We start from the raw sequence: 47107 nt of genomic DNA, 5'->3' as shown, positions 1-47107 counted from the left end.
AGATATAATTCGCCGTCAACCGTTAATTCCACTTTTCTATCGAAACCGGCTGAACGCTGCCTGCATAGAAAGAAATCAACCCGAATTGAGCAGTATATTGCTCAAATCAAGTGAGTTGAGCATCATAGTCGTCTTGCTTCTTTATATGACCCCGGACAGATACCCAAATGAACACCTCATCGCGAAGCATGGCCTCGGCGCTTTTCCCTGTCGGCTTGTTGCTGATTGCCATGGCTTCCATACAGTCAGGCGCATCCCTGGCCAAGAGCATGTTTCCTATCGTTGGAGCCCAAGGCACCACCACCCTGCGCCTGGTTTTCGCCAGCCTCATCATGCTGCTTCTATTGCGCCCATGGCGTGCAAAGCTCACCGCCAGCTCTTTGCGCACGGTCATCGTCTACGGGATGGCACTGGGCGGCATGAATTTCCTCTTCTATATGTCCTTGCGCAGCGTTCCCTTGGGTATTGCGGTTGCACTTGAATTCACCGGCCCGCTGGCCGTCGCCATCTATGCTTCACGGCGTGCGGTGGATTTTCTCTGGATAGCCTTGGCCATCATCGGCCTACTGCTGTTAATACCGGTCGGAGAAACCAGCAAAGGCATTGACCTGACAGGTGCCGCCTATGCATTAGGCGCAGGCATCTGCTGGGCACTTTATATTCTGTTTGGGCAGAAAGCCGGGGCGGATAACGGCGTCCAGACGGCCGCCCTCGGCGTGATGATCGCCGCTTTATTTGTCGCACCTATCGGAATAGTTCACGCCGGCTCCGCACTGCTGACGCCTTCTCTGATTCCGATCGCCATCGGCGTCGCGATTCTCTCCACCGCCCTCCCCTACACCCTTGAGATGGTTGCACTGACTCGCTTGCCCGCGCGCACGTTCGGCACGTTGATGAGTATCGAACCCGCGTTCGGCGCTTTATCCGGGCTGTTTTTCCTTCAGGAATACCTGTCCCTGGCGCAATGGCTCGCCATCGCCTGCATTATCCTGGCCTCCGTGGGCGCAACCTTGTCCATACGCAACGAATCAACGCCATTGGTCGCGGCAGATTGATTCCGGATTTAACGTAGCTCTGGCATTTGCCGCTCAATTAGGCCATGTTTAGTCTGTAACTCAGTGCCAGTCATGGAAATTTTCGAATAGGGACATCCAAGAACGCTGCATTCGTGAGCGAGCAAAGCCAGCGGTGCGTCCAGACGCGGCCAGGCTATTAAGGATGGTAATGAAGCGAATTTTGATAATGCTTGTCGTGGTCGCCCTTGCCGGTTGCGCCGCGACCACCAAGACAGAAGTTAAGCGCGGAAAGAAAGGGTTGCATATCAACTGTTCTGGCCTGTCCTCCTCCTGGGGCAAGTGCTACACCAGTGCAGCCAACTCGTGCGGCAAGAAAGGCTACAAGGTCATTGCAAAGTCGGGAGACGACTCGGAAGAGCCCGGGGATTATCCTTTCGGCCTGAATCCCGCCGGCTACACCAGCCGCAGCATGATCGTCATCTGCAAATAGCCTGAGTGCAGGCTCAGTGATCGGCCATTCGCCGACTGAGCTCCTGATAACTGGATGAAAGCACCTGCGACTGTACGTGCGGGTCGACCATCATCCTGGCAACTACCAACGCCCCAACGCATTGGGACAGAATCGCCCACGCCAGGCTTTCACTCTCGAGAGTACGCGCCCAGTTGGCATGCAACCGACAGATCCATGTCTGCGCGTGTTCGCGCACTGCGACATCCGATCGCGCTATCTCCGCCCCCATGCTCGGCAAGGCACAACCGCTTTCTGCCTGCTCCACATGGGCCATGCTCAAGTAGAACTTCAGGCAACGGTCCAGCCGCTCGCGGTTTTGCGCGTCCCCCGCCCCCAACCGCTCCAGGCTCTGGCTTAACTCACGCTCGACGATTGAGCCGAACAACTCGTCCTTGGAAGAAAAGTGGCTGTAGAAAGCCCCGCCACTCAACCCTATGGCTTTCATCAAGCCATCCACGCCGACATTCGCGAACCCCTCCTTCTTCGCAAGGGCTGCGCTGCTCTGCAAAAGCTTTTCTCTGGTTTGTTGTTTATGACTGACGGAATAACGCATCACCTTCCTCTCGACTTCGCAACCTTGACGCCCAATGGATCATAGCATAACGTTCGTTTAGCTAACGATCGTTTAACAAAGGGTTGAAGCAATGACTGACAATAAGAAGATCGTATTGGTCGTCGGTGCTGGTGATGCTACCGGCGGAGCAATAGCCAAGCGTTTTGCCAGCGAAGGTTATGTCGCCTGTGTCACCCGGCGCAGCGCCGATAAGCTGCAACCATTGGTGGAAAGCATTCAATCCGCTGGCGGCGAGGCCTACGGTTTTGCCTGCGACGCACGCAAGGAAGACCAGGTCATCGCTCTGGTGGAGCAGATTGAAAACGAGCTGGGGCCCATAGAAGTCTTCGTTTTCAACATCGGCGCGAACGTGCCCTGCAGTATCCTGGAGGAAACCGCACGCAAGTATTTCAAGATTTGGGAGATGGCCTGCTTCTCAGGCTTCCTGAATGCCCGGGAAGTGGCAAAACGAATGGTGACTCGCCAACGGGGCACGATTCTATTTACCGGCGCCACCGCAGGACTACGTGGCGCGGCCGGCTTTGCCGCATTCGCCGGCGCCAAACATGGAATACGCGCCCTGGCGCAAAGCATGGCGCGGGAGCTTGGACCCTTGAACATCCATGTGGCCCATGTAGTGGTGGACGGCGCCATCGATACTGATTTCATCCGCGATAACTTCCCGCAAAAATACGCCCTCAAGGATCAAGACGGCATTCTTGATCCCAAACACATCGCGGATAGCTATTGGTACCTGCACAGTCAGCCACGGGATACCTGGACCTTCGAGCTGGATCTGCGGCCCTGGAATGAACCTTGGTAAACCCGTCTCCACTAATAATAAGCAGCGAGCCGCAACCATGCATAAAACCCTGGAGTTCTTTTTCGATCTCGGCAGCCCCGCCACTTACCTGGCCTACACCCAGCTTCCTGGAATCTGCGCTGAAACCGGCAGCCAATTGGTGTATCAACCCATGCTGCTGGGAGGCGTGTTCAAAGCCACTGGCAATGCCTCTCCTGTCACCATCCCGGCCAAGGGCCGCTACATGCTTCAAGATCTGGAACGCTACGCACGGCGTTACGGTGTCCCCCTCAAGTTCAATCAGCACTTTCCTATCAACACCTTGATGCTGATGCGAGCGGTCACCAGCATTCAGTTGCACCAGCCGAAGCGTTTTCTCGACTTTATCGACTGCCTGTTCCAAGCGATCTGGGTCGATGGGCGCCACCTCGGCGATCCCGCCGTGGTGGCTGAAGTCCTTACCGGACATGGTTTCGATCCTGTCCAGGTACTGGAGTTGAGCAATGCCGAAGACGTGAAAGCTGCCCTCAGGGAAAACACCGAACAGGCCATCCGACGCGGCGTATTCGGTGCCCCCAGCCTGTTTGTGGGCGACCAGTTGTTCTTCGGCCAGGATCGCCTGGACTTCGTACGCGAAGCCCTGCTCTAGATGATCATCTGGCAGCAACGGGTCCTGCCCCTGCTGCCGGCCTTCATACCGGTGCCGTGCGCACCTGCAACCATTCCAGCGCCGCGCCACTGAGCAATGGACTCAAACGCTCCCGTACTTGAGCGTGGTAGTCGTTGAGCCACTGCACTTCTTCACCTGTCAGCAACGAGGGCAGCAGACAACGGGTATCAATCGGGCACAACGTCAAGGTTTCGAACTTGAGGAACTCACCGAACTCGGTCTTGCCGGCTTCAAGGTTCATCGCCAGGTTTTCGATACGTACACCCCAGCGACCCGGCCGATAGGTCCCTGGCTCGATGGAAGTAATCATCCCGGGCTGCATGGCCGTCTGCGGCGCCGCGACTGCCTGATAGGCAATCACTTGCGGACCTTCATGCACATTGAGGAAATAACCGACGCCGTGACCGGTGCCGTGTCCGTAATCCACCCCTTGCGCCCAGATCGGCGCACGGGCGATAGCGTCCAGCAAGGGCGAGAGGATGCCTTTGGGGAAATGCGCCCGGGACAGTGCAATCACACCCTTGAGCACCCGCGTGCAATCGCGCTTCTGCTCATCGCTCGGCGTGCCAATCGGCACCATCCGCGTGATATCGGTGGTCCCCCCCAGATACTGGCCGCCTGAGTCGATCAGCAGCAAGCCATCGCCTTCGATCACTGCATGCTCTGCTTGCGTCGCGTGATAATGCGGCATCGCACCATTGGCATTGAACGCCGCAATGGTGTTGAAGCTCAACGACACATAACCCGGGCGACGCGCACGTGCAGCGGTCAGGTGCTCATCGATGGTCAATTCCGTAATCCGTTGGCGCCCCAAAGCCCCCTCGAACCAGGCGAAGAACTCACACAACGCAGCGCCATCCTGCTCCATGGCCTGGCGAATGTGTTCCGCGTCCGCCAGGCTTTTGCGGGATTTGGCCAATGTAGTCGGGTTGAGCCCCTCGACCCATTTGACGCCACTGGCCAGGTTATTCAACAAGCCCGCGGTGACTCGCGCGGGGTCGACTTGCAGACTGTCGCCAACAGGCACGTCACGCAAGGCGGCGGCAATTTCGCTGTAGTCACGCAGTGTCACGCCATCCTGTTCGAGTATGCCGCGCAACTCGGCATCGACTTTACCCAGCGCCACAAACAGCGTCGCCTGCCGTTGGCTGATCAAGGCAAAGGAGACAAATACCGGGTTGAACGACACATCGGCCCCGCGCAGGTTGAACAACCAGGCGATGTCATCCAGGGTCGCGATGAAATGCCAGTCCGCGCCCTTTTCCTTCAGGCTTTTACGCAGATCCGCGAGCTTTTCCGTCCGGCTGATGGTGGCGTGGGGAGGCAAGTGCTGATAGATCGGCTGGTTCGGCAATGCCGGACGGTCTTGCCAGGCTTCATTCAGCAGATCGATATCGGTGCGCAGGCGAGCGCCGCGCGCTTCCAGCTTGCTGCTCAAAGTACGTGCGGACGCCACGGCCATCACCGCGCCATCGACCGCTACAACGCCACCTTCCGGAGTTTGCTCCCCCAGCCACTCCAATGGCCCAGGTTGACCCGGTTGCAGCTTCACCAACTCGATGCCGCTGCCTGCAAGTTCCTTCGTCGCTTGCTCCCAATAACGACTGTCTGCCCAAACCCCTGCGAAATCGGCAGTGACAATCAACGTTCCCACCGAACCATGAAAGCCCGACAACCACTGGCGCCCCTGCCAATAACCCGGCAAGTATTCGGACAGGTGCGGATCAGCCGAGGGAACCAGCAAGGCATGAATCCCTTCCCGACTCATCAACTCGCGGATACGCGCCATGCGCTGGGGGACCGTTCCATGGGTCAAAGACTGCGTACTCATTATGTCTCCTGCTAACCACTCATCATTATTATGTGCTGCGGATGACCTGTTCACACCGCCCAAAAGGCCGGCGCGCTGGTCAGCGCAGTTCTGATCAACTGCACAGCCTGATCGATATCCTGCTCGGTGGTAAAGCGTCCCAGACTCAAACGGATGGTACGCGCTGCGCTGCGCGCGTCATGACCCAAGGCCTGGAGCACGTGGGAGGGCGTGTTGCTCGCCGAGTTGCACGCGGAGGTGGCCGAAAAGGCAATCCCGGCACTCAGCGCCGCCGCATTGAACTCACCTTCGTTGAAGGTCAGGCTCAACGTATGCGGGATACGCTGAGTGGCGCTGCCGTTAAGGCGCACGCCGGGGATGCCGTCCAGTTGTTCAAGCAAGCGCTCGCGCAGGGCCACAATGACCGCCGACTCTTCAGCGAAGGACTCGGCGGCCAGCGCAAAAGCGCTGCCCATGCCAGCAATCTGATGGGTCGCCAAGGTACCGGAGCGCAGCCCGCCTTCATGACCGCCACCGTGAATCTGCGCCAAGACCTTTTGCTGCGCCCGCGGCCCGACATACAACGCACCGATGCCTTTCGGGCCGTAAAGCTTGTGTGCTGAAAACGACATCAAGTCGACGGGCCAGCGCGCCAGGTCAATGGCCACCTTGCCCGCCCCTTGCGCTGCGTCCACATGGAATAACGCACCGTGTTCACGGACCCGCGCACCGATGGCGGGAATGTCGTTAAGCGTGCCCAGTTCGTTGTTGACCAGCATCAGCGACACCAGAAAAGTGTCGTCTCGCAACGCCTCGCTGAGCGCCTCTACACTGATCAAGCCTTCTGCGTCGGGGACCAGATAAGTGACCGCAATACCGGCTTCCTGCAACTGGCGAGCGGTATCGAGGGTCGCCTTGTGCTCGATCTGGCTGGTAATCACATGCCCGCCCGTCATGCCACGCGCCTGGGCCACGCCCTTGATCGCAAGATTGTTGGATTCGGTTGCGCCAGACGTCCAGACGATCTGTTCAGCCTGGGCGCCGACCAGATGTGCCACTTGGCGCCGCGCCTGCTCGACCGTTTGCCGAGCCTGCTGGCCGAACGCATGGGAGCTGGATGCCGGGTTACCGAAGTTGGCGTTGAAACCCAGGCAATCGATCATGACCTGAATGACCCGCTCATCCACCGGTGTGGTGGCGGCGTAATCGAAATACAGCGGACGTTTATTCATGGCGTTGAGTCTCGCAGAGCATGTTCCCGAGATTTGTATCCCAGGGGCCGCGACCAGTGTAGAAATATCTCAGATTTAACTGATCGCGCGCCGTTAAAGGAAGACGACTTTATTTAAAAGTGCGTAGGAACGCTCCTGGAATTCAGCTTAACAGGCTCGGCGAAAAGGTTGGAAAACAAAAAAGCCCGAAGTTCCAACGAGGAACTTCGGGCTCGGCGACGCCGCAGGCCTTGATCAGCTGGGACGGCCCTGCAACGTCACACTGCGCTCGGCGTTCATCTCTCCCTGGCGATCAAAACCAAAAGGCTTCTGCGGCTGGGCGGTCAGTTGCGCCTTTTTCTGTTGATATTCGTCAAACGACAAGCCACGACGGTTCAGCGCCTCCATCGCCAACTGCCGGCTTTCTTCTGCGGTGTATGGCCGCAATTCAGGAGCAGGATGCGTCGCGCAACCGGCGAGGACAGAGGTGACAAGCAACAACGAAATGGCGAGTATACGGTTCATGATGGAGGTCCTGCGAAGCCTGCTGAAGTCAATGAACACAGGCTACTCCCGCCCTCGCGCAGGGAAAAATCATCCTCCGTGATAGTCGCTATCAGCAATCTCGGCGCGTGTAAGGCGCACAGGTGTTAGCGCTATCGATACAGTGTGCAATGCAAAGCGTTGTCATGGCTTCGCTCAATGCTACGCAGCACCTGGAATGAACCGAAGGTCACGGCAGTCGCCTGATGGGCGCGGATCAACATCCAGAAACTCTCCCCTTGCTGTTCAAAACGCTTGAACGCCGCGTCCCCCTCTTCACGGGACATCCAATGCAGGTAATTGAGCACCCGCCGCCCGTCATCACTGACTTGCACACTGGCGCTGAGAAAACCCTGATGCTCGAGGGCCAGACGCTCAGTCTGCTCGGACAGCGCCAGTACCAGCGCGGACTGCTGGCTGGGTTCTATGTGAAATTCGATCAATTGGGTAAAGCCACGACTTTTCGCTGATTCCTGCATGAAAACTCCCCATTCACCGTAAGTGAAATCTTGCGATCCAATATCACGCAGGGTAAAACCTCTAGTTAAGTAAAGGTCAAGCATTTTTCGGGAGGCGCTCATGATTGCCAAGGAACTTACCGTCGGCCAATTGGCAGCACGCAGTGGCGTGACGGTCACCGCCCTGCACTTCTATGAATCCAAGGGATTGATCAAAAGCAATCGCAATGCCGGAAACCAGCGGCGCTATCCACGTGACGTGCTCCGTCGGGTGGTGGTGATCAAGATTGCACAGCGCCTGGGGATTCCCCTGGCCAGTATCCACGAAACCCTGAAAACCTTGCCCGATGGCCGGACGCCCACCGCTGCGGATTGGGAGCGCTTGTCGGCGCAGTGGCGTGAAGATCTGGATGAGCGCATCAACAAGCTGTTGCTGCTGCGGGACAAGCTCACGGGCTGTATCGGTTGCGGGTGTCTGTCACTGGAGGCGTGCCCACTGCGCAATCAGGATGATCAGTTGGGCGAGCACGGGCCCGGGGCGCAGTTGCTGGAACCCGGCAAAAGCTGACGGTCGTCGGTTGCCAGGAAGCGGCCAGGCCCGTGACCTATAGTGAAAAGACCGGAAAACCGGCGCCCTCCACAACAACAATCAAGGAGAACGAAATGAGCGTTAAACCCATCCCCGAGGGCTATCACAGCCTCACGCCTTACCTGGGCATCGACAAAGCCGCTGAAGCCATCGAGTTCTACACAAAAGCCTTCGACGCCAAGCAGATCATGCGCCTGGACATGCCCGACGGGAAGGTCGGTCACGCTGAACTGCGCATTGGCGACTCGGCAATCATGTTGGCCTCGCCCTGTGACGAAATGGCTTTCGGCAGTCCTGGACAAGAACCCGTCAGCGTCGGGTTGCACCTGTATGTCAATGATGTGGACACGCAATTCAAGCAAGCGATCGCGGCTGGAGGCACGGTAATTTCCGAGCCGAAGGATCAGTTTTACGGCGACCGCTCCGGAACGTTGAGAGATCCGTTCGGGCACGTCTGGTTCCTCGCCACGCACCAAGAGGACCTGACAGAACAAGAGGTGCGCCAGCGCGCCGACGCGCTGTTCAAGCCAACAGCACCAGACGCATAAGGCGACCGGTCATCTTTCCCTGCAGGAACTGTCGAGACAGCACCTCGTCAGCTCCTGCTGCTGTGTTTAGCGGCCTGGCGCACGGCCAGCGTCCGTAAATGCGTATCTGAAACATTTACTTTCATTTATCGCTTAGGGTTTTTCGTTTCTCATCCGTCTTAACTTAGATACAGCCCGTCGCGTAAGCAAAAGCTACGACTGGCCTTTCCCGGGCCTGCACTGCCCCTCCCGCTCAAGATCCTCATTAACATGTCAAAGAAGTCACGCTCCAAACTCTGGTTTCTTGTACATAGCTGGCTGGCGTTGCCCATCTGGTTCTTCGTACTGATCGTCTGCGTTACCGGCACCCTCGCGGTCGTCAGCCAGGAAATCGTCTGGCTGGCCAACCCCGAAATGCGTGCCAGCAAACCGTCGGACGATGCCCAGCCGCTGAGCTATGACCAGATCATCGCCGCCATCCATCGCGCCGAACCCAAGGCCATCGTCGAATCCCTGAGGCGCCCGGACGAATCGCACTTCGCCCTCGCCGTCGATATCAGCTACCCCGACGGTCGGTCGGTAGCGGTATACGTCAACCCTTACACCGGGGTGATTCAGGGCATCAGCCCGTCGTTCAACTTTCAAGCCTTCACCCGCGCCCTTCACGGTTGGTGGCTGGTTCCGTTCACGAACGGCTATAGCTGGGGTTGGTACCTGGTGTCGTTCCTCGGGTTACCGATGCTCGCCTCGCTGGTCACCGGCCTGGTGGTCTACAAGCGTTTCTGGAAAGGTTTCTTCAGACCCACCTTGCGCTTCAACCACGGGGCGCGGATTTTCTGGGGGGATTTCCACCGCCTGAGCGGCATTTGGTCGATCTGGTTTATTGCGGTCATTTCGATCACCGGGACCTGGTTCATGATCCAGGCCATCCTGGGGGACAACCAGATCACTATCTCCAGCCAGCCGGTGGTTCCGGTCATTGCCCGGGACAAAGTGCCGCTGTCCAGCCCCGGCGTGCCGGCGCCCATGATCGGGCTGGACGCTGCGATCGAAATTGCCACCCAGCGTATTCCCGGGCTTGAGGTCAACTTCGTCAGTCTGCCGAGCAACGCTTATAGCCATCTGGCCGTCGGCGGGCGCGGTTGGTACCCGTTGATGTTCCAGACCGCCGAAATCAATCCCTACAGTGGAGAGATTGCTGCCTCGCACCTGCTTTCCGACCGCTCGGGCCTTGAGTTCGTGACCGAGTCCATGCGTCCGCTGCACACCGGTGACTTTGGCGGGCTGTGGGTCAAATTGATCTGGTTCTTCTTCGGCCTGTTGTTGAGCATGATGGTCTTGAGCGGCCTACTGATCTGGAGCAAGCGCACGGCCCTGGCCACCCTGCATGCGCTCAAGCGCAGCGCCAAGGCACCTCGCAACACCGCTGCGCCTCAAGCCATCGCCGTCATGCAGGCTGAAACCTCGGAGGGCAAATAGATGAGCAAGGCCACCGCCGTTCAACCGCCCTCACCCCTGCGTGCCTTTTGGCTTAAATGGCGTTTCCATATCAATATCCTGCTGTTGCTGATTCCGCTGGGGTTCATGCCCAAGTATTTTGCCGACGTCGCGTTGTTTCGCGGTGACAGCGGCCTGGGCGAACGCGAAGTCGGTGAGGTGCAGGTCGGTCCGTGGAGCATCAAGCTGGCCGAGCTGCGTAATGAGGGGCCGAGACCGGATCCGGCGGGCCCCATGAAATTCTTCAGCGCAGCCCTGTGCGACACCTGCGGCGACCAGGTCAAAGCCACCTACCTGCGTATCGGCAAGCCGCGCAGCCTGCGCGCTGCCGGGGTGATTTTCTTCGGCACCGCCTACCGCATGGGCGCGGCCCTGCCGATTCCCGCACGCACCTCGCCCGATGCCGAACTGTGGATCACCATGGAAGGCTGGGACGGCAGCATGCAACAGGCTTCCATTCCCTTGAGCCAGGCCTCGCCTGCCACCATCGCCTGGCTGAACAAGCAAGGAGTTAAACCATGACTTTCACGCACCTGACCCGCGCCTGCGCCGCGCTGATCCTCTGCACAGGCGTCAGCACCTACGCCCTGGCCCACAACCCAATGTGTGAATGCAAGGAAATCCCCGGCGAGCAGATCCAATGCACCGGCGGCTTTTCCGACGGCAGTGGGGCGCCCGGCGTGACCCTGGATGTGATCGGCTACGACGAAACCATCCTGGTGCCCGGCAAACTGCGCGAGGACTCGACATTGACCTTCAAGAAACCTTCCGCCGAGTTCTACGTGTTGTTTGATGCCGGCCCTGGCCACGTTGTCGAGATCGACCAAGCGGATATCCAGCCCCAATGACCGTCGCCACCCGAGGAAGTACGCACATCGTCCGGCCGGCTGGAGCCGGTCACGAAACGCTCTATGTCCTGCTGCTCTGCCTGATCATCCTGGCGGTTGCCGGCACGGTGGTGGCCTTGCATGGCGAAACCGAAGAAGTCCAGGCCGTGGCCAGCCACCAACTGGACGCCCGCCGCGACCTGAGCGCGGGCGAGCAAGGCATCTATGCCGATCTGCGGGTGACCCTGGATGAAATTCAATTGCTCCAGCAGGAACAAAACGCCTTGCCGACACCCGCGCAACTGGCTGAGGACGGGTTCGCGCCCTTCGCCCAGGACGCCAGTTCGATCAGCCGTGGCGGCCATCACTGGCAATTGCTGGAGCCTTCGACCTACCTGGGTTTGAGTCAGGCGGTGGAAACCAGCGGCTCCCTGTTGATGCGCGTGAGCGGTGCCGAGCCGGACATCTGGCTCAATCGTCGCGCCAACCTCGCCGCTCCCAGCGACCTTAGCGACCAGGCATTGATCGATGCCGGCTGGCAGCAGGTCGTGGCGCAGTTCGACGCCGGCGTCACCCGCCAGCATCGCCACTGAATTCATGCTGTATCCGAGAGAAGACCGAGTCCCCATGTCCATTTTATCTCCCTTGTTACGCCTCCTGCTGGTCGGCCTGATCAGCATTGTGCTGGTACCCCTGGCCAACGCCGAGGCGGGCAAACGCTTGCGTATCGGCATCACCCTGCATCCGTACTACAGTTATGTGGCGAATATCGTCGGCGACAAGGCCGAGGTGGTGCCGCTGATTCCGGCCGGGTTCAACCCCCACGCCTACGAACCGCGCGCCGAAGACATCAAGCGTATCGGCACGCTGGACGTGATCGTACTCAATGGCGTCGGCCATGATGATTTTGCCGACCGCATGATCGCCACCAGCGAGCGCCCGGCTATCCCGGTGATTGAAGCCAACGCCAACGTGCCCCTGCTCGCGGCCACCGGCAATGCCGCCCGTGGCGCCGGCAAGGTGGTCAACCCACACACCTTCCTGTCGATCAGTGCGTCCATCGCCCAGGTCAACAACATTGCCCGGGAGTTGGGCAAGATCGACCCGGACAACGCCAAGGCCTATACCCAGAACGCCCGCGCCTATGGCAAGCGCCTGCGCCAGATGCGTGCCGCTGCCCTGGCCAAGCTCACCAGCGCACCGAACCCCGACCTGCGAGTAGCCACCGTACACTCTGCCTATGACTACCTGCTGCGCGAGTTTGGCCTGGAAGTCACTGCAGTGGTGGAACCGGCCCACGGCATCGAACCAAGTCCGAGCCAATTGAAGAAGACCATCGACCAGCTACGTGAACTGGACGTCAAAGTGATCTTCTCGGAAATAGACTTTCCGTCCAGCTACGTCGATACCATCCAGCGTGAATCCGGGGTCAAGCTCTACCCGCTGTCGCATATTTCCTACGGTGAATACAGCGCTGAAAAGTACGAACAGGAAATGACCGGCAACCTCGACACGGTGGTCCGCGCGATCCAGGAGTCCGGGGCATGACGGCGGCCGAACTCCTTGGCATCGGCCCGACGATTGATTTCAACGAGGTCTCGTTGACACTCGGGCGCACCGCGATCCTCGAAGCGGTAAGTTTCCAGGTCCAGCCGGGCAGTATTCACGCGTTGGTTGGCCCCAACGGCGGTGGCAAAAGCTCGCTGATCAAGACCCTGCTGGGGCAAACCCCGCACCAGGGTCAACTCAGCCTGCATTGGCCGGATGCGCCAGGCACCATCGGCTACGTGCCCCAGGCGCTGGAGTTCGACCGAGGTCTACCGATCACGGTCGATGATTTCATGGCAGCCATGTGCCAGCGTCGCCCGGCCTTTCTTGGCTTGTCCCGGCACTACGCCGCCGCGATTGGCGAAGCCTTGGAGCGCGTTGGCATGCAGGACAAGCGCAAACGCCGCATGGGCGCGTTGTCCGGCGGCGAACGGCAACGGGTGCTGTTGGCTCAGGGCCTGATTCCAGCGCCCCAGTTGCTGGTGCTTGATGAGCCGATGTCTGCCCTCGACGAGGCCGGGATCCAGGTATTCGAACGCTTGCTCCACGACTGGCGCCAGACCGGCATCACCGTGCTGTGGATCGAGCACGACCTGGAAGCCGTCGCGCGCCTGGCGGATCGGGTGACCGGCTTGAATCGCCGCGTACTGTTCGATGCCACGCCCAAGCAAGCGTTGACCCCGGATCGCTTGCTGACGCTGTTTTCCACGCACCCACGGAGCACGGCCCAATGAGCTACGAAGCCTTCCGCTTGATGGTCCAGGGCTGGGCCTCCTCCGGGTATCTACCGGAAGCCCTGGCCTACGGTTTTGTGGTCAACGCGTTGCTCGCGGGTTTATTGATCGGCCCGGTGCTGGGCGGCTTGGGCACGCTGGTGGTGGTCAAGCGCTTTGCGTTCTTTTCCGAAGCGGTCGGCCATGCCGCGCTGACCGGGGTGGCCGTCGGCATTCTGCTGGGAGAACCCTATACCGGGCCCTATGGCAGCCTGTTCGGTTACTGCCTGCTGTTCGGCATCCTGCTCAATTACCTGCGCAACCGCACCGGCCTGGCCCCCGATACGCTGATCGGGGTTTTCCTCTCGGTGTCGCTGGCATTGGGCGCGAGCCTGCTGCTGATCCTCGCGGGCAAGATCAATGTGCACATCCTGGAGAACGTGTTGTTCGGCTCGGTGCTGACCGTCAATGGCAATGACTTGCTGGTGCTGGCGATTGTCGGCTCGCTGGTGATGGCCCTGGCATTGCCACTGTACAACCGCATCATGCTCGCCAGCTTCAACCCGCAACTGGCCGCGGTGCGTGGCGTCGCGGTGAAGACCCTGGATTATCTGTTCGTGATCCTGGTGACACTGATCACCGTGGCCGCGGTGAAGGTCATCGGTGCGATCCTGGTGGGCGCCCTGTTGGTGATCCCGGCTGCTGCCGCGCGCTTGTTGAGCCAGTCGCTCAAGGGCTTTTTCTGGATCTCGGTGGTGATTGCCACCCTCAGCACGTTGTGCGGAATCCTACTGCCGATCATCTTTGACCTGCCCATTCCGTCCGGTGCCGCGATCATTCTGGTTGCCGGTATCGCCTTCGCCCTCGCCGCCATTGCGCGCGGTACTCTCCCCAGCCTGAAAGGGAACCTCGGATAATGCACGCTGCTCTTCGCCCCCTGGCCCTGACCATCGCTTGCCTGATCAGCACTCCGCTGCTGGCAGGCGACAGTTTCAAACCGCTGCCGATCACCGGCAACCAAGGCGTTGGCCACGCCGCCCTGTCCAAGGCCAAGTCGGTCAAGCCGGTGAAAGTCCTGGCGGCCTTGCCGGTGACTTACGGGCTGGCCGAACAACTGCTCAAAGGCACCGAGGTCAGACTTGAACGCGCGGCGCCCGCCAAATTGCCCGGTTCACGCCAGACCTCCTACTTCACCGGGCGCGGCGCGCCCGCCTTGCACGCCCTGGCGCTGGATGCCGACGCCGCCATCGGCCTGCGGTCGATCTGGCCGGACGACCCGCTTTACCCGGTTTCACGTCGCAGCAACATCCGCATCGTTGAAGTCGACGCCGCGCGGCCGGTGGATGGCGGCCTGCCGGGGATCGCCCTGCAACCTGGCGCTGTCGATGGCCTCAACAGCCAGCCTTGGCAGTCGAGCAACAACCTGGGACGCATGGCGGATGTAATGGCTGCCGACCTGTCACGCCTGGCACCCGATGCCAAGGTGCAGATCGATAGCAACCTGGCGCACCTCAAGCAGCGCTTACTCAAGCTCAACGCAGACAGCGAGGCGCGCTTGGCCGAGGCCGAGAACCTGAGCGTAGTCAGCTTGAGCGATCATTTCGGGTATTTGGTCAGCGGGCTGAATCTGGAGTTGGTGAGCACCGATCCACGGCCCGATACCGAATGGACCCCTGATGCCTTGAAGGCACTGACTGACAATTTGAAGGACAACGACGTGGCGTTGGTGCTGCACCATCACCAGCCGGCCGAGGCGGTGAAATCGGCGATCAGCGCGAGCGGCGCCACACTGCTGGTATTGGGTACCGACGGCGCGGACCCGGTGGCGGAGCTGGAGGGGAATGTGAATCAACTGATCGAGGCCTTGACCTTGTAGGAGCGAGCTTGCTCGCGAAAAACCTCGACGATAACGCGTGCATTCTGGATAAACGCGGCGTCTTTGAGCTCTTCGCGAGCAAGCTCGCTCCTACAGGTACCTCATTCGCTTAATTGATCGGTGCCTTTGTTTGCAGCCTTTGATCAGCCCGCCACCACTTGACCGTCCATCTTCTGGCGCAAGCTCAGCGGGCGCATGTCGGTCCACACCTCTTCGATGTAGGCCAGGCAGTCTTTCTTCATCCCGCTTTTCCCCACGGTGCGCCAACCTTCCGGTACAGCCTTATAGTCAGGCCAGATGGAATACTGCTCTTCATGGTTGACCACTACTTGGAACAGGATGTCTTCGCGGTCGAATACTGAGGTCATTACGGTTCTCCGTCACTCAAAGGCTGGCCGCGCACCACGCACGGCACTGATGTAGTAGGAACGTACAAGGTCTGTGGAAAATTAGAGGCTGGCCACCGCTGCCGCCAAGGCGCGACCAAAGATCTGCGCAACCTGGTCAATCTCCATTGCGCTGATCACCAGGGGCGGCAGGAAGCGCACCACGCCACCATGGCGCCCACCCAGCTCGAGGATCAGTCCGCGCTTCAAGCATTCACGCTGGACCAACGGTGCCAACTGGCGATGCACCGGTGGATGGCCCTGGCTGTCGAGCGTACCGTTGGGGTCCACCAACTCCACGCCCAGCATCAGGCCGCGCCCGCGAACATCACCGAGATGCGGGAAGTCCCGTTGCAAGACACGCAGATGCTCGCCCAGCCGCTCGCCCATGGCTGCCGCGTGGGCTGCCACGTCGTGCGCCTTGAGGTAACGCATCACCGCCGAGCCCGCGGCCATCGCCATTTGATTGCCACGGAAGGTCCCGGCGTGAGCGCCCGGCAGCCAGGTGTCGAGCCAGTCGCGATACACCACCACCGCCAACGGCAGGCTGCCGCCAATGGCTTTGGACAGCACCACCACGTCCGGGACAATGCCCGCATGTTCAAAGGCAAACATCTTGCCGGTACGCGCAAAACCGCTTTGGATTTCATCGACAATCAACGCCACGCCAGCCTGCTCGGTAATCCGTCGCAGGCCACGCAGCCAGTCGAGGTCCGCCGGAATCACACCGCCTTCACCCTGCACCACTTCGACGATCACCGCCGCCGGTAACAGGACACCGGCTTCAGGGTCATTCAGCAGGTTTTCCAGGTAATGCAGGTTGACCTTCACCCCTTGCGCGCCGCCCAAGCCGAAGGGACACCGATAGTCATAAGGGAATGGCAGAAATTGCACGCCATTGCCGAGCAACGCCCCCAAAGGCTTTTTCGGCCCCAGGCTGCCCATCAGGCTCAGCGCCCCCTGGCTCATGCCGTGATAGCCGCCCTGGAACGACAACACAGTGCTGCGTCCGGTGGCGGTTCGCACCAGCTTTAACGCGGCTTCCACCGCATCGGTACCGGTCGGTCCGCAGAACTGGATTTTCGCTTCCCGCGCCAGCGCCTGCGGCAGCAAGCCGAACAGGTCCTGGACGAACTGGTCCTTGACCGGCGTGGTCAGGTCCAGGGTATGCAGGGGCAACTCATCGCACAGCACCTGCTGGATTGCCTCGATGACCACCGGGTGATTATGCCCCAGGGCCAAGGTGCCGGCGCCGGCCAGGCAATCGATGAAACGCCGGCCTTCGACGTCCTCTACATAAATCCCCTTGGCACGCTTGAGCGCCAGGGGAATGCGTCGGGGATAGCTGCGGGCATTGGATTCCTGCTGGCACTGACGGGCCAGCAGCGGAGACTCGTTGAACTCATAGAGTGTTTCGACGGGTGCCGGGGTCGCCGGAACCTGAAAATCTTCGATATGGCTGGTAGCGACTGACATCTCTCGATCCCTCAATACGCTGATAATGACCAAACTGCCCATCCGTTGGCGTCTGGCCCCAAGAGGGCATACGCACGGATTTCCTGTTCTGGAAACGCTTCAGCGGCTTGAGAATTTACACCGTGGATCGTTAAAAACCGGCGAATGCCGCTACTCGGTGGTACAGCGGTACTTTTCATTCAATGCATACAGAATCGCGCAGGTTTCGATGTCCAGTTGTCCGCCATAATCGGCAGGCCGGAAGTGCATCTGAAACGCCCGGACACGTTGCTGGAACGCCTGACGATTTTTCGCCGGCGCGTAGCCGTAGCGCTGGAATGCCCGCTCGATCTCCACTTCCATGGGTAACCCGAGACGAAACCGACGTTGATAGGCGGCTTTGACGGTCTCGTCGAACCAGGCGCCGATACCCGCTTCGAACAGACGCCGCCATGGCAACCGGGGGCCGGGGTCGCTTTTGCGCGCGTAGGCTACATCCGAATGCCCGAGGACGTCCGTGGCACCGATCTGCGGGTAGCGTCGACAAATGTCGCGGAGCAAGGCAATCAGCACTTCGATTTGCTCCGAAGCGTACGCAGCAAAGGTAAAAACCCCACCCTCATCCCGGGCCAAATTGACGATTTCAATGCCGATCGAACGGCTGTTCAGGTTATCCCGTCCCGCCCAATGGCTGGCGCCGGCATGCCACGCGCGTTGGCGCTCACTCACCAGCCGAAACACGCGTAGTTCGTCATAGCCGGCGGCCTGGTAGCTGGCCTCATGCGGGTCGGGGAGCAGGTAGTGCGCGCTGACCCCACGCTGGGTCAGGGTGCGCAGGGATGAAGCAAACGGTGCTGCAGTGTAATGCACGATCACCTGGCGCACAGCTTCGTCATCACGCTCATTAAAATCTTTCGCAGGGTAAGTGGTATCGATGACCAACATGGCGCTGTCCTTTTCAACACAGGCTGAGTCATTCAGCCGGTAAACCTTCAAACCCAAAAAAATACCGCCATCCTTCGGGAGGATGGCGGTATCTATGTGCAGCAGGTGTCGGTGAAGGTTCAGCGCCGCAACGGCATGCCCAAATCAACCCGCAGACCATCCGCCTGGCTGTCGAACGTCAACGAACAGGAGCAACGCTGCACGATCGCCTGCACAATGGCCAGCCCCAGGCCACAACCGGCGCTGTTGCCATTGCGCCAAAAGCGTTGGGTGAGGTTTTGCAGGTCTTCGCTGGAAATCGGCGCGCCATGATCACGCACACGGAACACTACCTGGTCGCCGCTGGTGAACAAGCTCAGCTCCACCCGCGTGTCGTCCGGGGTATGGCGCAAGGCGTTATCCAGCAGATTGCGCAAGGCGGCGACGGCCAGTCCCACCGGCATTTCCACGGGTGTCTCGGGCAAGGTCTCCGGCAGAACCAGGTCAATCCGTCGATTATCCCCGGCATTCGCATCCTGAATGGCCAGGCGTGCCACTTGTTCGGCGCTCGATTGCAAGCCATCGTCAAACGACAGGCTACCTTCGACCCGCGCCAACAACAGCAGCTGTTCAAGGGTGCGATGCAAACGGTCGGCGCCTTCCTCGGCGTGGGCCAGGGACTGGTCGCGAGCCGCCCCCTCGGTCATGCGCGCCACTTGCAGATGGGTCTTGATCGCCGTCAGCGGGCTGCGCAGTTCGTGGGCGGCATCGCCAGTCAGGCGGCGTTCACGCTCAATGGTCTTGGCGATGCGTTGCAATAATTGGTTCTGAGTGTCGAGCAGCGGCTTGAGCTCACTGGGCAACGGATGAATCTGCAACGGTTCGAGTGAATCGGCGCTGCGGCGCCGCAGTGCATCGCGCATCCGGTTGAGCGGCACCAGGCTCTGGCCAATCCCCAGCCACAGCAGGCACAGGCAGCCCAGCAGCGCCACACCCACCGGCACCGACGCCGCCAGCAGGATCGACATATTCAAGGCCTCGCGCTCCACCTGGCGATCAGCCGTGGTGATCAGCAAGTCGCCACGGGCCAGGGTAAAACTGCGCCAACTGGCACCGTCGATGAGCTGATCGCGAAAACCGCTTTGCCGGGACTCCAGCCCCTGATCCGGCGTGCTATGGCTGTGGGCGAGGATTTCGCCCCGCAGCGAACTGACCTGGCACGCCATGCCGCCGGGAACATTCAATTGCTCAGCACCGAAACGCTTGCCCTCGCCCACACTCACCAGGTCCGGCATCTGCTCCATCAACCCGGCCACCATGCGTGCCGACGCCACCAACCGTTGATCCAGGGAAAACATCATCTGTTTACGCAGGTCGTTCAGCATCCAGGCCGCCGCCAGCGTCCAGATCAGCACGAACGCGGCGCCCAGCTTGAACGTCAGCCTCAGACGCAGGCTCATCACGAAGCGTCCTCTCCAGTATCGACGGAGCCAAGGCGATAGCCGAGCCCACGCACGGTCTCGACAATGCCGTTGCCCAGCTTGCGGCGCAGATGGTGGATATGGACGTTCAAGGCATTGCTTTCCAGTTCGTCGTTGAAACCGTAGACGCTGTCCTTGAGCTGCTCGCTGGACAGCACCCGCCCCTTGTTATGCAGCAGCGCTTGCAACAGCGCCTGCTCGCGGCGGGACAAGTCCACCGGCTGGCCACCCAGCAAGGTTTCCCGACTGCTGGGATTGTAGGTCAGCCGGCCGTGTTCGATCAGATTGACACTGCGCCCGGCGACCCGGCGCAGCAAGGTTTGCAGACGCGCAGCGAGTTCGCGCAGGTCGAAGGGCTTGAGCAGGTAATCGTCGGCCCCGGCTTGCAGCCCATCGACCCGGTTGGTCACCGAGTCCCGCGCCGTGAGAATCAACACGGGAATCTCCAGGCCCGCGCTGCGCTGTTGCTGCAACAGCTTGAGGCCGTCTTCATCCGGCAGGCCAAGGTCGAGCACCATGATGTCAAACTCGGCCGCCTTGAGCATCGCCCGGGCCGCCGCCGCCGTGCCGACGCGCTCGACCGTGAAGCCCTGGGCGCCGAGGCCGGCAACGATGCCGCTGGCGATCAGTTCGTCGTCTTCACAGACCAGTACGTGCATGGTGAACCCTTCGCAAAAGTGCTGATTTAAAGGATGACGGATTAAGCGCGCATTATGCCGTTAAAAGAGGCACGCTCAGATAATCCCTACACCTTAGAATAGCCCGGTTAATCATCGGTTAATCAGCGCCACACATTGTGTGCCCCACTTGCATCGAACTAAGGCTTGACCATGCGGCATCTGTTTATCTTTCTGCTGGTGTTGTTCACTGGATTGGCCCAGGCCGCGCCTGGCAATAATCCTTTCGAAACCAAACCCGATTTCCTCCCGGTGGGTAAAGCCTTTGTCTTTACCTCCGAACGCCTGGCGTCCGGCGAAACCCAGCTGTATTGGCAGATTGCCGATGGCTACTACCTGTACCAACAGCGCATGAAGTTCGATGGCCTGGCCCAGAAGCCGGTGTTGCCTGAAGGCGAAGCCCATAGCGATGAGTTCTTTGGCGAGCAGCAAGTGTATCGCCAGGGCCTTGAAGTGAAGATTCCCGCGGGCGCCACCGGCCAGCTCAAGCTGGGTTGGCAGGGCTGCGCGGATGCGGGGCTGTGCTATCCGCCGCAGTCGATCACGGTCGACCTGGGTGGCAATCCGGCCGTCGCCGCCACCGCCCAGGCGCAGGATCAAAGCCTGGCGAGCGGCCTGCAACAACGCAGCCTCGGCTGGAGCCTGCTGGTGTTCTTTGGCCTGGGGCTGCTGCTGGCCTTTGCGCCCTGTTCATTGCCGATGCTGCCGATCCTCGCCGGGTTGGTGGTCGGCAGCGGCGCCAGCCCGCGACGCGGCTTTGCCCTGGCCGCCAGCTATGTAGTGTGCATGGCCCTGGTATACGCCAGCCTCGGTGTGTTGGCGGCGCTATTGGGCGGCAACCTCGCCGCCTGGTTGCAGACGCCGTGGATCCTCGGCAGTTTCGCCGCGCTGTTTGTGATCCTCGCGTTGCCGATGTTCGGTTTCTTCGAGTTGCAATTGCCGGCGTTCCTGCGTGATCGCCTCGACAATGTGAGCCGCCAGCAAAGCGGTGGCAGCCTGGTCGGCGCCGGCGTGCTCGGGGCGCTGTCCGGCCTGCTGGTGGGGCCGTGCATGACCGCGCCACTCGCCGGCGCCTTGCTGTACATCGCCCAAAGCGGCAACGCAGTGCACGGCGGACTGATCCTGTTTGCCATGGGCATCGGTATCGGCGTGCCGCTGTTGCTGCTGGTCACCGTGGGCAATCGCTTCCTGCCCAAGCCAGGTACCTGGATGAATGTGCTCAAGGGCATCTTCGGTTTCCTGTTCCTCGCCACCGCCGTGCTGATGATTCGCCCGGTGGTCGGTGAAAGCCTGTGGCTCGGCCTGTGGGGCGTGCTGGCGCTGGTCATGGCCTATTGCGGCTGGGGCCTGGCGCGTGAATATGGACTTGCGGCCAAGGTCATCGGCGCAGGTTCCCTGGTGCTCGGGCTGTGGGGCGTCGTATTGGTGGTGGGTGCGGCCGGTGGCAGCGATGATCTGTGGCAACCGTTGAAGGTCTACAGCGGATCGCAGATCAGCAGCGCACCGACCGCCCACGATGCGTTCCTCACCCTCAATGACCCGACGCAGCTGCAAAGCCAGCTCGACAGCGCCAAGGCCCAAGGCCAATGGGTGCTGCTGGACTACTACGCTGACTGGTGCGTGTCCTGCAAGATCATGGAAAAACAGGTGTTCGGCAAACCTGAAGTGATGGACGCGCTCAAGGACGTGCGCCTGCTGCGCCTGGACGTCACCGCCGACACTGCAGCCAGCCGTGAATTGCTGGGACGCTACAAAGTGCCGGGCCCACCGAGCTTCGTCTGGATCGGTCCGGACGGTGAGGAACGCCGCGCCCAGCGCATCACCGGCGAAGTGGACGCCGAGGCCTTCCTGCAACGCTGGACCCAGACCCGGGACGCCCTCTGATGCTGACGCTGACCATTGGCACCTTTGCCATCGCACTGAACCACTTGCTGCTGATCAGCGCACTGATCCTCGCCACGCTGGTGGGCTGGCGAGTGGCCAAGCGCGGCGGCGAGAACCCCGAATCGGTGCTGTTCAGCCTGTTTCTGCTGGGCATGCTCAGTGCGCGGATCAGCTTCGTCCTGATGTATTGGGCCTATTACCGCGACGACCCGCTGCAAATCGTCGACCTGCGCGACGGCGGTTTCCTTGCCTGGCCCGGCGTCATCGCGCTGCTGCTCGGTGCAACGCTTTGGGGCTGGCGTCGCCCGCCCCTGCGCAAGCCGTTGAGCGCAGGTGTCATCGCGGGCCTGGCCTTCTGGGCGATGGCCAGCTTTTCCTTGAATATCTACGAAAAAGGCACGCGTCTGCCGGAGATAACCCTGCGCACTGCCAGTGGCGAAACCGTACAACTGACTGACTACCAAGGCGGTCCCTTGGTGATCAACCTGTGGGCCACTTGGTGCCCGCCGTGCCGACGCGAAATGCCGGTACTGGAAAATGCTCAGAAGCAGCGGCCCGACGTGACCTTTCTGTTCGTCAACCAGGCTGAAAGCATGCAAAGCGTCAGCACCTACCTGGCGACCCAGGGCCTGAACCTGGACAACGTGCTGTTCGATGCCAGCGGCCACCTCGGCCAAGCCGTCGGTTCGATGGCCTTGCCCACCACCCTCTTCTATCAAGCCGATGGACGCCTGATCAACAGCCACCTCGGTGAGTTATCCCAGGCCAGCCTGGCCCGCGCCATGGAATATTTCGACCCCACGGACACAACCGCTGCCAAGCCAGCCTCCACAAGGAAACCGTTATGCCCCGCCTCCGCCACCTGCTGACCCTGTTGCCGCTGACCCTGGCCGCCACCCTCGCTCACGCCGAAGAATGGCCAGCACCGATCCAACAGATCGAAGCCAAGGGCGCCAAGATCATCGGCAGTTTCGATGCTCCCGGCGGCCTCAAGGGCTACGCAGCGCAATACCAGAACCGCGGCATGGCGCTGTACCTGACCGCCGACGGCCAGCACGTCATCGCCGGCAATCTGTACGACGCCAAGGGCAATGACCTGAGCAGCGCGCCCCTGGAAAAACTGGTGTACGCGCCAATGGCCAAGGAAATCTGGGCCAAGATGGAACAGAGCAGTTGGATCCAGGACGGCGACAAACAGGCTCCGCGCACCGTCTACCTGTTCAGCGACCCGAATTGCCCGTACTGCAACATGTTCTGGGAACAGGCACGCCCGTGGGTGAACGCCGGCAAGGTGCAGTTGCGACACATCATGGTCGGGATTATTCGCGAAGACAGCCCCGGCAAATCGGCGGCGCTGCTGGCCAGCAAAGACCCGGCAACGGCCCTGCAAGAGCATGAGGCCGCCGGTAAAGGCAGCCAGCTCAAGGCACTGAATACAATACCCGCCGAGGTCCAGGCCAAACTCGATGCCAATATGCAGTTGATGGATGAGCTGGAGTTGTCAGCCACACCGGCGATTTTCTATCTGGATGACAAGGGGCAATTGCAGCAACAGCAAGGCGCGCCGTCGCCGGATAAGTTGGTGAAGATATTGGGGCCTAAGTAGTCAAAAAAAATGCTCCTGCCAATGGCAGGAGCATTCATCATCGAAGGAAAACAGCGCTTTTAGCTATCACGCACCCTGATGTCCGTTATCGCGTAGTCGTTACCTGTCACACCCGACCCCTCATGGCTCCAGATTTCCAGGCGCATTGACGTCGCGCTTGCAATAAACTCCCCACTCAGCGGCGTCCACGCCATGCTGGTAAAGGTCGTAATCCCCGTAACCGACCCGGAACTGGTCCTGAGTGACAACCTGGGCATTGGCGCTGCGCCATTGTAAGTGCAAGCATTCATGCTGAACGTATAACGGCGACCCACCTGCAGCTCGGTATAGTCTTTATAAAGAACGGGACCTACCCCCCCAATATGAGCAGTGCCATTCGCCACGCATGACTTGCCAAAAACCGTGCGGTACCTCATCTCACCATTGGCGGCTTGCCCGGCCCTCCAGCTATTCCAGTTGCCTCCTGTAAACGGGGTGAAGTCATCAAAGGGCTGGCGAAGGATCAACGCCAGCACCGGAAACACAACCGCCTCATTCTCGCGGGTACTGCCATCGGCTGTGACCTTACAGGTAAAGGTCAAGGCACTGCCGTCTTTCAGCAACTTAAGCTCGGTGCGTTTCAAGATACCCGCCAGCCCTGCGCTGACCTCTTCAACCGTGACGACTTTGCCCACATACACATTGATCGTGTAGGGACCTCCATTTTTCAGGGTCCCGCTCCCCCGCAGCCAAACGCGCTGCCCGACCAGGGCAAACCACCAGGCACTCTCGTAGTTTTCATCATTGACGGTGATATCCGCATCACCGGCGAAAGTCCGCAAATCCAGGCTCCCGCCCTGGGTGGCTGGCGGCGTCGCCTGTGGCACCACCGGCGTTGGCAAACGCACGGGCACACTGATGTTCAACGCAAGCAGCTTGGAAGGCGCCAACTTGCAGGCGCTGGTCACGGTGTAACTGATCAGGATGGTTTTGCCCGCGCCATGAATCACCGCTTCACGGGGGATAGCGAAATCAACATAACCCGGGTCGCTGTTGCCTGGTTTCGGCGCCAGCGGCAAGCTGCTGCCGTCCGCCTTGACCCACTGCACATTGATCGTATGATGCGAACTGATGCGCTCGTACGCCACCCGCACGGTCAGGCCATTGCGCGCGTTCCAGATCGTCAGGTCCGTCCCCACGGCTTCGCGAACCGTGGGCGCACCGAGGACCAGGTCTTCCTGGACGATCCCCAAGGTCAACACCGGGAATTTCTTCGCACTGGCCTTGTCCGCCAGGCCATTGAAGTTCACTGCAAAATGCACCTGGAAGGGTTTGCAATCGGCCAGCCGTTGCAGTGCTTCGCGAGGCAAGGGTGTATTGACGCCACTGGCCAGCCATTGCGCGGAGACGGGCTCGCCCTCCAGCACCTCAAAGCTGTATGCAGTGCCATCCTCCAACTCACCCGTCACCCATAGCCAACAAGGTTGTTCCAGTTCGATGTAAGGCCAGCGGATAACGGTAGCGTCCGCATCCCCGGAGAAGGTATTGAGATCCAGCGTTTTACCGGTGGCCTGTTCCACCGCCGGCGTGGGCAAGCCACTGATATCGAGAACGTTCACCACCCGTGGCGGAGACAGCCAAGGGCCTGTGCCGTTGTAGCTGACGGTGTAGCTCAAAGTAATCGGTTCACCAAAATTGGCGCTGATGGCCGAGGCTGGCACCGGGAACTCCAGGCTGGTTTCGCCGTCCTGTACCGTGCGGCATTCCAGGGCCGGTGAACCCAGGCCGGGCGTGCCGGCGAACTCAGGACAGACAATGTCACCGGCCTGCATCCCGTCATAGGCGATGACAATATGCCCGCCATTCACCGTGTTCACGGGGTTGACACACCATCCCTCGGCGCCACATTCCACCGATTCCTTGAGGTGCGGTGGCGGCAGGTCCATGGCCGGGTCGACCCGCAACAGTGTGGTGGTACGCAAGTGAAAATCCTGGGCATTGATCGGCAGCGGGTTCTCATGCACAGGGTCATTGGGCTCGGGGAGCACGGGCGCAGTCTGGTCCCAGATGACGCCCATATGCGTGGTCAGGGCTGAATAGTCCTGCCGGCGCGACATCCAGCCACGGGACAACTTGAATTCGAACACGTGCTCTGGATCCGTCTCGGCAGACGTGACCACATGATCGAATGCCACCCAGATGAATTGATAGGGCACCTCATGCTGGTCACCCGCCACGGTCACAAACAACCGCTGCCCAGCCTGGATCATCGGCCACGCCTTGACGCGAATGGTTTCGTCGCCTTCGAACGTGTGCATGTCCAACCACCAGGTGTTCCACTCCCGTTTCGAGTGCACAAACACCGGTAGCGACCCCAGGAGGTCCGCTTCCCGAATATGCTGGATCTCCAGTTCCAGTTCCAGGGACTGCTGGGGTTGTCCGCCCTGCGTCGCGGTATACCAGATCAGCACGGTGTGTCCGATGCAGGTACTCACATATTCCCAGGGAATCGCCACCTCGACACTGCCATCGGCCTCACCGGTGGTCTGGATCGGCTCGAAGACCGGCAGGTCATCGCCGCCGCCCTCGGGCTTCTTGATTTCCCAGTACAGAGTGATCGGCGTAGTGCCCATGCCCTCAAAGGCAATAGTCGCCTTGGTGCCCGTTTTCGCATCGATGGGGTACAGCACGCTGTTGTTGGCCGCGTACTCGATAATCGGGTAAGGCAGCTCAGCCACGACGCCCGACCGGGGCGCTGAAGCGCGAACGGCTCTCGAAGAGGAGACGCTTTGCGCGGGTGTTTTTTTAGCCATGATAAGACCTCCTGTCCTGCGATGGATAACCACTTCGCCCACGTGTGCAGGCGAGAAACTCCGGTTATCTATCGCTCGATCCGACAGGCTTGCCTACTGTCAGAATTGACAGTTCTGCTGGAAAACCATGATTCCTCCGACCGACGGTTAGCTCACTACCCTTCCAGTTCAGCCATCAGATCACTCAACCGATCCACCGTTCCGGCGCTGAGTTCGTTGGCCGCCAGCCCGTCGATATACCCCGCCAACGCCTCCACCGTGCTGCACTCGAACATCGCCCGTAGCGGCACATCCCGTTGCAAGGTTTTCTGCACCCGCGAGGCAATCTGCGTGGCCAGCAACGAATGTCCGCCCAGTTCGAAGAAGTTGTCCCTGACCCCGACCCGCTCAACCTTCAGCACTTCGGCCCAGATCGCGGCCAGCGTCTGCTCCAGCTCATTGCGCGGTGCCAGATAGTCCTGGCTGTGCAACTGACCGATTTCAAGGCTCGGCAAGGCCTTGCGGTCGAGTTTGCCGTTGGCGTTCAGCGGCAGGCGCTCGAGCCACAGCCAATGCAACGGCACCATGTACTCCGGCAGCTCGGCCCGCAGGCGTTGCTTGATACGGTCCAGGCATTGCGCGGAATTGAAGGCCGCCTCGGTCGCCACCAGGTAACCCACCAAGTGCCTGCCATTGACGCCATCCTGCACGCCGACCGCCGCATCGCGGATTTCCGCTTGCTCATGCAGGCGGGCTTCGATTTCGCCCAATTCGATTCGATAGCCGCGGATTTTCACCTGATGGTCGATACGCCCGACGTATTCCAGCACGCCATCGCGGCGGCGGCGCGCAAGGTCGCCGGTGCGGTACAAGCGCGCCCCGGCCGCGCCGAACGGATCCGGCACGAACACCTGGGCAGTGCGCAACGGATCACTGACGTAACCGCGCCCCACCCCGATGCCGGCCACGCACAGTTCGCCCACCGCGCCTTGCGGCACCAGTTCCAGCGCACCATCGAGCAGGTACAAGCGGTTGTTGTCGGTGGGCGTGCCGATGGGCAGGTAAGTGCCACGGGTCGATGCCTGGTCGACGCGGAAGAACGCGACGTCGTCGGAACATTCCGCCGGGCCATACGCATTGACCAAGCCGATGTCCGGGTAACGCAACAGCCATTGGTGCGCCAGTTCCGGCGGCATGGCTTCACCGGTGGGCAACATCCAGCGCAACCCCTCGAGGCCGATGTGTTCGTTCGCCAACATGCCTTGAATCAGCGACGGCACACTCTCCAGCAGCGTGATGCTCTGGGACCGGACATGTGCCAGCAAGCCTTGCGGATCATGGGCGATAGTGTTCGGCACGATATCCACCCGCGCCCCGAACAGCGGCGCGGCGAGGAATTGCCAGACCGAAATATCGAAGCTTTGCGAAGCGGTCTGGGCGATGACGTCCCGCTCGCTCAGTTGCAGGTACGGCAGTTTGCTCAACTGGTTGTTGAGCATGCCGCGCTGCTCGACCATCACGCCCTTCGGCAGGCCGGTGGAGCCCGAGGTGTAGATCACATAGGCAAGATTGTCCGGGGCGCTGTAGATCCCGGGATTGGCGTCCGATTCCGTTACCTCGTCCCACACCAGTAACTTTGGCCGCCCGGCGCAGGAGAACGCTTCCAGCAGCGCCAGGGCCTGTTCACGACAGGCCTCGGTACACACCAGCAGCGGCGTGCGGCTCAGTTCGATGAGCCGGCTCAAACGCTGAGTCGGCAGGCCGGGGTCCAGCGGCAGATAACCAGCGCCGGCCTTGAAGCTGCCGATAATCATGCCAAGCAAATCGAGGCCGCGTTCGGCCAGCAAAGCCACCGGCTGATCCAGCCCGACACCCGCCGCGACCAAGGCATGCCCCAGACCGTTGCCGCGACGGTTCAGTTGGGCATAGGTCCATTGCCGGTCCAGGCAACTGGCGACGATCCGCTGCGGGTGCTCCGCCACCTGGGCTTCAAACAGCTCGACATAGCTGCGCTCCAGCGGATAGTCATGCGCGCTCTGGTTGCAACCGTGCACCAGGAACTCGCGTTCCTGTTCGCCAATCAGCGGCAGATCGGCCATGTCGCCATGGAAACCCCGGACCAGTGCCAGCAACAGGCGCTTGAATTCGCCGAGCATGCCTTGCACGGTGCTTTCATCAAAGTAGCGCTGATCATAGGAGAGGTGCAGGCCCAGGTCATCGCCGGGATAACACACGGCCGTCAGTGGGAAGTTGGTGTGGGTCCGGCCGGAATCCGAGGTCGCGTTCAGGCTTTGCGCACGGTCCAGCACCGAGACTTCCACCGGGGCATTCTCAAACACGAACAGGCTGTCAAACAGCGGCTGGCCCTTGGGCAGTTCGCTGTGTTCCTGGAGGGTCACCAGCGGCAGGTATTCGTACTCGCGCAGTTGCATATTGCTGTCGAGCAGGCCACTCAACCAGTGACGCACGCTGCAGGGCTGACCCTCCTCGGGCAACTTGACCCGCAGGGCGATGCTGTTGATAAACAGACCCACCGTGCGCTGCATCTCGGGCATCTCCACCGGTCGTCCGGCCACGGTGACGCCGAACAACACGTCACGTTCGCCGCTCAAGCGCCGCAGCACCAGCGCCCAGGCCGCCTGGGCGAAGGTATTGACGGTCAACTGGTGCGCCTGCGCCAGTTCACGCAATTGCGCGCCGTCGCGTACATCGAGCCGCGTGTAGCAGTCACCGACCAACATGCCACCGCTGTGACCGGCGTGTTCGCGCAGGAACGGACGGTCGCTGGGGATCGGCGTGGTGCGCTCGAAGCCGCGCAGGTTCTGTTGCCACCACTGTCGCGCCTCGTTCATATCCTGGCGTTGCAGCCAGGCGATGTAATCGCGATAGCGTGGCGGCGCCGCGAGTTGTGCCTCGCGCCCCTCGCCCAGGGCCATGTAGATGTCGAAGAAATCGTTCATCAACAATGAACGGCACCAGGCATCGATCAGGATGTGGTGATTGCTCATCATGAACCAATAGCGCGCCGCGCCGACCCGGATCAGGCGCAGGTGGAACGGTGCCTGGTTGAGCAGATCGAAGCCGGCCTCGCGCTCGCTTTTGAGCAAGGCTTGCAAACGTGGCTCCTGCTCGTTTTCCGCAATCGTGCTCCAGTCCAGGTATTCGATCGGCGTGCTGCCGGGTTTGTGGATCACCTGCAACATGTCCTCGCCGACGTTCCAGCAAAACGACGCGCGCAATGCTTCATGACGGGCGATCACGGCTTTCCAGGCCAGGGCGAAGCGGTCGGGATCCAGCTCGCTGTTGATGCGATATCGGTCTTGCATGTAGTAAAGACCGGTACCCGGTTCCAGCAGGGTGTGCAACAGCAGGCCTTCCTGCATTGGCGTCAGCGGATACACGTCCTCGATGGCGCTGGCCGGCACCGGCAGTGCATCGAGTTGCGGCTGGGTCAGGCGCGCCAGCGGGAAATCCGACGGTGTGAGACCGCCCGCATCATCCCCCAGGCAATGAGCGATCAGGCTCTGCAATTCGTCCAGGTAGGCGTCCGCCAGTTCACTGATGGTCTGGTGGTCGTGGCGCTCGCGACTGAAGGTCCAGCGCAGCAGCAGTTCACCGCCGTAGACCTGGCTGTCGACGCTCAGCGCGTTAGGCAATGGCGCATCCAAGTCATGCGCCGGACCTGCGGACTGCTCCAGCGGGTGGAACAAGGCGTCGTTATCAAAACTCTGGTCGAACTGGCCAAGGTAGTTAAACGTGATCGACGCGCAGGGCAGCGCCGCCATGGCCTGGCGGCACTGATCGTCCGCCAGGTAGCGCAGCACCCCGTAGCCCAGGCCTTTATGGGGCACCGCGCGCAGTTGTTCCTTGATGGCCTTGATCGACGCACCCTGCCCGGCTGCATCCTCGATCCGCACAGGCGTCAGTTGAAGCGGATAGGCGCTGGTAAACCAACCGACGCTGCGCGTCAGGTCAATCTCGTCAAACAGGCTTTCGCGGCCGTGGGCTTCCAATTGAATCAACGCCGATGCGTGGCCGCTCCAGCGGCACAGCACACGGGCCAGCGCCGTCAGCAGCAGGTCGTTGACCTGGGTGCGGTAGGCGCTCGGCGCTTGTTGCAGCAGTTGCCGGGTACGTTCGGCGTCCAGCCGCACGCTGATCGTTTCGGCGTCGCGAACGCGCAGCGAACCTTGGGCACGGTCCACTGGCAGTTCAACTTTCGCACCCGCCAATTGCGCCTGCCATACGCTGAGCTCCTCACGCAGGGATTCGCTGCTGGCATAGGCTTGCAAACGCGCCGCCCAGTCGCGCAGGGCGCTGGTCTTGGCCGGCAAGCCGAGCGATTGGCCGTCGCTCAATTGACGATAAGCCTGTTGCAGATCCTCCAGCAGCACCCGCCACGACACACCATCCACCACCAGGTGATGGATCACGATCAACAGGCGTTGCTCGCCCAACGGTCCGTCCACCAGCAAGGCACGCAACAGCCGGCCCTGTTCCAGATCAAGGCTGCGCTGGGCATCGGCGAAGAGTGCGGCGGACTGCTCCATGTCCGTTACCTGAGCCAGCCATAACACAGCATCTTCCGACACCGGCAGATAAGTGGCCTGCCACTGTCCCGCCTGGCGGGTGAAGCTCAGGCGTAACGCATCGTGATGCGCCAATACCGCCAGCAGCGCCTGTTCCAGGCGCCGTGGATCAAGGGCCTGCACCGGCGCCAGCAATAACGCCTGGTTCCAGTGATGACGGGCCGGGATCTCGCTGTCGAAAAACCACTGCTGAATCGGCGTCAGCCTCGAAGGGCCGCTCAGCACGCCTTGCTCGGCGCTGACCTGTTCGCTGCGACGGGCGACCGCCGCCAAAGCCTCCACGGTCTGATGCTGGAACACGTCGCGGGGGCTGAAATGAATCCCCGCCTGGCGCGCACGGCTGACCACCTGGATCGACAGGATCGAGTCACCGCCCAGTTCGAAGAAGTTGTCGTGCAGGCCGACCTGTTGCACGTTGAGCACCGCGCACCAGATGGCCGCCAGGGTTAATTGCAGTTCGTTGCCCGGCGCCACGAATGGCTGACGATTGGCGTCCGGGTCCGGCTGCGGCAAGGCGCGGCGGTCGAGTTTGCCGTTGGCGGTCAACGGCATGCTGTCCAGCACCATCAGGTGAGCAGGCACCATGTAGTCGGGCAGTTGCGCTTTCAGATGCGTCTTGAGCGCCTCGCGCAAGACCCCGGGATCCGTTTCATCACTGACCAGATACGCCACCAATTGCTTGCCGCTGGGGGCATCCAGCGCCAGCACCACGGCTTCGCGCACCGCCTCGTGCTCCAGCAGACGGGTTTCGATTTCACCCAACTCGATACGAAAGCCGCGAATCTTCACCTGCTGGTCGATCCGGCCCAGGTATTCCACCAGGCCATCGGCACGCTGGCGCACCAGGTCGCCGGTGCGGTAGAGCCGCCCGCCGCTGGCAAACGGATCAGCCACAAAGCGCTCCGCCGTCAGCCCCGCACGCTGGTGGTATCCCTGGGCCAGACCGGCGCCGCCGACGTACAGCTCACCGCTGGCGCCTGGTGGCACCAACGCCAGGTCGGCGTCGAGAATATAAGCGACACGTGCGCCGACGATGCTGCCAATCGGCACGCTGCCAGCGCCCTCTTCCAACTGATCCGGAGCCAGGCTGGCCAGCGGCATGACCACCGTTTCGGTCGGGCCGTAGGCGTTGAAAAACACTGCCGGCTGGAACGCCTCGCGAATGCGCTGCAGATGCTCGCCAGTCAAGGCTTCGCCCCCGGTGATGCACATGCGCACCGGCAAGGTCTGCTGGCGGGTGGCGAGCCATTGTGCCAACTGGCTGCCGTAACTGGGGGTGAAACCGAGAATAGTGATGCGATGCTGGCGAATCAGCCCGCACATTTCTTCCGCATCCCATTGGCCCTGGGCCCGCAATACCACCTGCGCACCGGCGAGCAGCGGTACCAGCAGACGTTCGGTGGCCGCGTCGAAATTGATTGAATAGAAGTGCAGCTCGCAATCGTCGGGGCGCATGCCGAAACGTCGGATCACCGCTTGGCAATGCATGGCGATTTCGCCGTGGGCCACCACCACGCCCTTGGGCTTGCCGGTGGAGCCGGAGGTGTAGATCAAGTACGCCTGACGCTGCGCATCGCTGATAAACGGCGGTTCGCTGGCCGGATAATCCGCCAGCGCCGGCCCGTCCTCTTCCAGGCACCAACGGCTCACGTCAAGCGGCAAGTCACCCAAGGCGTCGAACATTGCCCGGTCACTGAGCAACAGGCGGATGCCGCTGTCCTCGATCATGTAGCGCAGACGCTCCAGCGGGTATTCCGGGTCCAACGGCACATAGGCGCCACCCGCCTTGAGAATCGCCAGCAGACCAATGACCATTTCCAACGAGCGGGGCAATGCCAGGCCGACACGCACCTGCGGTCCAACCCCACATTCGCGCAGTTTCCAGGCCAGGCGGTTGACGCGGCCGTTCAGCTCGCCATAGCTCAGGGTCTGATCGCCGAAGGTCAGCGCCGGCGCATCGGCACGGGCCAGGACCTGTGCGTTGAATAGCTGATGAATGCACTGGTCGAGACGCTGCTCGCCCGCCTCGGCCCGGAGACTGTCTTGCAGTGCTCGTTGTTCACCCGCCTCCAGCAGCGGCAGTTCGCTCAAGCGTTGCTGTGGATCGGCGATCAGTGCTTGCAGCAGGTTGCGCCAATGGCGTGCCATGCGCGCAATGCGCGGTTCGTCGAACAGATCGGTGCTGTACGTCAGGCAGCAACCCAGCCGATGATCAAGGTCGGTGACTTCCAGATTGAGGTCGAACTTGGTCGCGCGGGCGTCATTGGCCAGATACTCGACGCTCATGCCGGCAAGCTGACGGCGTTGCTGGAATTCCCAGCGCTGCACGTTGCACATCACCTGGAACAGCGGGTTGTAAGCGGCGCTACGCGGCGGTTGCAGAGCTTCCACCAAATGATCGAACGGCAAGTCCTGGTGCGACTGGCCTTCGATCACGGTGTGACGGACCTGCTCGAACAATTCACCGACACGCATCTGACCGTCAAGCCGGCAACGCAGGACCTGGGTGTTGAGAAACGCACCGATCAACCCTTCACTTTCCGGGCGAATACGGTTGGCCACCGGCGCACCAATGCGCAGGTCGGTCTGGCCGCTGTAGCGGTAGAGCAACACCGCCAGGGTCGCGGTCATGGTCATGAACAACGTCAGGCCGCGCTCGGCATTGAACGCACGTACGCGAGCAGCGAGTTCATCACTCAGGTCAAAGCGGTACAACCCGCCCTGATGGCTTTGCACTGCCGGGCGCGGACGGTCACTTGGCAACTCGAGCAAAGGATGTTCGCTGCCCAGTTGCGCGAGCCAGTAATCCAGCTGGCGTTGACGCTCGCCGGACTCCAGCCACTGGCGCTGCCACACGCTGTAATCCAGATACTGTACCGGCAACGGCGCCAGGGGCGAGTCGCGCTCGTCGATAAAGGCTTCGTACAACGCGCTGAGTTCACGGGCAAAGATGTCCATGGCCCAACCTTCGGTGACGATGTGGTGCAGGGTCAGCACCAGGTAATGTTCCTGCTCGCCAGCCTTGACCAGGCACGCACGCAGCAATGGGCCGGTTTCCAGGTTGAACGGGGTGTGAGCTTCGCGGTCGGCCAACTGCTGCAAGCGTTGTTGCCGAGCGGCTTCATCCAGGGCGGAAAAATCCTCCCAGTCCATGCGTACGCCGGATTGCGCGGCGACCTGCTGCCGCGCCACGCCATTGACGCTCGGGAACGTGGTACGCAGGGTTTCATGGCGCATGATCAAGGCTTGCAATGCCGCCTCAAAGCGCCCGATATCCAGGACACCGCGCAGTCGCGCCATACCGCCGACGTTATAGGCCGGGCTGTCCGGTTCCATCTGCCAGAGGAACCACATGCGCTGCTGCGAATAGGACAGCGGCACCGGCTGGCTGCGGTCGACCGTGCCAATCAGGCTTTGCTGGTTACGTTGCCCGCCAGCCTGAATCAGCCGCACCTGCTCAGCAAAATCAGCCAGTTCGCTGGCCTCAAACAAGGTGCGCAACGGCAGCTCGACGTCACAGGCCTGACGCGTGCGCGAGATAATCTGCGTGGCCAGCAGCGAGTGACCGCCCAGCGCGAAAAAATCGTCACGCAGGCCAATGCGCGCAAGCCCCAGCACCTCGCGCCAGATCCCGGCAATCTGCTGTTGCAGGGCAGTTTGCGGCTCGACATGTTCACGCACCTGCCACACCGGCTCCGGCAAGGCATGGCGATCCAGCTTGCCGCTGGGACTCAGGGGCATCACGTCCAGGCGTATCAACTGCGCTGGGACCATGTACTCCGGCACCTCGGCGGCCAGGGTGTCTTTTATGCTCTGTTCGTCCAACTCGCCACAGGCGCTGTAATACCCGATCAACTGCGCACCGACGGCGGTTTCGCGCACCAGCACCACGGCTTGGGCGATACCCGCCTGGGCCAGCAAGCGCGCTTCGATTTCCGCTGGTTCAACCCGAAAACCGCGCACCTTGACCTGCTGATCCAGGCGCCCCAGATACTCCAGTACACCGTCAGCTCCCCAGCGCACGCGGTCGCCCGTGCGGTACAGACGTGTCCCCGCCGCGCCCGACGGGTCAGCGACAAAACGCTCGGCGGTCAGCGCGGCACGCCCCAGATAGCCCCGCGCCAACCCGGTCCCGCCGATGCACAGTTCACCGGGCACGCCGCTGGGCAGCGGATTGAGCTGCTCGTCCAGCACCCGGCAAATCACGTTGCCCAGCGGCCGGCCAATCGGCGAGCGTTCGCCGTCTTCGTGGCGGCATTGCCAATGGGTGACGTTGATCGCGGTTTCGGTCGGGCCATAACGGTTATGCAACTGTACCGCCGGCAGCCGCGCCAACACACGATTGCGCAACTCGGCGGGCAAGGCTTCACCGCCCGAAAACAGGCGACGCAGGCTGGTGCATTCGACAACCAGCGGTTCATCGATAAACAGCTGCAGCAGCGGCGGCACAAAGTGCAGCGTGGTCACCGCGTGTTCCTGCACCAGACGTGCAATGCGATGCGGATCGCGATGCTCGCCCAGGCCAGCCAGGACCAGGCGACAACCGGTGATCAGCGGCCAGAAACACTCCCACACCGACACGTCGAAACTGATCGGGGCCTTTTGCAGCAGCACATCGGTTTCATCCAGTTGATAGGTGGCCTGCATCCACTGCAAACGTTCCGCCAATGCCGCATGGGTATTGCCCACGCCCTTGGGTTGGCCGGTGGAGCCAGAGGTGTAGATCACGTAGGCGAGGTTGTCGCCATTGAGGTGCAGGCCCGGCGCTTGAGTGGGCCAGTTATCGAGCTTGAGGCTGTCCATGGCAATCACGCAGACGCCTTCGGCAACCGGCAGTTGCTCCAGCAACGAAGATTGCGTCAACAGCAGGTGTACGCCGCTGTCCTTGAGCATGTACGCCAGGCGTTCGCGCGGGTAATCCGGGTCCAGCGGCACGTAGGCACCACCCGCCTTGAGGATCGCCAACAAACCGATCAACAGTTGCGGTGAACGCTCGGCGGCGATGGCGACGCACACATCGGGGCCGACGCCCTTGTCCCGCAGATAATGGGCGAGGCGGTTGGCCTGGCTGTGCAGTTGCGCATAGGTCAAGCTGCCGTCCTGCCAGACCAGCGCGGTGCGCTCGCAGGTCTGCCGGTTGAGCTGCTCCGGCAACCAGGCTTGCGCGGGCTGGCAGGCTGCTTGAGCCCATTGGCGTTGCTGGGCCTGCTCATCGGCAGTCAGTAGGTTCAAGTCACCAATGGCCTGTTGCGGTTGTGCGCAGATAGCCTGCAGCAGGTTAACCAAGTGCTGGGCCAGACGCTCGATCGAGGCGGCGTCGAACAGTTCATCGGCGTAGTCGAAGGACAGGCTCAAGCGCCCGTTGCGATCTTCTTCGCTGTGCAGCTGCAGGTCGAACTTGGCTTCACGGCTGTGCCACGGCAGCTCGTCCGCGAGCAAACCGGGCAAGCGGCGCAAGGCGCCGAGGTCACGCTGCTGGTGGTTGAACATGACCTGGAACAAGCCGTGCTCACGGGCGCTCGGCAAGGCTTCCAGCAGTTGCTCAAACGGCAGATCCTGATGCGCTTGCGCATCCAGCGCGGCCTGGCGGGTCGCCGCCAGCAATTGACTGAACGGCAGGCGCGCGTCCAGTTCAGCGCGCAGCACCAGCGTATTGATAAAGAAGCCGACCAGGCCCTGGATTTCATGGCGTGGTCGGTTGGCGTTGGGCACGCCGACACGGATGTCGCGCTGGCCGCTGTAGCGATGCAGCAAGCTTTGGAACGCCGCCAGCAACAGCATGAACGGCGTGCTTTCATGGGCCTGGGCGGTCTGGCGAATGGCTTCTCCCAAGCTCGCATCCAGGCGCACGCTGTAACGCGACGCACTGCGCCGTTGCTGGGCCGAACGTGGATGATCGGTGGCCAGACTCAACGCCGGATGCTCGTCACCCAACTGCTGCTTCCAGTAGGCCAACTGGCGCTGGCCTTCGCCTTCGGCCAACCATTGGCGCTGCCAACTGGCGTAGTCGGCGTACTGCATGGCCAGCGCCGGCAATTCAACGCCCTGACCCGTGGCAGCCGCAGCGTAAAGGCGCGAGAACTCGTCGATCAGCACATTCAGCGACCAACCGTCGGCGATGATGTGGTGCATCGTCACCAGCAGTTGGTGCTCATCCTCGTGCAGGCGCAGCAAGGTGACCCTGAACAGCGGCCCTTTTTCCAGATCGAAGCAGGTACGGGCCTGGTCTTCGCGCAGTTGTCGGGCACGGGTTTCGCGCTCGCTCACAGGCAAGTCGCGGAGGTCGATGACTTGCAGATCAACCTTGCGCTGCGCGTCCACGCGCTGGAAAGCCTGGCCATCACGTTCATAGAAACGCGTGCGCAGGGCTTCATGACGCTGGAGCAACTGCTGGAAGCTGCTACGCACAGCCTCTTCATCAAGCTCGCCGCGCAGGCGCAACGCGCCGGGAATGGTGTAGGCGCTGCTCTGTGGGTCGAGTTGCCAGGTAATCCACAGGCGGTTTTGGGCCAGGGACTGCGGCAGATCCTCCTGGCGCGAGAGCGTCTGGATCGAGCCCTGGACCACGCCGCCGGCCTCCTGCAATTGCCCGACGCCGGCGGCAAACGCCGCGAGTGTCGGGGCCTCGAACAACAGGCGCAGGTTGAGTTCCAGGCCCAGGGTTTCGCGCAAGCGGGCGACCACTTGGGTGGCGCTGATGGAGTTGCCCCCCAGCAGGAAGAAGTGATCGTCAGCGGCCACGCTCGCCACCTGCAACTGTTCGCACCAGATCGCGGCGATCCGGCTTTGCAGTTCGCCCACCAGCGCAGCGGCGTCAGCCTGCACGTTCAACTCAGGGAACTGTGCGTAGCTGTCGAGGCTGCCATCGGCCAAGCGCTTGCGGCAAGCCGAACGCTGGACCTTGCCACTGGAGGTTTTCGGCAACGCGCCGGGGTTGAGCAACACCACCACGCTCGGCGCTTCTTGATAGGCCTCGGCCACGGCTTGGCGGATGGCTTTGACCAGGGCTTCGGGCGGCAGGATTTTCTGTACGCTGCGGCTGATTTCCGCCGCAATGCCGATGCCTTCCAGGCCTTGGTCGTCAACCGCGAACGCCGCGACCCGGCCCTTGCGCACCGCCTCGACTTGACGCTCGATGGTTTGTTCGATGTCCTGTGGATAGAGGTTGTGGCCCCGTACGATCAGCAGGTCTTTCAAGCGCCCGGTGATAAACACTTCAGCCTGGCGGATAAACCCCAGGTCACCGGTGCGCAGCCAAGTGCGGCCTTGATGCTGGACGAACGTGGTGGCGCTCGCTTCGGGATTGCGCCAGTAACCCTGGGCGATACTCGGACCGCTGGCCCAGATCTCACCGACGGTGCTGTCCGCCAATTCGCTGAGTGTCTGGGGATCGGCAATCAGCACCGCGTGCTCGGGCTGGCTGGTGCCGCAACTCATGATCGCGCTGCCCTGCCCTGGCTCGGCACGGTTGGCGGCCAAGGCTTGATCATCCAGGCGCAAGGCCGGGATGCCTTGGCCGCGCTGCCCTCCGGCCACAAACAAGGTCGCTTCGGCCAAGCCATAGGAGGCGAAGAAACTCTCGGCGGTGAAACCGCAGGTGGCAAACTTCTCGGCGAAGCGTTCCAGGGTGTCCAGACGAATCGGTTCAGAGCCGGAATAAGCCACGCGCCAATGGCTCAAGTCCAGGCGCTCCAAGGCCGCGTCACTGATCCGCTCGCTGCACAGACGGTAAGCGAAATCCGGGCCGCCACTGATGGTGCCGCCGTATTGGCTGATCGCTTCCAGCCAGCGCAATGGCCGGGCGAGGAAATATGCCGGCGACATCAACACACAAGGCACACCACTGAAAATCGGCTGCAACAAGCCGCCGATCAACCCCATGTCGTGGTACAGCGGCAGCCAGCTGACGATCACGTCATCGGGGTTCAGGTCGATGCCAAAACCGCGTCGGATCAGCAGTTCGTTGGCCACCAGATTGCCGTGGCTGACTTGCACACCTTTGGGCAAGGCGGTGGAACCGGAGGTGTATTGCAGGAAGGCAATATCATCGTCCTGCAGGTGCGGGGCGAGCCAACTTTCAGCAATCGCGCTATTCAGATCGTCGACACACAGCAACGGCGGCGCTTCATCGATCTGTGCCAGCGCGTCACGCGAGCTGGTACTGGTCAGCAACAGCCGCGGCTCGGCATCGGCGATGATCGACAGCAACCGCTCCTGATGATGGCGCCGGCTGGACTCCGGCGGATAGGCCGGCACCGCGATCACGCCCGCATACAGGCAGCCGAAAAATGCCGCAACGTAATCCGCACCGCTGGGGAACAACAGCACGGCGCGCTCGCCCGGCTCAGCCGAAGCCTGCAAGGCGGCAGCGATGGTACGGGCGCGCAGGTCCAGCTCGCGATAGCTGAGCACGACGCTTTGCTCGACAGATTCGGCCAGAAAGCGCAGCGCCACTTGATCCGGGGTCTGCGCGGCACGCTGTTGCAGCGACTGGACCAGCGTGCGGGGAAGTTCGAAGGCGTCCATCATGAAGGGTTCCTGCCTGAAATCGGCTTACGGGGAAATCGGGGATAGAAGGCGAAGGCGCGCAGGCGACGAACTGATCAGCCGGTCGCCCGCGGTTGCGGCAAGCCTCGCTCGCGCAAGGCGTGGACCGGCGCGAATGCCAGCAAACCAACCAGGCTGTGGCCGAACAAGGCATGTGGGGCGTGCAGCTCGGCGCTGATTTCGCGATAGAAACCCATGTCGCCCTCCTCCGGGTGCAAATCCTTGGCCGGCAGCTAGCCCGGCCTGTCACCCATGGAAACGGATGGCATCGGCAAATAATTAGTGCCCGAGAGGAGCCGGGGAATAAAGAGACCTGTCTCACAGTTCGCATTCAGATATAAGATTAGTTCGCCTTCTCATTTGACAATAATTATCATTAAGAATAATTTGTTGCCCGATGTGTAGGAGGTCGCAGCACGGATGCCCTCCACTAACCTTATTTGCAGCAAGGTGCTTTCCATGACGGAACAAGTCTCCACAAGCAGGTGCGACTCGCCACTTCTCCAGGCTTTCGTTGATAACCGGTTGATCCTGGTCAAGATCGCGGCACGCATTACCGGCTGCCGCTCACGCGCCGAAGACGTGGTGCAAGACGCCTACTTCAGGCTGCAATCAGCACCGCAGATCACCTCCTCGTTCAAGGCTCAACTCAGTTATCTGTTCCAGATCGTGCGTAACCTGGCCATCGACCACTACCGCAAGCAGGCGCTCGAGCTGAAGTACTCCGGGACCGAGGAGGAAGGTTTGAATGTAGTCATTCACGGCGCATCGCCTGAAACCTCGCATATCAACTTTTCCACCCTGGAAAACATCGCCGACGCGCTGACCGAGCTGCCCCAACGAACCCGCTATGCGTTTGAGATGTACCGTTTGCACGGTGTACCGCAGAAGGACATCGCCAAGGAACTGGGGGTTTCGCCGACCCTGGTGAACTTCATGATTCGCGATGCGCTGGTGCACTGCCGCAAGGTTTCCGGGACGCACAGCGATACCTTTGCGCGGCGCGTCTGAGCATGCGTGCAGTAGCGCAGAGCTGCTGAGGGTGGGCTTGGGTCGGGGTATGTATCGGTATTTTGAGTAAGGACGGCTATTGAATCCGCGCCGGCAGCCAGCGCTTCAAAGGCCTTGATACCGATCCGTGAGTATCTGTCGGCAAAGTGAGCCGAGGTTAAAGATGCGGGGTGGCAGTTAGATCATTGGCAGGTTTGGAAACCGCCCCTCACCCTGACCCTCTCCCGGAGGGAGAGGGGACTGATCGGGGGATATCGGCGGTTTACGGCGACCTGACAGATCGGCGTTGAATCCAAAATCAAAACGGTTGCTCAGGTCGCCCATTTTCTCAGCACACTTCAGTCGGTCCCCTCTCCCCTTTGGGGAGAGGGTTAGGGTGAGGGGCGGTTTCCAAACCTGCCAATTATCTTACAGCCAACGCCGCCTTTTTTAAGCTCGACAGCTCCCACAATGGTTTCACCCGCTGACAGATCTTCAGCTCTCGACAGCTCGGTATCGGCCACATGCGACTGGTTTTTCAAAAACCCTGAAAAGACTGGCGCTTACAGGCCCCCTCACACCAACCCGCACCGATCAAAAAAACGTTCGCGTCCAAGGATCATCAGCGCCGCACGCTTGTGGGGGAAATCGAACTCTTTCTCGCAGTGAAAACACTGATTCTGCATGTAGCGGATCATTTTGGCGTTGTCGGCACGCGGCTCGGCCACCACGCGCTGGGTGCGCGGGTCGTCGAGAAACAGATAGTGCGCCAGCGCCGCCAACCAACTGGCGACCTTGTGCGGTCCCCGGTGATGTTCCTCTCCAACCAGCATATGAATACCTCGGTCATAATCCGCCACGTCATAGAACGGTGCGATCCGATCTTCCTTGGCCCAATAGGCCTCGAAATAGGCAAACGGTTCATCATCGAAACAACCGATCAGGGTCAGGCAATGCGGGTCGGCGTCGAGCCGGTCCAGGTATTCACGGTGCTGTTCCAGACTGCCGCTTTCCTGCCAGAAATTCGCCACGCGGGCGCTGTTTTGCCAACGATTGAAACGGGCCAGATCAACCTCCACCTCAAGCGTGCGCAATGACACCCAGGCGCCCAGGCGCACGTCAAAACGGCGATAGACTTCGCCGCGCGGCTTGGGCGCGCGAGCGGGATGACGTTTGCCGGCGCTGATGATCATCTGTTGCGGGTAGCCGCTGCCGAAAGGTTGGCCCAACCAGGGCTGCGGCAATTGCCAGAACAGCGTGCGCTCGCTGCGGAACTGGCCAGCAACGTCAGTCGCGACCAGCAAGCCGCTGCGCAGTGCATCGTCAGGCGCGTGCTCGAGATGCCAGGTCAGTTGCTGGCACTCGGGCTGCCGCGCGAACAGCCAATAACAGGCTGCCCACACGGCACGCGCAGCCGGCACTTCACCCGGCGTGAGCAAGTGCAGCTGCAGCGTATCGCCGCGCTCCAGGTGCAGGCGTAACAGCGGCTGACCCGCAAGGGTCAGGGTCAGGCGGCTGTCGCTTTCATCGGCATTCAGGGCGGGCCCTGTCGGCAGCGGCAGGACGGACAAAGCGTTGGGATTGGGCATGCAGAGGGCTCACAGGAATCGTCGACAGTTAGACGAAGTGACGTGAGCCAACGGGAAAAATTTAAGCCGAGCTTGCCTCGCTCATGGCACGGTAGGCACAGGCCTGACGTCAATCCGGTAAGGTTCGAAGATCTTCAGCAACTCGCCACTGTCGCGCAGTTCCGAGAGCAAACCGGCAAATGCCGCACCGCTGATGGGGGCCTTGGGACGGATCAGGGCGTAGTGGCGATAGACCTGATCAATCCGCTCCGAGACCAGAAGTTTCCCGGCGATATCAAGGTTGTACACCATGAAATCGCTGAGGTAAGAGCGCGTCACTAACGCGATATCAGCGCGGCCACGGGCGACCATCAGCAAGTTACTGTCATGGGAATAGGTCAACGTGGCATTGAACTGACGCGCCATGTTCTTGGGATCGGGGTTGAAGTCGGCAAAGGCGTAGTGATAACCGCTGAACACCGCCAGGCGCTTGCCGGAAAGATCGGCGAAATACGACTGGTCACGACCGGGCGCACGCAGGGCGACAAACACTTCCGCGTCTTCCAGGCCCATATCGACCGCTGTATGAGGAATATCCTGCCAACCCCACTGCGGGTTTTCAAAGATCGCCATGTCGACCCGGCCCTGCTGGAAATCACGGAAACGCCGGGGAATCGAGGTCGGCACCAGCACAAACCGGTAGGCGGTTTGCCTGCGGTTCAATACCTCCACCAACTGCGGCAGTAAGCCAGTGTCTGCGCCCTGCTCCGGACGCACGGTATAAGGCGGAAAATGCGCGGCACCAATCCTCACCAATTGCGCCGCCGAAACCGGCAGTTGCCAGAGCATGCCCATCGCCAACAATGAAAGTCCCGCAGCCAGCCGCAATGGCGAAAACATCAAGGCACACACCGTTCAAAACTGTAATGTCGCTAAGCTAGGCGTTTTCGTCTGGCGAGACAACTTTATCCCTGACAATTAATCGCTTGCGCGGGGCCTCTAGTCGGACTTCAGGACCAGTAACAGTGCCTCGTCAGCCAGTTGCTCCAGGGTCATGCTGCCTTGGGCGCGGAACCACGTGGTGGTCCAGGACAAGGCGCCGGTGAGAAAACGCCGGGTGATAAACACATCGCCCTTGATGTACCCGGCCTGCCGGGCTTCACCGAGAACCTGCAACCAGATGTCTTCATAGACATCCCGCAGCGCCAGCACCTGGGCCTGGCCTTCGGCCGACAGCGAACGCCATTCGTAGACCAGCACCGCCATCGCTTCGCCGCTGCCGCCCATGATCGACTGCAATTCGCAGCGAATCAGCGCCAGCACGCGCTCACGCACGTTGCCGGCCTCTGCGAGGGCGGCGCGCATCAGCGCGGTGTTGTAAAGGATGGTTTCCTCCATCACCGCCCGCAGGATTTCGTCCTTGCTCTTGAAGTGGTGAAAAATACTCCCGGACTGAATTCCCACCGCACTGGCCAGATCGCGCACCGTGGTGCGCTCAAAACCTTTGTTGCGAAACAGGTGAGCCGCGGTTTGCAGCAACTTGCCCCGGGCACTCTCGGGGTCGGTCAGTTGCCCACCGTCCACCATGCCGCGCATTACCAGCAGGGCTTTTTGCTCATCCATGCTGCTCTCCTCAACTACTTTGATTGCGTCATGGCCGGCAATTTAGGCCGTGACAGCCACCCAAGCAAGCGCTTGGGTAAAAGTTATCGACATCGTTTACAAACCAAGCGCTTGCTTGGTAGTCTCCATCCAGCGATTTCAGAGAAGGACTTCTCATGCACAAGACCGTTCGTATCGGCTGCGCCAGTGCATTCTGGGGCGACACCTGTACCGCCGCCGCGCAGTTGGTGCAGGGCGGCGCGCTGGACTATCTGGTGTTCGATTACCTGGCGGAAGTCACGATGTCGATTCTCGCTGGAGCACGAATGAAGGATCCCCAGGCCGGCTACGCCACGGACTTCATCGACGTCCTCGCCCCGCTGCTGGCCGACATCCAGCGCCAGGGCATTCGCGTGATCAGCAACGCCGGGGGCATCCACCCGCAAGCCTGCGCCGCCGCGCTACAAGCCGCCTGCGACCAGGCGCAGATCCCGCTGAAAATCGCCGTATTGCTGGGCGACGACCTGCAACCGCAACACAAACAGCTACAAGGCGTTACCGATATGTTCAGCGGCGCGCCTCTGCCGCCGATGTGCGTTTCCATCAATGCCTACCTGGGCGCGCCGGGCATCGTCCAGGCCCTGCAACTGGGTGCCGACATCGTGATCACCGGCCGCGTGGTCGACAGCGCCGTGGTCAGCGCCGCCCTGGTGCATGAATTCAATTGGTCATGGCAAGACTATGACCGGTTGGCCCAGGCCGCGTTGGCCGGCCATATCATCGAATGTGGCGCCCAGTGCACCGGCGGCAATTTCACTGATTGGCGCGACGTGCCGGATTACGAACACATCGGTTTTCCGATTGTCGAGGTGAGCGCCGACGGGCACTTCAGCGTTACCAAAGTCGACGGCAGCGGCGGGCTGATCAGCGAGCTGAGCGTCGCCGAACAACTGCTGTATGAAATCGGCGACCCCCGCGCTTATCTGCTACCGGATGTGATCTGCGACTTCAGTCAGGTCCAACTGCAACAACAGGGCGAACACCAGGTGCGCCTGCACGGCGCGAAAGGCTTGCCGCCCACCGACCAATACAAGGTCAGCGCCACCTACCCCGACGGTTTTCGCTGCACCGCCAGTTGCCTGCTGGCCGGCATCGACGCGGTAGCCAAGGCCGAGCGGGTCAGCCAGGCGATCATCAACAAGACGTCGGCACTGTTCAGCCAGCGCGGCTGGGCACCCTACTCCGAGGTCAATATTGAACTGCTGGGCAGCGAAGCCACTTACGGCGCCCACGGCCGACGCCAGGATTGCCGCGAAGTGGTGCTCAAGCTGGCGGTGCGTCATCCGACTAGACAAGCGCTGCTGCTGTTCGCCCGGGAGATCGCCCAGGCGGCCACCGGCATGGCGCCTGGCCTGACCGGGATTGTCGGGGGCCGACCGACCGTGTATCCGCTGATCCGCTTGTTCTCGTTCCTGATCGACAAGTCCGCGTGCGAATTGAGCGTCGACTTTCAAGGCGCGCGTCACCCGTGTGCGCTGCCTGGGGTGGCGCCCCTGCAGACCCCGCACGCGCCGATTGCCCCAGCCAGACCCGAAGGTCGCGCCGACGCCAGCGTGGCGCTGGTGAAACTGGCCGTGGCCCGCTCCGGTGACAAGGGCAACCACAGCAACATCGGGGTGATCGCGCGTCGTCCGGAATACTTGCCGTGGATTGCCGAGGCGTTGACGCCAGAAGTTATCGTCGACTGGATGAGTCACGTTCTCGACCCGGTTCACGGTCGCGTGGAACGTTGGTATCTACCCGGCAGCCACAGCCTGAATTTTCTCCTGGAAAACGCTCTGGGCGGTGGCGGGATCGCCAGCTTGCGCATTGACCCTCAAGGCAAGGCGTTCGCCCAGCAACTGCTGGAAATTCCCGTCGCCGTACCGCAGCACCTCGCTGATCAACTTAATTAAAGGACGCACGCCGTGGCCTTCGACTCGATCTTCAAAGCCGACCTGTTCCACGAGCAGACGGTGATTGTCACCGGTGGCGGCAGCGGTATCGGCCGCTGCACCGCCCATGAACTGGCGGCGCTCGGCGCCCATGTGGTGCTGGTCGGACGCAAGCTTGAAAAGCTGCAAGGCGTCGCGCGGGAAATTACCGAGGATGGCGGTCGTGCCACTTGCCAGGCTTGCGACATTCGCGATGAAGACGCGGTGAAAGCCCTGGTCAGCCAGATCATTGAAACGCACGGCCCGATCCATGGACTGGTGAACAATGCGGGCGGCCAATACCCCTCGCCTCTCGCGTCGATCAATCAAAAAGGCTTCGAAACGGTACTGCGCACCAATCTGGTCGGCGGGTTCCTGATGGCACGGGAAGTGTTCAACCAATCGATGAGTAAACACGGCGGCGCCATCGTCAATATGCTCGCGGACATGTGGGGCGGCATGCCCGGCATGGGTCACTCGGGCGCGGCGCGCTCAGGCATGGACAACTTCACCAAGACTGCCGCATTCGAGTGGGGTTACGCCGGGGTGCGGGTCAACGCGGTGGCGCCGGGCTGGATTGCCTCAAGCGGCATGGACACCTACGAAGGCGCGTTCAAGGCGGTGATCCCGACCCTGCGCGAACACGTACCGCTCAAGCGCATCGGCACCGAATCGGAAGTCAGCGCGGCGATTGTGTTTCTGCTCAGCCCCGCCGCCGCGTTCATCAGCGGCAGCACGTTGCGCATCGACGGCGCCGCCAGCCTCGGTAGCCGCGCCTGGCCGTTGCACAAGGCCCAATCTGCGAACGCTTCCTTCAACGGCTTTCACCGGGCGTACCTGCCGGATGTGCTCAAGGGGGAATAAGCCATGCCGGTCATCGACTCACAGCTCGACGCCCACAGTGCGCAATTCGCCCGCAACCGTGAAGCGATGCTCACCGTCATTCAGCAACTGCGCCAATTGGAACAGAACCTGTTGAACAAGGCCGCCGAGGCCAAGGCCAAGTTCGAGAAACGCGGGCAATTGCTGCCACGTGAACGCCTCAACCTGTTGCTTGACCCCGGCGCGCCCTTTCTCGAACTGGCAAGCCTGGCCGGCTACAAACTGCACGACGACAAGGACGGCAGCACAGCGGGTGGCGGGCTGATCGCCGGGATTGGTTATGTCAGCGGCGTGCGCGTACTGGTGGTGGCCAACAACAGCGCGATCAAGGGCGGGACGATCTCACCTTCGGGTCTGAAAAAATCCCTGCGCCTGCAACAGATCGCCATGGAAAACAAACTGCCGGTAGTGACGCTGGCGGAAAGCGGCGGCGCCAACCTTAATTATGCGGCGGATATTTTCGTCGAAGGCGCGCGCAGTTTTGCCAATCAGGCGCGCATGTCGGCCATGGGCCTGCCGCAAATCACTGTCGTGCATGGTTCGGCCACGGCCGGTGGCGCCTATCAGCCAGGACTGTCGGATTACGTGGTGGTGGTGCGCGGCAAGGCCAAGCTGTTTCTC

The 47107-nt window shown here is 61.2% G+C and carries 36 protein-coding genes and 1 pseudogene (1 of these 37 cut by a window edge); 21 read left to right on the top strand and 16 right to left on the bottom strand.

What is annotated here, in order from left to right; translation table 11 throughout:
- Positions 1-167 precede the first annotated feature (167 nt).
- Positions 168-1055 (top strand): threonine/homoserine exporter RhtA, encoded by an 888-nt coding sequence (gene rhtA, locus AC6CIA_RS16000; RefSeq protein WP_498313356.1) that lies wholly within the window; start codon positions 168-170, stop codon positions 1053-1055.
- 169 nt (positions 1056-1224) lie between these two features.
- Entirely contained in the window at positions 1225-1506 is a 282-nt protein-coding gene (locus AC6CIA_RS15995) for a hypothetical protein (RefSeq protein WP_084378265.1), read from the top strand.
- 13 nt (positions 1507-1519) lie between these two features.
- Here the strand turns inward: AC6CIA_RS15995 and AC6CIA_RS15990 are convergent, their stop codons facing one another.
- Complete coding sequence (locus AC6CIA_RS15990) at positions 1520-2080, bottom strand: TetR/AcrR family transcriptional regulator (protein WP_498313354.1); 561 nt, start codon at positions 2078-2080, stop codon at positions 1520-1522.
- Positions 2081-2171: 91 nt separating this feature from the next.
- Between AC6CIA_RS15990 and AC6CIA_RS15985 the strand changes: the two genes are divergently transcribed.
- Positions 2172-2903, top strand: coding sequence for an SDR family oxidoreductase (locus AC6CIA_RS15985; protein WP_498313353.1), 732 nt, complete (start codon positions 2172-2174; stop codon positions 2901-2903).
- Positions 2904-2940: 37 nt separating this feature from the next.
- Complete coding sequence (locus tag AC6CIA_RS15980; protein WP_498313351.1) at positions 2941-3531, top strand: 2-hydroxychromene-2-carboxylate isomerase; 591 nt, start codon at positions 2941-2943, stop codon at positions 3529-3531.
- Positions 3532-3574: 43 nt separating this feature from the next.
- Here the strand turns inward: AC6CIA_RS15980 and AC6CIA_RS15975 are convergent, their stop codons facing one another.
- The 4 genes from AC6CIA_RS15975 to AC6CIA_RS15960 all read right to left on the bottom strand — a co-directional run bounded on the left by AC6CIA_RS15975 (position 3575) and on the right by AC6CIA_RS15960 (position 7595).
- Positions 3575-5383 carry an aminopeptidase P family protein gene (locus tag AC6CIA_RS15975; protein ID WP_498313349.1) on the bottom strand — a complete coding sequence of 603 codons (1809 nt, stop codon included), beginning with the start codon at positions 5381-5383 and terminating at the stop codon, positions 3575-3577.
- 50 nt (positions 5384-5433) lie between these two features.
- The gene (locus AC6CIA_RS15970) at positions 5434-6594 is read right to left on the bottom strand and encodes a cysteine desulfurase family protein (protein ID WP_498313347.1); all 1161 of its coding nucleotides are present in this window, start codon (positions 6592-6594) and stop codon (positions 5434-5436) included.
- Positions 6595-6828: 234 nt separating this feature from the next.
- A complete protein-coding gene (locus AC6CIA_RS15965; RefSeq protein WP_498313345.1) occupies positions 6829-7098 on the bottom strand; it encodes a hypothetical protein in 270 nt (89 codons plus the stop codon).
- A 131-nt stretch (positions 7099-7229) separates the two neighbouring features.
- Positions 7230-7595, bottom strand: a complete 366-nt coding sequence (locus AC6CIA_RS15960) for an antibiotic biosynthesis monooxygenase (protein ID WP_498313344.1) — start codon at positions 7593-7595, stop codon at positions 7230-7232.
- Positions 7596-7695: 100 nt separating this feature from the next.
- Here AC6CIA_RS15960 and soxR point away from each other — a divergent pair, with 100 nt between their 5' ends.
- The 10 genes from soxR (at position 7696) to AC6CIA_RS15910 (ending at position 15151) form a co-directional block, all read left to right on the top strand.
- Positions 7696-8142: a redox-sensitive transcriptional activator SoxR gene (gene soxR, locus AC6CIA_RS15955; protein ID WP_498313342.1), complete on the top strand. Its 447-nt coding sequence runs from the start codon at positions 7696-7698 to the stop codon at positions 8140-8142.
- 95 nt (positions 8143-8237) lie between these two features.
- Complete coding sequence (locus AC6CIA_RS15950; RefSeq protein WP_339531841.1) at positions 8238-8711, top strand: VOC family protein; 474 nt, start codon at positions 8238-8240, stop codon at positions 8709-8711.
- Between the two features lie 249 nt (positions 8712-8960).
- On the top strand, positions 8961-10169 hold the full coding sequence (locus AC6CIA_RS15945) for a PepSY-associated TM helix domain-containing protein (RefSeq protein WP_498313340.1): 1209 nt from the start codon (positions 8961-8963) through the stop codon (positions 10167-10169).
- Positions 10170-10709: a PA2404 family protein gene (locus tag AC6CIA_RS15940; RefSeq protein ID WP_498313338.1), complete on the top strand. Its 540-nt coding sequence runs from the start codon at positions 10170-10172 to the stop codon at positions 10707-10709.
- Positions 10706-11035 carry a hypothetical protein gene (locus AC6CIA_RS15935; protein ID WP_498313336.1) on the top strand — a complete coding sequence of 110 codons (330 nt, stop codon included), beginning with the start codon at positions 10706-10708 and terminating at the stop codon, positions 11033-11035. The genes AC6CIA_RS15940 and AC6CIA_RS15935 overlap by 4 nt, the downstream gene beginning before the upstream one ends.
- The gene (locus AC6CIA_RS15930; RefSeq protein WP_498313334.1) at positions 11032-11607 is read left to right on the top strand and encodes a DUF6162 family protein; all 576 of its coding nucleotides are present in this window, start codon (positions 11032-11034) and stop codon (positions 11605-11607) included. Before AC6CIA_RS15935 ends, AC6CIA_RS15930 begins: the two co-directional genes overlap by 4 nt.
- A gap of 34 nt (positions 11608-11641) precedes the next feature.
- Complete coding sequence (locus AC6CIA_RS15925) at positions 11642-12562, top strand: metal ABC transporter substrate-binding protein (RefSeq protein ID WP_498313333.1); 921 nt, start codon at positions 11642-11644, stop codon at positions 12560-12562.
- Positions 12559-13296, top strand: coding sequence for a metal ABC transporter ATP-binding protein (locus tag AC6CIA_RS15920; protein ID WP_498313331.1), 738 nt, complete (start codon positions 12559-12561; stop codon positions 13294-13296). Before AC6CIA_RS15925 ends, AC6CIA_RS15920 begins: the two co-directional genes overlap by 4 nt.
- The gene (locus AC6CIA_RS15915; RefSeq protein WP_084378249.1) at positions 13293-14192 is read left to right on the top strand and encodes a metal ABC transporter permease; all 900 of its coding nucleotides are present in this window, start codon (positions 13293-13295) and stop codon (positions 14190-14192) included. Before AC6CIA_RS15920 ends, AC6CIA_RS15915 begins: the two co-directional genes overlap by 4 nt.
- Positions 14192-15151, top strand: coding sequence for a metal ABC transporter solute-binding protein, Zn/Mn family (locus tag AC6CIA_RS15910; protein WP_498313329.1), 960 nt, complete (start codon positions 14192-14194; stop codon positions 15149-15151). Before AC6CIA_RS15915 ends, AC6CIA_RS15910 begins: the two co-directional genes overlap by 1 nt.
- A gap of 143 nt (positions 15152-15294) precedes the next feature.
- Here AC6CIA_RS15910 and AC6CIA_RS15905 read toward each other — a convergent pair whose 3' ends face one another.
- The 5 genes from AC6CIA_RS15905 to AC6CIA_RS15885 all read right to left on the bottom strand — a co-directional run bounded on the left by AC6CIA_RS15905 (position 15295) and on the right by AC6CIA_RS15885 (position 20056).
- Entirely contained in the window at positions 15295-15519 is a 225-nt protein-coding gene (locus AC6CIA_RS15905; protein ID WP_084378247.1) for an MbtH family protein, read from the bottom strand.
- Positions 15520-15600: 81 nt separating this feature from the next.
- On the bottom strand, positions 15601-17013 hold the full coding sequence (locus AC6CIA_RS15900) for an aspartate aminotransferase family protein (protein WP_498313328.1): 1413 nt from the start codon (positions 17011-17013) through the stop codon (positions 15601-15603).
- 150 nt (positions 17014-17163) lie between these two features.
- Positions 17164-17937 (bottom strand): N-acetylmuramoyl-L-alanine amidase, encoded by a 774-nt coding sequence (locus tag AC6CIA_RS15895; protein WP_498313326.1) that lies wholly within the window; start codon positions 17935-17937, stop codon positions 17164-17166.
- 119 nt (positions 17938-18056) lie between these two features.
- Entirely contained in the window at positions 18057-19376 is a 1320-nt protein-coding gene (locus AC6CIA_RS15890; protein WP_498313324.1) for an ATP-binding protein, read from the bottom strand.
- Positions 19376-20056, bottom strand: a complete 681-nt coding sequence (locus AC6CIA_RS15885; protein WP_498313322.1) for a response regulator — start codon at positions 20054-20056, stop codon at positions 19376-19378. The genes AC6CIA_RS15890 and AC6CIA_RS15885 overlap by 1 nt, the downstream gene beginning before the upstream one ends.
- Before the next feature lie 171 nt (positions 20057-20227).
- Between AC6CIA_RS15885 and dsbD the strand changes: the two genes are divergently transcribed.
- From dsbD to dsbG, 3 genes are read left to right on the top strand one after another with little or no spacing between them, the layout of a single operon-like run.
- A complete protein-coding gene (dsbD, locus tag AC6CIA_RS15880) occupies positions 20228-21958 on the top strand; it encodes a protein-disulfide reductase DsbD (RefSeq protein ID WP_498313320.1) in 1731 nt (576 codons plus the stop codon).
- Entirely contained in the window at positions 21958-22827 is an 870-nt protein-coding gene (locus AC6CIA_RS15875; RefSeq protein ID WP_498313319.1) for a TlpA family protein disulfide reductase, read from the top strand. The genes dsbD and AC6CIA_RS15875 overlap by 1 nt, the downstream gene beginning before the upstream one ends.
- Positions 22803-23564 (top strand): thiol:disulfide interchange protein DsbG, encoded by a 762-nt coding sequence (gene dsbG, locus AC6CIA_RS15870; protein WP_498313317.1) that lies wholly within the window; start codon positions 22803-22805, stop codon positions 23562-23564. The genes AC6CIA_RS15875 and dsbG overlap by 25 nt, the downstream gene beginning before the upstream one ends.
- A gap of 59 nt (positions 23565-23623) precedes the next feature.
- Here dsbG and AC6CIA_RS15865 read toward each other — a convergent pair whose 3' ends face one another.
- The 3 genes and pseudogenes from AC6CIA_RS15865 to AC6CIA_RS15855 all read right to left on the bottom strand — a co-directional run.
- Complete coding sequence (locus tag AC6CIA_RS15865) at positions 23624-26281, bottom strand: hypothetical protein (RefSeq protein ID WP_498313315.1); 2658 nt, start codon at positions 26279-26281, stop codon at positions 23624-23626.
- Between the two features lie 230 nt (positions 26282-26511).
- Positions 26512-39453, bottom strand: coding sequence for a non-ribosomal peptide synthetase (locus tag AC6CIA_RS15860; protein ID WP_498313313.1), 12942 nt, complete (start codon positions 39451-39453; stop codon positions 26512-26514).
- Positions 39454-39536: 83 nt separating this feature from the next.
- Positions 39537-39653 (bottom strand): annotated as a pseudogene (locus tag AC6CIA_RS15855) (thioesterase); the annotation flags it as partial.
- 277 nt (positions 39654-39930) lie between these two features.
- Between AC6CIA_RS15855 and AC6CIA_RS15850 the strand changes: the two are divergent.
- Positions 39931-40482 (top strand): RNA polymerase factor sigma-70, encoded by a 552-nt coding sequence (locus tag AC6CIA_RS15850; protein ID WP_029298131.1) that lies wholly within the window; start codon positions 39931-39933, stop codon positions 40480-40482.
- Between the two features lie 554 nt (positions 40483-41036).
- On the opposite strand, the gene AC6CIA_RS15845 is transcribed toward AC6CIA_RS15850, so the two are convergent.
- The 3 genes from AC6CIA_RS15845 to AC6CIA_RS15835 all read right to left on the bottom strand — a co-directional run bounded on the left by AC6CIA_RS15845 (position 41037) and on the right by AC6CIA_RS15835 (position 43652).
- Positions 41037-42050: a GNAT family N-acetyltransferase gene (locus AC6CIA_RS15845; protein WP_498313311.1), complete on the bottom strand. Its 1014-nt coding sequence runs from the start codon at positions 42048-42050 to the stop codon at positions 41037-41039.
- 81 nt (positions 42051-42131) lie between these two features.
- Positions 42132-42929: a substrate-binding periplasmic protein gene (locus tag AC6CIA_RS15840; RefSeq protein ID WP_498313309.1), complete on the bottom strand. Its 798-nt coding sequence runs from the start codon at positions 42927-42929 to the stop codon at positions 42132-42134.
- A 99-nt stretch (positions 42930-43028) separates the two neighbouring features.
- Entirely contained in the window at positions 43029-43652 is a 624-nt protein-coding gene (locus AC6CIA_RS15835) for a TetR/AcrR family transcriptional regulator (RefSeq protein WP_339531858.1), read from the bottom strand.
- A gap of 155 nt (positions 43653-43807) precedes the next feature.
- Between AC6CIA_RS15835 and AC6CIA_RS15830 the strand changes: the two genes are divergently transcribed.
- The 3 genes in view from AC6CIA_RS15830 to atuC are tightly spaced (at most 12 nt apart) and all read left to right on the top strand, a layout consistent with a single transcriptional unit that may run on beyond the window.
- Positions 43808-45586: an acyclic terpene utilization AtuA family protein gene (locus AC6CIA_RS15830; RefSeq protein WP_498313307.1), complete on the top strand. Its 1779-nt coding sequence runs from the start codon at positions 43808-43810 to the stop codon at positions 45584-45586.
- A gap of 12 nt (positions 45587-45598) precedes the next feature.
- Positions 45599-46468: an SDR family oxidoreductase gene (locus AC6CIA_RS15825; protein ID WP_339531860.1), complete on the top strand. Its 870-nt coding sequence runs from the start codon at positions 45599-45601 to the stop codon at positions 46466-46468.
- 3 nt (positions 46469-46471) lie between these two features.
- On the top strand, positions 46472-47107 hold the start of the coding sequence (gene atuC / locus AC6CIA_RS15820) for a geranyl-CoA carboxylase subunit beta (RefSeq protein WP_498313305.1). The gene runs 981 nt beyond the window's last position; 636 of the gene's 1617 nt are visible here — the first part of the coding sequence; its start codon is at positions 46472-46474; its stop codon lies off the right edge, out of view.

It is taken from the genome of Pseudomonas sp. GQ91 (assembly GCF_059758795.1).
This window is presented reverse-complemented; position numbering and strand designations above follow the sequence as displayed.

Bases quoted from the DNA above. Each gene is read 5' to 3' on its own strand.
- rhtA (WP_498313356.1), top strand. From the start codon at position 168: ATGAACACCTCATCGCGAAGCATGGCCTCGGCGCTTTTCCCTGTCGGC.
- AC6CIA_RS15995 (WP_084378265.1), top strand. From the start codon at position 1,225: ATGAAGCGAATTTTGATAATGCTTGTCGTGGTCGCCCTTGCCGGTTGC.
- AC6CIA_RS15990 (WP_498313354.1), bottom strand. From the start codon at position 2,080: ATGCGTTATTCCGTCAGTCATAAACAACAAACCAGAGAAAAGCTTTTG.
- AC6CIA_RS15985 (WP_498313353.1), top strand. From the start codon at position 2,172: ATGACTGACAATAAGAAGATCGTATTGGTCGTCGGTGCTGGTGATGCT.
- AC6CIA_RS15980 (WP_498313351.1), top strand. From the start codon at position 2,941: ATGCATAAAACCCTGGAGTTCTTTTTCGATCTCGGCAGCCCCGCCACT.
- AC6CIA_RS15975 (WP_498313349.1), bottom strand. From the start codon at position 5,383: ATGAGTACGCAGTCTTTGACCCATGGAACGGTCCCCCAGCGCATGGCG.
- AC6CIA_RS15970 (WP_498313347.1), bottom strand. From the start codon at position 6,594: ATGAATAAACGTCCGCTGTATTTCGATTACGCCGCCACCACACCGGTG.
- AC6CIA_RS15965 (WP_498313345.1), bottom strand. From the start codon at position 7,098: ATGAACCGTATACTCGCCATTTCGTTGTTGCTTGTCACCTCTGTCCTC.
- AC6CIA_RS15960 (WP_498313344.1), bottom strand. From the start codon at position 7,595: ATGCAGGAATCAGCGAAAAGTCGTGGCTTTACCCAATTGATCGAATTT.
- soxR (WP_498313342.1), top strand. From the start codon at position 7,696: ATGATTGCCAAGGAACTTACCGTCGGCCAATTGGCAGCACGCAGTGGC.
- AC6CIA_RS15950 (WP_339531841.1), top strand. From the start codon at position 8,238: ATGAGCGTTAAACCCATCCCCGAGGGCTATCACAGCCTCACGCCTTAC.
- AC6CIA_RS15945 (WP_498313340.1), top strand. From the start codon at position 8,961: ATGTCAAAGAAGTCACGCTCCAAACTCTGGTTTCTTGTACATAGCTGG.
- AC6CIA_RS15940 (WP_498313338.1), top strand. From the start codon at position 10,170: ATGAGCAAGGCCACCGCCGTTCAACCGCCCTCACCCCTGCGTGCCTTT.
- AC6CIA_RS15935 (WP_498313336.1), top strand. From the start codon at position 10,706: ATGACTTTCACGCACCTGACCCGCGCCTGCGCCGCGCTGATCCTCTGC.
- AC6CIA_RS15930 (WP_498313334.1), top strand. From the start codon at position 11,032: ATGACCGTCGCCACCCGAGGAAGTACGCACATCGTCCGGCCGGCTGGA.
- AC6CIA_RS15925 (WP_498313333.1), top strand. From the start codon at position 11,642: ATGTCCATTTTATCTCCCTTGTTACGCCTCCTGCTGGTCGGCCTGATC.
- AC6CIA_RS15920 (WP_498313331.1), top strand. From the start codon at position 12,559: ATGACGGCGGCCGAACTCCTTGGCATCGGCCCGACGATTGATTTCAAC.
- AC6CIA_RS15915 (WP_084378249.1), top strand. From the start codon at position 13,293: ATGAGCTACGAAGCCTTCCGCTTGATGGTCCAGGGCTGGGCCTCCTCC.
- AC6CIA_RS15910 (WP_498313329.1), top strand. From the start codon at position 14,192: ATGCACGCTGCTCTTCGCCCCCTGGCCCTGACCATCGCTTGCCTGATC.
- AC6CIA_RS15905 (WP_084378247.1), bottom strand. From the start codon at position 15,519: ATGACCTCAGTATTCGACCGCGAAGACATCCTGTTCCAAGTAGTGGTC.
- AC6CIA_RS15900 (WP_498313328.1), bottom strand. From the start codon at position 17,013: ATGTCAGTCGCTACCAGCCATATCGAAGATTTTCAGGTTCCGGCGACC.
- AC6CIA_RS15895 (WP_498313326.1), bottom strand. From the start codon at position 17,937: ATGTTGGTCATCGATACCACTTACCCTGCGAAAGATTTTAATGAGCGT.
- AC6CIA_RS15890 (WP_498313324.1), bottom strand. From the start codon at position 19,376: ATGAGCCTGCGTCTGAGGCTGACGTTCAAGCTGGGCGCCGCGTTCGTG.
- AC6CIA_RS15885 (WP_498313322.1), bottom strand. From the start codon at position 20,056: ATGCACGTACTGGTCTGTGAAGACGACGAACTGATCGCCAGCGGCATC.
- dsbD (WP_498313320.1), top strand. From the start codon at position 20,228: ATGCGGCATCTGTTTATCTTTCTGCTGGTGTTGTTCACTGGATTGGCC.
- AC6CIA_RS15875 (WP_498313319.1), top strand. From the start codon at position 21,958: ATGCTGACGCTGACCATTGGCACCTTTGCCATCGCACTGAACCACTTG.
- dsbG (WP_498313317.1), top strand. From the start codon at position 22,803: ATGCCCCGCCTCCGCCACCTGCTGACCCTGTTGCCGCTGACCCTGGCC.
- AC6CIA_RS15860 (WP_498313313.1), bottom strand. From the start codon at position 39,453: ATGATGGACGCCTTCGAACTTCCCCGCACGCTGGTCCAGTCGCTGCAA.
- AC6CIA_RS15850 (WP_029298131.1), top strand. From the start codon at position 39,931: ATGACGGAACAAGTCTCCACAAGCAGGTGCGACTCGCCACTTCTCCAG.
- AC6CIA_RS15845 (WP_498313311.1), bottom strand. From the start codon at position 42,050: ATGCCCAATCCCAACGCTTTGTCCGTCCTGCCGCTGCCGACAGGGCCC.
- AC6CIA_RS15840 (WP_498313309.1), bottom strand. From the start codon at position 42,929: ATGTTTTCGCCATTGCGGCTGGCTGCGGGACTTTCATTGTTGGCGATG.
- AC6CIA_RS15835 (WP_339531858.1), bottom strand. From the start codon at position 43,652: ATGGATGAGCAAAAAGCCCTGCTGGTAATGCGCGGCATGGTGGACGGT.
- AC6CIA_RS15830 (WP_498313307.1), top strand. From the start codon at position 43,808: ATGCACAAGACCGTTCGTATCGGCTGCGCCAGTGCATTCTGGGGCGAC.